Origin of the sequence: Microbacterium arborescens (assembly GCF_049707515.1) — a bacterium.
GTDB classification, from domain to species: domain Bacteria; phylum Actinomycetota; class Actinomycetes; order Actinomycetales; family Microbacteriaceae; genus Microbacterium; species Microbacterium arborescens_B.
Map to the genome: position 1 here is coordinate 1 of NZ_JBNAFI010000009.1, position 53,716 is coordinate 53,716.

Annotated in this window: 60 protein-coding genes and 6 pseudogenes (1 of these 66 cut by a window edge); 12 read left to right on the plus strand and 54 right to left on the minus strand. The window is 66.4% G+C overall.

What is annotated here, in order from left to right; genetic code table 11:
- Positions 1-188: 188 nt before the first annotated feature.
- The 6 genes and pseudogenes from ACPYN5_RS15040 to ACPYN5_RS15065 all read right to left on the minus strand — a co-directional run bounded on the left by ACPYN5_RS15040 (position 189) and on the right by ACPYN5_RS15065 (position 3,938).
- Positions 189-350, minus strand: coding sequence for a hypothetical protein (locus ACPYN5_RS15040; RefSeq protein WP_424449831.1), 162 nt, complete (start codon positions 348-350; stop codon positions 189-191).
- Positions 351-392: 42 nt separating this feature from the next.
- Positions 393-580: pseudogene (locus ACPYN5_RS15045) on the minus strand (transposase); the annotation flags it as partial.
- 47 nt (positions 581-627) lie between these two features.
- Positions 628-1,707 carry an NAD(P)/FAD-dependent oxidoreductase gene (locus tag ACPYN5_RS15050; RefSeq protein WP_424449805.1) on the minus strand — a complete coding sequence of 360 codons (1,080 nt, stop codon included), beginning with the start codon at positions 1,705-1,707 and terminating at the stop codon, positions 628-630.
- Between the two features lie 194 nt (positions 1,708-1,901).
- A complete protein-coding gene (locus tag ACPYN5_RS15055) occupies positions 1,902-2,204 on the minus strand; it encodes a putative quinol monooxygenase (protein ID WP_061018829.1) in 303 nt (100 codons plus the stop codon).
- Positions 2,204-2,770, minus strand: a complete 567-nt coding sequence (locus ACPYN5_RS15060) for a type 1 glutamine amidotransferase domain-containing protein (protein WP_424449806.1) — start codon at positions 2,768-2,770, stop codon at positions 2,204-2,206. The genes ACPYN5_RS15055 and ACPYN5_RS15060 overlap by 1 nt, the downstream gene beginning before the upstream one ends.
- Before the next feature lies 1 nt (position 2,771).
- Positions 2,772-3,938, minus strand: coding sequence for a glutathione-independent formaldehyde dehydrogenase (locus ACPYN5_RS15065; RefSeq protein WP_424449807.1), 1,167 nt, complete (start codon positions 3,936-3,938; stop codon positions 2,772-2,774).
- A gap of 237 nt (positions 3,939-4,175) precedes the next feature.
- On the opposite strand from ACPYN5_RS15065, the gene ACPYN5_RS15070 reads away from it, so the two are divergent.
- Positions 4,176-4,526 carry a hypothetical protein gene (locus tag ACPYN5_RS15070; RefSeq protein WP_210006373.1) on the plus strand — a complete coding sequence of 117 codons (351 nt, stop codon included), beginning with the start codon at positions 4,176-4,178 and terminating at the stop codon, positions 4,524-4,526.
- A 634-nt stretch (positions 4,527-5,160) separates the two neighbouring features.
- On the opposite strand, the gene ACPYN5_RS15075 is transcribed toward ACPYN5_RS15070, so the two are convergent.
- The 8 genes from ACPYN5_RS15075 to ACPYN5_RS15110 form a co-directional block, all read right to left on the minus strand.
- Positions 5,161-6,000 (minus strand): F510_1955 family glycosylhydrolase, encoded by an 840-nt coding sequence (locus ACPYN5_RS15075; RefSeq protein WP_114587682.1) that lies wholly within the window; start codon positions 5,998-6,000, stop codon positions 5,161-5,163.
- A 288-nt stretch (positions 6,001-6,288) separates the two neighbouring features.
- Complete coding sequence (locus tag ACPYN5_RS15080; RefSeq protein WP_114587683.1) at positions 6,289-6,693, minus strand: four-helix bundle copper-binding protein; 405 nt, start codon at positions 6,691-6,693, stop codon at positions 6,289-6,291.
- Between the two features lie 400 nt (positions 6,694-7,093).
- A complete protein-coding gene (locus ACPYN5_RS15085) occupies positions 7,094-7,708 on the minus strand; it encodes a DUF305 domain-containing protein (protein ID WP_114587684.1) in 615 nt (204 codons plus the stop codon).
- A 94-nt stretch (positions 7,709-7,802) separates the two neighbouring features.
- On the minus strand, positions 7,803-8,234 hold the full coding sequence (locus ACPYN5_RS15090; protein WP_114587685.1) for a DUF6153 family protein: 432 nt from the start codon (positions 8,232-8,234) through the stop codon (positions 7,803-7,805).
- Positions 8,235-8,267: 33 nt separating this feature from the next.
- Complete coding sequence (locus tag ACPYN5_RS15095) at positions 8,268-10,409, minus strand: heavy metal translocating P-type ATPase (RefSeq protein ID WP_424449808.1); 2,142 nt, start codon at positions 10,407-10,409, stop codon at positions 8,268-8,270.
- 41 nt (positions 10,410-10,450) lie between these two features.
- Positions 10,451-12,715, minus strand: a complete 2,265-nt coding sequence (locus ACPYN5_RS15100; RefSeq protein ID WP_424449809.1) for a heavy metal translocating P-type ATPase — start codon at positions 12,713-12,715, stop codon at positions 10,451-10,453.
- Positions 12,712-13,035, minus strand: coding sequence for a heavy-metal-associated domain-containing protein (locus ACPYN5_RS15105; RefSeq protein WP_114587687.1), 324 nt, complete (start codon positions 13,033-13,035; stop codon positions 12,712-12,714). Before ACPYN5_RS15105 ends, ACPYN5_RS15100 begins: the two co-directional genes overlap by 4 nt.
- A gap of 30 nt (positions 13,036-13,065) precedes the next feature.
- Positions 13,066-13,347, minus strand: a complete 282-nt coding sequence (locus ACPYN5_RS15110; protein ID WP_114587688.1) for a metal-sensitive transcriptional regulator — start codon at positions 13,345-13,347, stop codon at positions 13,066-13,068.
- Positions 13,348-13,480: 133 nt separating this feature from the next.
- Between ACPYN5_RS15110 and ACPYN5_RS15115 the strand changes: the two are divergent.
- Positions 13,481-13,800, plus strand: a pseudogene (locus tag ACPYN5_RS15115) (ArsR/SmtB family transcription factor).
- A pseudogene (locus ACPYN5_RS15120) lies at positions 13,797-14,239 on the plus strand (cation diffusion facilitator family transporter); the annotation flags it as partial. The pseudogenes ACPYN5_RS15115 and ACPYN5_RS15120, both read left to right, overlap by 4 nt.
- A gap of 196 nt (positions 14,240-14,435) precedes the next feature.
- Here ACPYN5_RS15120 and ACPYN5_RS15125 read toward each other — a convergent pair.
- From ACPYN5_RS15125 to ccsB (ACPYN5_RS15145), 5 genes are all read right to left on the minus strand, one after another.
- Positions 14,436-15,044 carry a cadmium resistance transporter gene (locus ACPYN5_RS15125; RefSeq protein WP_114587689.1) on the minus strand — a complete coding sequence of 203 codons (609 nt, stop codon included), beginning with the start codon at positions 15,042-15,044 and terminating at the stop codon, positions 14,436-14,438.
- Positions 15,041-15,514: a signal peptidase II gene (locus ACPYN5_RS15130; protein ID WP_228176924.1), complete on the minus strand. Its 474-nt coding sequence runs from the start codon at positions 15,512-15,514 to the stop codon at positions 15,041-15,043. Before ACPYN5_RS15130 ends, ACPYN5_RS15125 begins: the two co-directional genes overlap by 4 nt.
- A gap of 61 nt (positions 15,515-15,575) precedes the next feature.
- Positions 15,576-17,495 (minus strand): heavy metal translocating P-type ATPase, encoded by a 1,920-nt coding sequence (locus ACPYN5_RS15135; RefSeq protein ID WP_114587691.1) that lies wholly within the window; start codon positions 17,493-17,495, stop codon positions 15,576-15,578.
- Positions 17,492-17,851, minus strand: coding sequence for a Cd(II)/Pb(II)-sensing metalloregulatory transcriptional regulator CmtR (cmtR, locus tag ACPYN5_RS15140; RefSeq protein ID WP_114587692.1), 360 nt, complete (start codon positions 17,849-17,851; stop codon positions 17,492-17,494). The genes ACPYN5_RS15135 and cmtR overlap by 4 nt, the downstream gene beginning before the upstream one ends.
- Positions 17,852-17,974: 123 nt before the next feature.
- Positions 17,975-18,769, minus strand: a complete 795-nt coding sequence (ccsB, locus tag ACPYN5_RS15145; RefSeq protein ID WP_323986777.1) for a c-type cytochrome biogenesis protein CcsB — start codon at positions 18,767-18,769, stop codon at positions 17,975-17,977.
- Between ccsB (ACPYN5_RS15145) and ACPYN5_RS15150 the strand changes: the two are divergent.
- Positions 18,729-18,956 (plus strand): annotated as a pseudogene (locus ACPYN5_RS15150) (heavy metal translocating P-type ATPase); the annotation flags it as partial. The gene ccsB (ACPYN5_RS15145) and the pseudogene ACPYN5_RS15150 overlap by 41 nt on opposite strands.
- A gap of 182 nt (positions 18,957-19,138) precedes the next feature.
- Here ACPYN5_RS15150 and ACPYN5_RS15155 read toward each other — a convergent pair.
- The 19 genes and pseudogenes from ACPYN5_RS15155 to ACPYN5_RS15245 all read right to left on the minus strand — a co-directional run.
- Positions 19,139-19,729, minus strand: a complete 591-nt coding sequence (locus ACPYN5_RS15155; RefSeq protein WP_323986778.1) for a vitamin K epoxide reductase family protein — start codon at positions 19,727-19,729, stop codon at positions 19,139-19,141.
- A gap of 105 nt (positions 19,730-19,834) precedes the next feature.
- A complete protein-coding gene (locus ACPYN5_RS15160; protein WP_114587694.1) occupies positions 19,835-20,773 on the minus strand; it encodes a cation diffusion facilitator family transporter in 939 nt (312 codons plus the stop codon).
- Positions 20,773-21,159 carry an ArsR/SmtB family transcription factor gene (locus ACPYN5_RS15165; RefSeq protein ID WP_210006400.1) on the minus strand — a complete coding sequence of 129 codons (387 nt, stop codon included), beginning with the start codon at positions 21,157-21,159 and terminating at the stop codon, positions 20,773-20,775. Before ACPYN5_RS15165 ends, ACPYN5_RS15160 begins: the two co-directional genes overlap by 1 nt.
- A 118-nt stretch (positions 21,160-21,277) precedes the next feature.
- The gene (locus ACPYN5_RS15170) at positions 21,278-23,257 is read right to left on the minus strand and encodes a bifunctional copper resistance protein CopD/cytochrome c oxidase assembly protein (protein WP_323987780.1); all 1,980 of its coding nucleotides are present in this window, start codon (positions 23,255-23,257) and stop codon (positions 21,278-21,280) included.
- Between the two features lie 85 nt (positions 23,258-23,342).
- Positions 23,343-24,344, minus strand: coding sequence for a c-type cytochrome biogenesis protein CcsB (gene ccsB, locus ACPYN5_RS15175; RefSeq protein WP_114587696.1), 1,002 nt, complete (start codon positions 24,342-24,344; stop codon positions 23,343-23,345).
- A 176-nt stretch (positions 24,345-24,520) separates the two neighbouring features.
- Complete coding sequence (lnt, locus tag ACPYN5_RS15180) at positions 24,521-26,128, minus strand: apolipoprotein N-acyltransferase (protein ID WP_269268796.1); 1,608 nt, start codon at positions 26,126-26,128, stop codon at positions 24,521-24,523.
- A gap of 54 nt (positions 26,129-26,182) precedes the next feature.
- Positions 26,183-27,121, minus strand: coding sequence for a cytochrome c oxidase assembly protein (locus ACPYN5_RS15185; RefSeq protein WP_269268776.1), 939 nt, complete (start codon positions 27,119-27,121; stop codon positions 26,183-26,185).
- Complete coding sequence (gene resB, locus ACPYN5_RS15190; RefSeq protein ID WP_114587697.1) at positions 27,118-28,797, minus strand: cytochrome c biogenesis protein ResB; 1,680 nt, start codon at positions 28,795-28,797, stop codon at positions 27,118-27,120. Before resB ends, ACPYN5_RS15185 begins: the two co-directional genes overlap by 4 nt.
- Entirely contained in the window at positions 28,778-29,551 is a 774-nt protein-coding gene (locus tag ACPYN5_RS15195) for a cytochrome c biogenesis CcdA family protein (RefSeq protein WP_114587698.1), read from the minus strand. Before ACPYN5_RS15195 ends, resB begins: the two co-directional genes overlap by 20 nt.
- Positions 29,548-30,144, minus strand: a complete 597-nt coding sequence (locus ACPYN5_RS15200) for a TlpA family protein disulfide reductase (RefSeq protein WP_114587699.1) — start codon at positions 30,142-30,144, stop codon at positions 29,548-29,550. The genes ACPYN5_RS15195 and ACPYN5_RS15200 overlap by 4 nt, the downstream gene beginning before the upstream one ends.
- A complete protein-coding gene (locus ACPYN5_RS15205) occupies positions 30,141-30,458 on the minus strand; it encodes a DUF6804 family protein (RefSeq protein WP_424449829.1) in 318 nt (105 codons plus the stop codon). The genes ACPYN5_RS15200 and ACPYN5_RS15205 overlap by 4 nt, the downstream gene beginning before the upstream one ends.
- 14 nt (positions 30,459-30,472) lie before the next feature.
- Entirely contained in the window at positions 30,473-30,955 is a 483-nt protein-coding gene (locus ACPYN5_RS15210) for a signal peptidase II (RefSeq protein ID WP_274220503.1), read from the minus strand.
- Between the two features lie 64 nt (positions 30,956-31,019).
- The gene (locus ACPYN5_RS15215) at positions 31,020-31,172 is read right to left on the minus strand and encodes a TFIIB-type zinc ribbon-containing protein (RefSeq protein WP_210006405.1); all 153 of its coding nucleotides are present in this window, start codon (positions 31,170-31,172) and stop codon (positions 31,020-31,022) included.
- A 42-nt stretch (positions 31,173-31,214) separates the two neighbouring features.
- A complete protein-coding gene (locus tag ACPYN5_RS15220; protein WP_114587700.1) occupies positions 31,215-31,931 on the minus strand; it encodes a copper resistance CopC family protein in 717 nt (238 codons plus the stop codon).
- Positions 31,932-31,944: 13 nt separating this feature from the next.
- The gene (locus ACPYN5_RS15225; protein WP_240309648.1) at positions 31,945-32,937 is read right to left on the minus strand and encodes a flavin-containing monooxygenase; all 993 of its coding nucleotides are present in this window, start codon (positions 32,935-32,937) and stop codon (positions 31,945-31,947) included.
- A 26-nt stretch (positions 32,938-32,963) separates the two neighbouring features.
- On the minus strand, positions 32,964-33,632 hold the full coding sequence (locus ACPYN5_RS15230) for a DsbA family protein (protein ID WP_114587702.1): 669 nt from the start codon (positions 33,630-33,632) through the stop codon (positions 32,964-32,966).
- 88 nt (positions 33,633-33,720) lie between these two features.
- Positions 33,721-34,167 (minus strand): hypothetical protein, encoded by a 447-nt coding sequence (locus tag ACPYN5_RS15235; RefSeq protein WP_424449810.1) that lies wholly within the window; start codon positions 34,165-34,167, stop codon positions 33,721-33,723.
- Positions 34,168-34,375: 208 nt separating this feature from the next.
- Entirely contained in the window at positions 34,376-36,256 is a 1,881-nt protein-coding gene (gene phoA / locus ACPYN5_RS15240) for an alkaline phosphatase (protein ID WP_424449830.1), read from the minus strand.
- Between the two features lie 354 nt (positions 36,257-36,610).
- Positions 36,611-36,913 (minus strand): annotated as a pseudogene (locus tag ACPYN5_RS15245) (Dyp-type peroxidase); the annotation flags it as partial.
- Positions 36,914-37,032: 119 nt separating this feature from the next.
- Here ACPYN5_RS15245 and ACPYN5_RS15250 point away from each other — a divergent pair.
- Genes ACPYN5_RS15250 through ACPYN5_RS15260 form a run of 3 tightly spaced genes read left to right on the plus strand, consistent with a single transcriptional unit; the run spans position 37,033 to position 38,158 of the window.
- Positions 37,033-37,359: an ArsR/SmtB family transcription factor gene (locus tag ACPYN5_RS15250; RefSeq protein ID WP_205289221.1), complete on the plus strand. Its 327-nt coding sequence runs from the start codon at positions 37,033-37,035 to the stop codon at positions 37,357-37,359.
- Positions 37,356-37,961: a cadmium resistance transporter gene (locus ACPYN5_RS15255; RefSeq protein ID WP_114587653.1), complete on the plus strand. Its 606-nt coding sequence runs from the start codon at positions 37,356-37,358 to the stop codon at positions 37,959-37,961. Before ACPYN5_RS15250 ends, ACPYN5_RS15255 begins: the two co-directional genes overlap by 4 nt.
- Positions 37,958-38,158: a hypothetical protein gene (locus tag ACPYN5_RS15260; protein ID WP_404568994.1), complete on the plus strand. Its 201-nt coding sequence runs from the start codon at positions 37,958-37,960 to the stop codon at positions 38,156-38,158. The genes ACPYN5_RS15255 and ACPYN5_RS15260 overlap by 4 nt, the downstream gene beginning before the upstream one ends.
- A gap of 24 nt (positions 38,159-38,182) precedes the next feature.
- Here ACPYN5_RS15260 and ACPYN5_RS15265 read toward each other — a convergent pair.
- Positions 38,183-38,521: pseudogene (locus tag ACPYN5_RS15265) on the minus strand (arsenic resistance protein); the annotation flags it as partial.
- Here ACPYN5_RS15265 and ACPYN5_RS15270 point away from each other — a divergent pair.
- Positions 38,516-38,803, plus strand: a complete 288-nt coding sequence (locus tag ACPYN5_RS15270; RefSeq protein WP_114587654.1) for a hypothetical protein — start codon at positions 38,516-38,518, stop codon at positions 38,801-38,803. The pseudogene ACPYN5_RS15265 and the gene ACPYN5_RS15270 sit on opposite strands and share 6 nt — an antisense overlap.
- A 12-nt stretch (positions 38,804-38,815) precedes the next feature.
- Here ACPYN5_RS15270 and ACPYN5_RS15275 read toward each other — a convergent pair whose 3' ends face one another.
- Genes ACPYN5_RS15275 through ACPYN5_RS15320 form a run of 10 tightly spaced genes read right to left on the minus strand, consistent with a single transcriptional unit; the run spans position 38,816 to position 47,595 of the window.
- Positions 38,816-39,337, minus strand: coding sequence for a thermonuclease family protein (locus ACPYN5_RS15275; RefSeq protein WP_114587655.1), 522 nt, complete (start codon positions 39,335-39,337; stop codon positions 38,816-38,818).
- 5 nt (positions 39,338-39,342) lie between these two features.
- The gene (locus tag ACPYN5_RS15280; RefSeq protein ID WP_162815384.1) at positions 39,343-39,642 is read right to left on the minus strand and encodes a hypothetical protein; all 300 of its coding nucleotides are present in this window, start codon (positions 39,640-39,642) and stop codon (positions 39,343-39,345) included.
- A gap of 24 nt (positions 39,643-39,666) precedes the next feature.
- Positions 39,667-40,053 carry a single-stranded DNA-binding protein gene (locus tag ACPYN5_RS15285; RefSeq protein WP_114587657.1) on the minus strand — a complete coding sequence of 129 codons (387 nt, stop codon included), beginning with the start codon at positions 40,051-40,053 and terminating at the stop codon, positions 39,667-39,669.
- 22 nt (positions 40,054-40,075) lie between these two features.
- Complete coding sequence (locus tag ACPYN5_RS15290; RefSeq protein WP_424449811.1) at positions 40,076-41,059, minus strand: M23 family metallopeptidase; 984 nt, start codon at positions 41,057-41,059, stop codon at positions 40,076-40,078.
- Entirely contained in the window at positions 41,056-42,501 is a 1,446-nt protein-coding gene (locus tag ACPYN5_RS15295) for an ATP/GTP-binding protein (RefSeq protein WP_114587659.1), read from the minus strand. Before ACPYN5_RS15295 ends, ACPYN5_RS15290 begins: the two co-directional genes overlap by 4 nt.
- A complete protein-coding gene (locus ACPYN5_RS15300) occupies positions 42,498-44,168 on the minus strand; it encodes a hypothetical protein (RefSeq protein ID WP_424449812.1) in 1,671 nt (556 codons plus the stop codon). The genes ACPYN5_RS15295 and ACPYN5_RS15300 overlap by 4 nt, the downstream gene beginning before the upstream one ends.
- Positions 44,165-45,436: a hypothetical protein gene (locus tag ACPYN5_RS15305; RefSeq protein ID WP_424449813.1), complete on the minus strand. Its 1,272-nt coding sequence runs from the start codon at positions 45,434-45,436 to the stop codon at positions 44,165-44,167. The genes ACPYN5_RS15300 and ACPYN5_RS15305 overlap by 4 nt, the downstream gene beginning before the upstream one ends.
- The gene (locus ACPYN5_RS15310; protein ID WP_424449814.1) at positions 45,436-46,053 is read right to left on the minus strand and encodes a hypothetical protein; all 618 of its coding nucleotides are present in this window, start codon (positions 46,051-46,053) and stop codon (positions 45,436-45,438) included. Before ACPYN5_RS15310 ends, ACPYN5_RS15305 begins: the two co-directional genes overlap by 1 nt.
- Positions 46,054-46,112: 59 nt before the next feature.
- On the minus strand, positions 46,113-46,394 hold the full coding sequence (locus tag ACPYN5_RS15315; protein ID WP_114587663.1) for a hypothetical protein: 282 nt from the start codon (positions 46,392-46,394) through the stop codon (positions 46,113-46,115).
- A gap of 1 nt (position 46,395) precedes the next feature.
- Positions 46,396-47,595 (minus strand): nucleotide-binding protein, encoded by a 1,200-nt coding sequence (locus ACPYN5_RS15320; protein ID WP_424449815.1) that lies wholly within the window; start codon positions 47,593-47,595, stop codon positions 46,396-46,398.
- Between the two features lie 158 nt (positions 47,596-47,753).
- Here ACPYN5_RS15320 and ACPYN5_RS15325 point away from each other — a divergent pair, with 158 nt between their 5' ends.
- The gene (locus ACPYN5_RS15325) at positions 47,754-48,071 is read left to right on the plus strand and encodes a hypothetical protein (RefSeq protein WP_114587665.1); all 318 of its coding nucleotides are present in this window, start codon (positions 47,754-47,756) and stop codon (positions 48,069-48,071) included.
- Between the two features lie 130 nt (positions 48,072-48,201).
- On the opposite strand, the gene ACPYN5_RS15330 is transcribed toward ACPYN5_RS15325, so the two are convergent.
- The 5 genes from ACPYN5_RS15330 to ACPYN5_RS15350 form a co-directional block, all read right to left on the minus strand.
- The gene (locus tag ACPYN5_RS15330; RefSeq protein WP_424449816.1) at positions 48,202-48,585 is read right to left on the minus strand and encodes a hypothetical protein; all 384 of its coding nucleotides are present in this window, start codon (positions 48,583-48,585) and stop codon (positions 48,202-48,204) included.
- A complete protein-coding gene (locus ACPYN5_RS15335) occupies positions 48,582-49,343 on the minus strand; it encodes a ParA family protein (protein ID WP_282502687.1) in 762 nt (253 codons plus the stop codon). Before ACPYN5_RS15335 ends, ACPYN5_RS15330 begins: the two co-directional genes overlap by 4 nt.
- A gap of 129 nt (positions 49,344-49,472) precedes the next feature.
- On the minus strand, positions 49,473-49,907 hold the full coding sequence (locus ACPYN5_RS15340) for a hypothetical protein (protein ID WP_424449817.1): 435 nt from the start codon (positions 49,905-49,907) through the stop codon (positions 49,473-49,475).
- A gap of 11 nt (positions 49,908-49,918) precedes the next feature.
- Positions 49,919-50,128 carry a type II toxin-antitoxin system HicA family toxin gene (locus ACPYN5_RS15345; protein ID WP_424449818.1) on the minus strand — a complete coding sequence of 70 codons (210 nt, stop codon included), beginning with the start codon at positions 50,126-50,128 and terminating at the stop codon, positions 49,919-49,921.
- 41 nt (positions 50,129-50,169) lie between these two features.
- Positions 50,170-50,805, minus strand: coding sequence for a hypothetical protein (locus ACPYN5_RS15350; protein ID WP_424449819.1), 636 nt, complete (start codon positions 50,803-50,805; stop codon positions 50,170-50,172).
- A gap of 347 nt (positions 50,806-51,152) precedes the next feature.
- Here ACPYN5_RS15350 and ACPYN5_RS15355 point away from each other — a divergent pair, with 347 nt between their 5' ends.
- The 3 genes from ACPYN5_RS15355 to ACPYN5_RS15365 form a co-directional block, all read left to right on the plus strand.
- The gene (locus ACPYN5_RS15355) at positions 51,153-52,334 is read left to right on the plus strand and encodes a Cmx/CmrA family chloramphenicol efflux MFS transporter (protein WP_424449820.1); all 1,182 of its coding nucleotides are present in this window, start codon (positions 51,153-51,155) and stop codon (positions 52,332-52,334) included.
- The gene (locus tag ACPYN5_RS15360) at positions 52,331-53,332 is read left to right on the plus strand and encodes an IS481 family transposase (RefSeq protein WP_424449821.1); all 1,002 of its coding nucleotides are present in this window, start codon (positions 52,331-52,333) and stop codon (positions 53,330-53,332) included. Before ACPYN5_RS15355 ends, ACPYN5_RS15360 begins: the two co-directional genes overlap by 4 nt.
- Positions 53,333-53,645: 313 nt before the next feature.
- Positions 53,646-53,716, plus strand: partial view of an ABC-F family ATP-binding cassette domain-containing protein gene (locus tag ACPYN5_RS15365; protein ID WP_184219691.1) — the beginning only. Its footprint extends 1,570 nt past the window's final position; the window shows 71 of its 1,641 coding nt (coding positions 1-71); its start codon is at positions 53,646-53,648; the stop codon falls past the right edge of the window.

Consider the following 53,716-nt stretch of genomic DNA (forward strand, 5'->3'; position numbering starts at 1 on the left):
CCCTGCGAGAACCGAGCTGCTGTAGACACGTCACGTAGCGAAGTCAGAACGCCGCCACGGAGCGCTGTTATTCACAGACGCGGCTCGCGCCGAGGTCGTTCCGAAATCGATCAGTTTCGGCCGATTGCGGAAACCTACAACCCCTCCGTCTGCGACAGTGTGAAGGTGACTCTTCGTATAGCGGCTGTTCAGGCCGAAGCCTCGCCGGGTGAGGTCAACCACAACATCGCAAAGACCGTCGATTTCATCCAGCAAGCCTCCTCGGAGAAGGTCGACGTCAATTCCTGGACCTCGTCTTCCTTGCCGGGCAGGGCCTCCGACCTGACAAGCAGTCCCTTCGTCACGCTCATGACATCACCTCTTCCTGGGTCGAATTGCCCGCTAATAGGGCGAGTTGTCCCAGGGCCGGCTGGCTCTGGGGGCAGGTCCCGCCACGCGATCCCGGCCCGGTACCGGTAGATGATCCCCTCCACCAGCGTGCGGTGATCACGAAACGTCTACCTCGCTTACCATCCGGGGCCGGCATGAACGGCTCGACCAGTTCCCAGTCGCCATCCGAAAGCACCCTCATCCGCGACATGCTGTCCAGAATCGCGGGTCACCCCCCACGCGATTGGGAGACACGCCCTAGCTCTGGGCCTCGCCGAGGCGCGCTTCGGGCGTGAGCTCGGCGCGGAGACCGCCGCCGGTCGCAGCCCGGGCAAGAGCGCGACCCAGCGCAGGTGCCTGCTTGAACAAATTGTGACCGGCCACAAAAAGGACAGAGCCTGCCTCCCACACGGCCACGCCGTCCTCACTCCACGGGAGGTCGGTCACCCAGCAGTGAAGGAAGTCGCGCGGCTCTGGGTGGAGACCGGGCAGCGCCCGTGTCACGTATTCGCGTGCGCGTTCGTCCAGCGATCGAATCGCCGCCGGGTCGATGAAAGTTCCGTCGTCGCGGACGCCGACGGTGTCGCTGAGTCCGACCGAATAGTTGCTGTTGCCCGGTAGCGGCGTCGCGTAGACGCCGACTTCGCCGAAGACACCGCTGCTGTCCTGCAGGCACGCGACTCGTGCCGGGGCGGCGGCTTTCACGTCGAAGGTCAGCCTGACGTGTGCAGCAAGGCGAACCGGCAGCGACAGGCCGACGCTGCGTGCCAGGCGGGCGGTTTCGCGGCCGGCGCACACGACCACCTTGGAGTAAACAGCCCGGTCGGTGACGCTGCGCACCTCGACCGTCCCGTCGGCGCGAGGATCGATGGAGATGACCTCACCGGTGGTGACCGCATCTGCGAGGGCACCCGTGAGTGCCGTGATCGCGGCGCGGGTGCGGATCGCGCCGCCCGACTCGTCGAGCACCGCTGGCCCCGAGTACCCAGCGAGCAGCGGCATCCGCTGGGCGACCTCGGCCGCGTCTATCTCGTGCGCTTCCACGCCGCCGACCTGGTCGAGCACCCGCAGCCGCGCCAGGGCGCTGTCTCCGATCGCCAGGACACCGTCTGATGAGACCAGCTCGACGTCGAAGTGTTCGGCCCACTCATCCCATACGCCGCGGCTTTCGCGCGCGAAAGCGACGAGTCGCGGGTCGTCGTGGGCATGCCGGAAGATCCGCGCCTCGCCTGCGGACTGACCCGTCCCGGGCAGACCAGCCTCATACAAGCGCACCGGCACGCCCTTCTCCCGCAGCGCGTACGCCGTCGACAGACCGACGATCCCGCCCCCGATCACTGCTACCTCGGGTGAACGCGTCGTGGCAACGCCGTCGTCACTTCCTGCCATCGCGGTTCCCCGATCTGTTAGTGATTAGCGATAGGCCGCAAGAGAAGGGGCCGCTGCCACGACGTCAGCGGGCTGTGTAAGCCCGAAGTCACCGCGCGCAGCGACCCTCCCCCTTCGTGGGCCAGTACTCCCGGTCTGTGGTGTCAGGCGGGGAGTTTGGAGCCCAGGACGTCCAACTTCTCGATCGTCGGCTCGGAGAACAACGTGCCGGTCTGCTCGCCGAGAGCGGTCGCAACCGCGCCAGACAGGTGCGCGTCGCGGCCGGCGTCATCGGGGAACACGTCGAAGATCCCGAAAGAGGACGGTCCGAGACGGATCGCGAACCACGCGACGGTGGCCGGTTCCTCCTCGACGAGCCCTCGCCCGATGCCGAGGAATTCCTGGACCTCGTCTTCCTTGCCGGGCAGGGCCTCCAGCCTGACAAGCAGTCCCTTCGTCACGCTCATCACATCACCTCTTCCTGGGTCGAATTACTCGCAAATTTCGCCACGATCGTCTCGCAGAACGCAGGCAGGTCATCGGGCGAGCGGCTGGTGATCAGATTCCCGTCCACCACGACGTCCTGGTCGACGACGTCAGCACCGGCGTTGCGCAGATCCGTGCGGATGCTCGGGAAGGACGTCAAGGTGCGACCTCCGACCACACCCGCCTCGATCAACGTCCAAGGCCCATGACAGATCGCCGCCACGGGCTTGCCACTCTCGACGAAGTCGCGGACGAAGGAAACGGCGTCCTTGTCGACCCGGAGCTGGTCGGGGTTCACCGTGCCGCCGGGAAGCAGCAGGGCGTCGTAGTCGCCCACCGAGGCGTAGGCGATCAACCCGTCGACGGTGAACGTGCCCGCTTCATCCAGGTCGTCCTTACGGGCCTTGATCTCGCCGTCGTGGATCGAGAGGACCTCGGTCTGAGCGCCGGCCCGTTCCAGTGCTTCGCGGGGCTTCTCGAGCTCAACGCGTTCGACTCCGTCGGCGGCGAGGATGGCGACTCTCTTGCCCTGCAGCGTCTCGGCCATATCAGTTCGCCTTCTTCTCGGTCGACATCCCGGGCTTGATGAGAACCTTGGTCCAACCCTTTGACCGGGCGTCGAAGTTCTTGTACGCATCGGCAGCCTGGTCCAGCGAGATCTCGTGGGAGACGATCCAGGAAGGGGTCGCCTTGCCGGCGGCGATCAAGTCCCGCAGCTGGCGGTTGTACCGCTTGACCGGGGCCTGTCCGCTTCCCATGGTCTGCCCCTTGAACCAATGTGTGCCGAAATCGATGGCCGCCTTTCCCTGCCTCGCGAGATCATCCTTGGCTCCGGGGTCCTGGGGGACGAACACGCCGACGGTGCCGATTCCTCCGGTGAAACGCACCGCGTTGATGAGCATGTTCGTCGTAGCGGCGGTGTCCTCGTTGCCCTGGGGATCGTGGGCCTGGTAACCCACGCATTCGCAGCCCCGGTCAGCTCCCAGCCCCATCGTCTCGTCGAGCACGGCTTGCACGGGATCGACCTTGGAGTCATCGATGGCGATCGCGCCGATCTGCTCGGCCAACGCGAGCCGGTCAGGGTGACGATCGACCACCATCACCTTCGCGGCGCCCTTGATCATCGCGGACAGGGCGGCCATCAGCCCGACCGGACCCGCCCCGGCGATGACAACGCTGTCGCCCGGGATCACGCCGGCCATCTCGGTGGCGTGGTAGCCGGTGGGGAAGATGTCGGAGAGCATGACGTAGTCGTTCTCCTTCTCCTCCGCATCCTCGCCCAAGCGCAGCGCGTTGTGGTCACCGAAAGGCACACGGAGCAGTTCCGCTTGGCCACCGCCGTAGGGACCCATGTCGGCGAACCCGTAGGCCGCACCGGCGAATGATGGGTCGGGCTGGGTGGTGAGGCAGTAGTTGGTCAGGCCGCGTTCGCAGTTCTTACAGAATCCGCACGAGATGTTGAACGGGAGCACAACCCGGTCTCCGACCCTGACCTTCTCCACACCACTACCGACCTCGATGACCTCGCCCATGTTCTCGTGACCGAACGTCCGGCCCACCTCGAAGGACGTCCGCCCCTCGTACATGTGGAGGTCCGAGCCGCAGATGTTCGTCGTCGTCACCCTGACCAGCACATCGGTAGGGCGCTCGATCTTCGCGTCCGGGACGTCCTTCGTGCTGACCTGACGGGGTCCCTCGTACACCACTGCCTTCATGTCCACTCCGATCCGATGTGTTGCTCGAGAACCTACTGGCCTCGATAGCCTGCTGGTAGGGCATTGACAACGCCAGCCCTTCGCGAGACATTGAACGCCCGCCGAAACCACGTTCTGGTGTGCGTTTTCGGCGCGATCCGTGGCCTCTATCGCGAGTGCACCGTAAACGATCGTTTCCGGCGGTCTACCGCTCTATGCGGCAGGGGGCGAGATACCTCGGCGTCTTAGGCTGTTTGAATGGACGCGGACTGGATTGAGCATCGACGTTCCGATGATGGCGAGCTGTTGGGGTGGATGAAGCCGGCCGGTGAGGATTTCGTCGCCATCGATCTGCTTGGTCGCAGCCGCACCGAGGCGGTGGACTGGTTGACCGCGGAGGAGACGCTTGACGCGTTGGGGCTCACGTACCTCGCGGACTCCTATGAGCTCCGGCTGGACGATGGATCCTGGCTAAAGGTGCGTGTCGCCGAAGTCTCACCCGGCGGCATCCGCCTGCAGAAGGACGACTGGGGAAACACTTTCGCAACCGAGCTGTACTACTCGACGCAGTTTCCCGTCAACCAGGGCACCCTCCGACCGATCGCTTAGCACCTCCGCTACTAGGCAGCGCTCAGCACGTACGGGACCTTGAACACCCCCGCCGGAAACGATGGTCATCTCAAGGAGTCGTCGCATCCTCGGGAAGCCATCGTCTCGGGGCGAGGATGCGTGTCGATCGGCGCGACCGTCGATGCAGAAGGCCCGATCTCCGCCTCCCGGATGAGACGGCCCCGCCTTCGGACGGAGGCTCGCGCCACCTCACTTCGTTAGCGTGGACCTTATGAACGATCTGCCGCTCTTCTTGCTGCTGCTTATGCCAGGCCTCATCGGAACTGTCACCGCTGCGGTGCTTGCACCGAAGTTGAACCGGCAGTGGCGAGAGCGCCGAGAGGCCGCGGCGAGCCGGAACACCTGATCCGCCGTCCGGCTATGCCGCGAACGACGTTCTGCTCACGATTGTTCGCGGTGGGCGCTGCCGAGTCAATCAAGCGTGCCATAAACGATCGTTATTGGTCGATCGGGTCCGCCGACATTGACGCTGCCGGTCCCGGGTGGTCGTCAGCTCGATCGACGCGCAGAAGGGTTAAGGCGATCAGGATTATGACGATCAGCGTCGAAGCCAAGACGATGATGACCCTGACCTGCGCAGGGTAGCGGAGTCGCGGCCGTCGCGAGGAGCGGCTCATTGCGATGGGGCGATGATGGTGGTGGTCTCCGGGGTGATCTCGACGATGCCGCGCTCGTCGGCGACTATGAAGCGGCCATCGTCGGTGATGGTGAACGCTTGGGCGGCACCGCTGAGAGTGGCCCGGCGCTCCCAGGCCCCATCTGCTGCTTGCACCCACAGAGCATCGTCTGTTCCAATTCCCGCGATGGTGCCGTCAGGCTGAGGGGCAAGGCTATAGAGCAGTGGCGCTCCTTCGACGGCGGCAAACGTAGCGCCGCGATCGCTACTGCGAAGGAGGCCTTGTTCTGCTGCGGCGTAGATGCCTTCTTCCGTAGCTGCGAGGTCGACGGCGGATAGCGCGGCGCCGCTGAACCAGTTCCGGCCGTCGTCGGTGCTGACGAGCAGATCCGCATTGCTTGAGGCGAGTCCGTAGAGCGTCCCGTCCGGCCCGGCGGTAAGCACATGGAAGTCGGCGCTTCCGGTGAGCGAGACCGGTGACCAAGTTTCGCCGAAGTCGTCGCTGCGGATGATTCCCAAGTTTGGTGCTCCGAGTTCCGACGGGGTCTGCGTTCCCGGATGGCCGGAGGCAAAGAAGGTCTCGCCTCGGAGCGTGAATCCCATCGCGTCCAGGTCCTCCCCCGCGATCGGGCCCGACATTTCTCCGTCGGGGGCGAGGGTCAGGATGCCGCCGTGGGTGGCCACGAACAGGTCCTCTCCTCGCGGGTCGGCGACTATGCCGTGAATGTGTTGAATCACTGGCAACGATGCGTCGCTGCGGGAAGGTCGCTCAGCTGCGCACCCGGTGATCGCGATCGCGGTGAGGGTGGTGACGGTCAGGGGCAGAAAACGGTTCATGATCTTCCGGGTCGCGGGAGGGCGGACACCCCGATGAAGGGCTGCCGCCGGGGTATAGGTGAGCGGGAACGTGGTGTCTGCGCTAGATGATGGTTTGGCCAGGGCGATGCCGTCACTGTTCCGACCGTTGCCGACCTTTCCTTGGCCATGTAGATGGCGGTCATGACGTCTCCTGTTGGAGGGGGGGAGCGGCGAGGTGACGGGACGGTCGATTGCGGCATCGACCGTCCCGTCAGCGACCGCCATGGCGGGTTGTGCTTGCAGGGCGATTTGCGAACCTGGGCCGACTTAGAGAGCGGCGAGAAGGTCGGTGCATGCCTGCTCGCAGCGGCGGCAGGATTCGGCGCACTCGCGGCAGTGCTCGTGCATGTCTGCGTGCTGTTCGCACTCGGCGGCACAGGACGCGCAGGCGGTGCGGCAGGCTTCGAGCAGGGCGCGAACCGTCGCGACATCCGGTGTGGTTTGGCGGGAGAGCACTGCACCGGTGGCGGCGCAGATGTCTGCGCAGTCCGAGTTCTTCCGGATGCATGTAATGAGCTCGGCGACCATGTCTTCTCCGAGGCATGCGTCTGCGCAGGCGGTACATGCCTGCGCGCATTCGACGCACGCCTCGATACAGCGCAGAAGGGTCTCCTGTGCTTCGGCAAAGCCGACCTTCGGGTGGGTGGCGAGCATCTGATCTGCAACAGTCATGGGTGCTTTCCTTTCTTCAGGGACCTTCCCCGGCGTGTGGTCACGCTAGAGCGAGGTCAAGGGTCGATGTAGGGGATTGAGGTCTCGGTAAATGGGGGCTAGGTGAAGGGCAGCAGGCTGAGTCCTGCTGTCGTCGGTGATGAAGACGTGGCGCCACCGTCGCGGCTAGGGAGGAAGCTGTCACCGTCAGGTGCGGGCACGATCGCGTGAGCGTACGGCATCGCTGTGTCAGCGTGATCGCCGCCGACCGAAGGTGGTTCGGCCGCGGTGCAGCCGGTGAGGGGCATGCCGGTGGGCGCGACAAAGCTCGCCGTCGCGCGCAGGTAGGTACGCATCCCGCACCACTTTCGATTCCACCGGTGAGGACGCCTTCCGGGGCGTCCTCACCGGTGGGGTGCGTTTAGAGCTGCGCGAGCAGTTCCTGCATCTGGGCGATCTCAGCGGTCTGGGTGTCGACGATGGTCTGCGCCATCTCGACCGCGTCAGGGTTCTGGCCGTTGTCGACTTCGTCTTGGGCCATCTCGATCGCGCCTTCGTGGTGCATCGTCATCTGCTCGAGGAACAGCCGGGACGCCTCGGCGCCGGTGGCGGCTTCTAGCGCGGCCATGTCGTCCTCGCTCATCATGCCGCCGCCGTGGTCCATGCCCTCCATGCTGTCCATATCGGGCATGTCGGCGCCCCACTCGTCCAGCCAGGACTGCAGCTGGTCGATCTCGGGCTGCTGGGCGGCCTTGATGTCGGAGGCCAGGGTGAGCACGCCCGGGTCGATGCCTTCCTTGTTCAGGATCATGTCGGCCATCTCGACGGCCTGCTGATGGTGCGGGATCATCATCTGCGCGAACATCACATCCGCGTCGTTGAAGTCCGCCGTCACCGTGGACGATGAGGACGGGGACGAGCTGCTGCCGTGGTCCATGCCGGGCATGGATTGCGAGCCGGAGCCGTCGGCGCAGCCAGCAAGGGCGAGGGCGGCGGCGAGGGTGAGCGCAGCGGCCGCTGCGGTACGAATTTTCATCAGAGTTCTCCAAATACAGGGGTACGTGAACGAGCACCGGTCAGATCGACGGGTGGGTGAGGTCCGGCCGGCAGGGTGCGCCGGCTCGGCCGTATCACGTACGGCTGATGCAGAGAACGGTGAGAGAGGGCGGCCGCAGTCTCGGCCCACCGGGAAGCGCGGCGCTGAGTGGCTGCGGGCGCGGCAGGAGCGACAACGACACTTTGCTCGGGCGGAGTCGGCCCAGCAGCAGCACGGTGGCTAGGAGAGCCAGCACACACGTCATCGCGAGCATGTCTGAGTGGCCTGAACCGCAGTCCGCGCACGGCTCGCCCGTCGCGGTGCTGCCGGAGTGGTGGTCCTCAGGGGTGGCACTGGCGGTGGCGACGGTGGTTTGGTGGCCGGTGTCGGCGGCGGTGTGGGTGTTGAGGGAGTGCATGGCCAACAGGCCGACGATGACCGCGGCGGTCACTGCGATGAGCAGCAGAAGGGTGCGCGCCATCGACCGTCCGGCGTGGAGCCGTTCCGTCAGTGCGATCAGCGACATGTCACTCCCTCCTTCCACGGTACGACACTCCTGTCAGTGGTCGGTAACCGCGTCCGGGCTGAGGTTGAGGCGCCGCAGCAGTTGAGCGTTGAGGGCCACGACGATGGTGGACAGCGACATCAGGATCGCGCCGACAGACATGGGCAGGACGAACCCGATGGGAGCGAGTACCCCGGCGGCCAGCGGGACGGAGATGAGGTTGTACCCGGCGGCCCACCACAGGTTCTGCTTCATCTTGCGGTAGCTGGCTCGGGACAGTTCGATCACCGACAGCACGGAGCGGGGGTCGTCGCTGGCGAGGATGACACCGGCGGACGCGATCGCCACATCGGTGCCGGCGCCGATAGCGGTGCCGACGTCGGCTTGCGCGAGGGCCGGTGCGTCGTTGACCCCGTCACCGACCATGGCGACCTTGCGGCCTTCGCTTTGAAGCTCCTTCACCTTGGACGCCTTGTCTTCGGGGCGGACCCCGGCGAAGAACCGGTCGATACCGAGGTCGGCGGCGACCGATGCGGCGACGGCTTCGGCGTCTCCGGTGATCATGACCACCTGCACGCCCCGCTGATGCAGGGCGTCGACGGCGTTGCGGGACTCGGGACGGATCTCGTCCGCCAAGCGCAGCGCCCCCGCGACCTGCCCGTCGACGAGCACGTGCAGGATGATCGCGCCCTCCTTGCGCCACTCGTCCGCGACCGGCAGTTCGGCTGCGTCTTCCTGGTCGAGCATGTGGGGGCCGCCGACCTGGATGGTGCGGCCGGTCACCCGCGCACGGACACCGACGGCCGGTGAGGACTCGAAGTCGCTGGCGGTGGGGACGGTGAGCTGCTTCTCCTGCGCGGCGTTCACGATCGCCCGAGCCAGGGGGTGTTCCGAGTCCGCTTCGGCGGCCGCGGCCCACGCCAGAAGCTCGTCTCCGTCGATGCCGGCGGCCGGGGCGACCGAGGTGACGGCGGGTGTGCCCTTGGTGAGGGTGCCGGTCTTGTCGAACAGGACCGTGTCGACGGTGCGCATGCTCTCCAGCGCGAGGCGGTCCTTGATCAGCACGCCGCCGCGGGCGGCGCGCTCAGTGGCGATGGACACCACCAGCGGGATGGCCAGACCCAAGGCGTGCGGGCAGGCGATGACGAGCACGGTGATGGTGCGGATGACCGCTTGATCGGGGAACCCGACCAGGGTCCAGACTGCGGCGGTGACAGCGGCCGCCCCGAGAGCGAACCAGAACAACCACCCCGCGGCACGGTCCGCGAGGCGTTGCGCGCGGGATGAGGAGTTCTGCGCTTCGGTGACGAGCTTCTGGATGCCGGCGAGAGCGGTGTCCTGTCCGACCGCGGTGATTTCCACCCTGACCCCGGAGTCGGTGGCGACGGTGCCGGCGATGACCTGGTCTCCGTCGCTGCGGCGAACCGGGCGGGATTCGCCGGTGATCATGGACTCGTCCATGCTGGCCGAGCCCTGCACGATCCGGCCATCTGCGGGTACCCGTCCACCGGGGCGGACAACGACGACGTCTCCGACCTGCAGCTCGGCGGGGGCGACGGTGACGGTGGTGTCCCCCTCGACTTTCTCGGCCTCGTCGGGCAGGAGCGCGGCGAGGGAGTCCAGGGCGGAGGTGGTCTGGGCGAGGGATCGCATCTCGATCCAGTGCCCGAGGAGCATGATGACGATCAGCAGCGCCAGCTCCCACCAGAAGTCCAGCTCGTGGTGCAGTAGCCCGATGCTTGCACCCCATGAGGCGAGGAACGCGACGGTGATCGCGAGGGCGATGAGGAGCATCATGCCGGGTTTGCGGGCGCGCAGCTCGCTGACGGCGCCGGTAAGGAACGGGGCGCCGCCCCACACGTACATGACGGTGCCGAGGATTGGGGACACCCATCCGACCCACGCCGCGTCCGGCAGCGGGTATCCGATCAGCATCGAGAACATCGTGGAGAACCCCACGACGGGCACCGCGAGGATCAGCATGATCCAGAACAGCCGTCGGAACCGGGCAACGTGGTCTCCGTGTCCGGCGTGCCCGCCGTGGTCGGCATGACCGTGCCCGGAATGACCCGCGGCGGGCGCCCGGTCGTCTTCGCTCTGCGGGTGACTCATCACTGCGTGATCGTGTTGGGTGGCAGTCGCCGGGGCGTGGTGGTCTGGGTGATCGGAGTGGTTGTGGTGGTCGTGCTGGCTCATTGAAGCCTCCTTCGCTGGGTGCGCCGGTGCGGCGGCACGGGTCAGGCCGGTTGGGGCACGGGAACGGGGGTCGTAGGGGCGGGTGCCGGGTGGGGTCGGAACCGGCGCAGCCGGAGGCTATTGGTCACGACGAACACCGACGACAACGCCATCGCCGCTGCGGCGACGAGAGGATTGAGCAGGCCGGCCATCGCAATCGGGATAGCGGCGACGTTGTACGCGAACGCCCAGAACAGGTTGCCCTTGATGGTGCCGAGGGTGCGGCGGGAGAGGCGGATTGCGTCAGCGACGACGGTGAGGTCGCCGGAGACGATGGTGATGTCGCTGGCGACAATCGCGGCGTCCGTGCCTCCGCCCATGGCCAGGCCGAGGTCGGCGGCGACGAGGGCGGCGGCGTCGTTGACGCCGTCACCGACCATCGCGACCACGTGCCCGTCGTCCTGAAGCTGGCGGATCACATCAAGCTTTCCAGCAGGAGTGACTTCGGCGTGCACGTCGGGGATGCCGACCTCCGCGGCGATTCGTGCGGCGGTGGTGGTGTTGTCGCCGGTGAGCAGCACCGGGCGCAAGCCGAGCGCCTGGAAGCGGGCGATCGCGGCGGCGCTGGTCGGCTTCACGGTGTCGGCCACCCCGATCGCGCCGAGGTACTCCCCATCGCGACCGACCGCGATCGCGGTACCGGTTCGCGCGAGAGCATTCAGCTCGGCGGCGGCTTCGGCCGGCGGGTGGATGCCCCACTGCTCGGCCAGCCAGGACGCCCGGCCCGCAACGACGGCAGACCCGTCCACGATCCCTTGGACGCCGAACCCGGCGTGCGACACGAAGCTGTCCGCGTACGCGACCGCCGGGGCGGCAGTAGCGACGGCACGGGCGACCGGGTGCTCGGATCCTGCCTCGACCGCCGCCGCAACGCGCAACAGCTCGTCCCGGGTGACACCTGCGACGGGGCGGACGCTTGTGACGGTCATCTGACCGGTGGTGACTGTGCCGGTCTTGTCGAGCACGATGGTGTCGACTGTGCGGGTCTGCTCCAGCACTTGCGGTCCGCGGATCAGGATGCCCAGCTGTGAGCCGCGGCCGGTCCCGACCAGCAGCGCGGTGGGGGTGGCGAGACCGAGGGCGCAGGGGCACGCGATGATCAGGGTGGCGACCGCCGCGGTGAAGGCTAGCTCGAGCGAGGCTCCAGCGATTGTCCAGCCGAGGAACGCGGCCACGGCTAGTCCGATGACGATGGGAACGAAGACGGCAGAGACGCGGTCAGCGATGCGCTGCACCTTGGCTTTGCCGGTCTGGGCTTCCTCCATCAGCCGGCGCATGCGGGCAAGCTCGGTGTCCGCCCCGATCCGGGTGATTTCGACGATGAGGCGACCACCGACGTTCACCGTGGCGCCGACCACGCGGGACCCGGCGGTCACTTCGACGGGCACCGATTCTCCGGTGAGCATGCTGGCGTCGATCGCGGAGGAACCATCGATCACCAGCCCGTCAGAGGGAACCTTCTCCCCCGGCCTGACAAGGACGGTGTCTCCGACAGCGAGCTGCGCGACCGGCACCGTCCGTTCGACACCGTCGACGAGCTTTGTGGCGTGCTTCGCGCCCATCTCCAGCAGTGCCCGCAGCGCCTCCGACGATGATTTCTTCGCGCGCGCTTCGGCGTACCGGCCCGCCAGGATGAAGACGGTGACCAGCGCCGCGACTTCCAGATAGATCTCGTGACCGCCGGCCTGCGGCGCGCCCACGAGGGTGAAAGTCATCGTCATTCCGGGCATACCCGCGCCGCCGAAGAACAGGGCGTACAGGGACCACCCGAACGCGGCAATCACGCCGACGCTGATGAGGGTGTCCATGGTCGCCGCGCCGTAACGGGCGTTCACGGCCGCAGCCCGGTGAAAGGGCCACGCCCCCCACACTGCCACCGGGGCGGTGAGCGTGAGGGCCAGCCACTGCCAGTACTCGAACTGCAACGCCGGGACCATCGACAGCACCGCCACCGGCAACGACAGTGCAGTACTGATCAGCAAGCGCCGCCGCAGCGTCCCAACCTCGCCGTCCTCACCGTCCGGGGTGTTCTCATCGATGTCATCGCTCGTCGGCGGTGCGGGAAGGGCTGCCTGGTATCCGGCGGATGCGACGGCGGCGATCAGGGTGGCAGGGTCGACGTCGCGCCCGCGAACACGCGCCTTCTCGGTGGCGTAATTCACCGACGCTTCCACACCGGGAAGCTTGTTCAGCTTGCGTTCGATCCGGGTCGCGCACGACGCGCACGTCATCCCGGAGATATCGAGCTCGACGTCGACCGTGCTCATGCGGGGCTACCTGCCAGGGTGTAGCCGGCCTCCTCGACCGCGGCTTTCACGGCGTCAGAGTCGATCGGCGCGGCGCTGTGAATGGTGACGCGGGACGTACCGCCGGCGTTCAGGTCAACTGTGACGTTCTCCACACCGTCGATCGCGGTCAGCTCCTCAGTGACGCTCGACACGCAGTGCGAGCACGTCATCCCGTCTACCAGGACGTCTTTCGTGACGGCGGCGGAGGTCGACGCGGGAGCGTCCGTCGCTGCGGATGTGGTGCAGCAAGCGCAGCCGGCGTTGGTGTCTTTCAGAACGAGGTCAATGCGGTCAGTCATGATGTGCTCCTTCAAGGGGATTCGGTGTGATCAAGAACGGACGAGTCGGGCGATGGCGTCGTTGGCCTCACGGATCTTCTCCGCAGCTACCTGGCCGCCTTCGGCGCTCGCTTCCGCGACGCAGTGGCTCAGGTGGTCGCCCAGCAGGGACAGCGCCACTGTTTCCAGGGCCTTCGTCGCGGCAGACACCTGCGTGAGGATGTCGATGCAGTACTTGTCTTCGTCGATCATTCGGGCGATCCCACGCACCTGACCCTCGACCCGACGCAGTCGCTTCTGCAGGTCGTCTTTGTTGCCGTCGTATCCGTTCACAGATATACCATACCCCCCTAGGGTATTGATAGCAACAGGACGGGGTAATCACCTCGCACCCGGCGTACAGCGTTCTGTTTATTCAGCGCTCTCTGTATTTCGGTGTCATGTCCACCCCGACCGCTACCGCACCGTGACGCACACCGCGGCGCTCGCCCCGCCTCGGCCACGCACTCTCTGACCCGACGCGCGCGGGCGTCCTCCTGGCGCTGCGCGAAGCACCCGCCTACCCCTCCGACCTGGCCGACGCCCTTGCCGTCTCTCGTCAGGTCATGTCGAACCAGCTCGCGTGCTTGCGCGGCTGTGGCTTCGTCGAGGCCTGCGTCCGATGGTCGACGGACCTGGTATCGACTCGCGGACTCACACCTCGCCCCTGCCTTGGACGAGCTGCTGCGCGTTGTCCTCTACGTCGAGCCCGGCTGCTGCGCCGGAGAGAGCTGCACCTGCGCATGACCACCACCGCTCCCCGCCTCGCTGACAACCGCCGACAGGTCCTGCAACGCCGAATCCGGTGGATTGTCACGGCGACGATCGCCTACAACCTGATCGAGGCCGTCGTCGCGATCACCGCCGGCACGGTCGCATCCTCGGCCGCGCTTATCGGGTTCGGCCTGGACTCGACGATCGAGGTTCTGTCGGCAGCCGCGGTCGCCTGGCAGTTCACCCGTCGCGACCCCGAGCGGTGGGAAAAGGGCACGCTCCGCGTCATAGCGGTCGCGTTTTCGCCTTCGCCGCGTACGTCACCGTCGCGTCCGTGCTCACTCTCATCGACCAAGTGGACGTCAAGCACTCCACTCTCGGTATCGTCATCACCGCCCTCAGCGTCGTCATCATGCCGTTCCTCTCGCTCGCGGAGCGTCGCGCCGGTCGCGAGCTGGGATCGGCCACGGCCCGACACGCCATATCGCCGGCGCGGTCGTCGGACGGGAAGAGGTCTATAGCCGCGACAACGATCACGGGTGAGCTAGGACAGCCTTGTCAATTGCGTTCGGCGGAACAATCGCTCGGCGTCGTCGAGTAGCTCAGAGCGGCGACAATCATGACGTCTAGACGCGCAGCTGCCTAAATTGCCCTGCATGACGGTTGTGTCAGAGCCCGAATGCTCCCCCGCTGATCAGGATGAAGATGCCAAGCCCGATAAGAACGAGAGGGAACAAGATGTGCTCCCAACGTTCCAGGATCTCCGCGATCGGACGTCGCGTGGCAATGAACTTGGCCACGACCACCAGCACTGCAACGAACACGAGGAACACAACGCAGTATGCGACGACGGCAGCGGGCCCCACGCTGAGGAAGACGGGAACGTAGACGCCGATGTTGTCCCCACCGTTAGCGAAGGTGACTCCAGCCACGGCCCAGACAGCGACCTTCTTGCCTTCGATCTTGCTCTCATCGTCATCGTCATCGTCGTCGTGTCGGCGGTGCCAGGCTTGCCAAGCCGCCCACAGCCCTAGACCTAGCGGAATGAGCCCGAAGTAGGGAACCACCTCTAGAGGCAGAAACGCCCCAGCGCCGAGGGATACGAGCACGGCGGCGCCGAGAATACCTGCGAATCCCACATACTGACCAACGAGGATCCGAACTGTAGTTCCCCGTTGCCCGGCGCCGCGGGCGAAGAACAGAGAGAGCACGATGATGTCGTCGATGTTCGTCGCGAGGAACAGCCCGATCGCCTGCAGAACGGAGGAGAAGATCATGCTCGGGTCTTTCCCTGACGGAGGTATAGCAGGAGGCCGAATCCGACGCCGATGCCGATGATGACGTCGGCGAGGTTACCGATGAACAGGTTGCCGTAGGCGAGAAAGTCTGTGACATGACCCACTCCGAATCCGGGTGGAGCAAACAGCCGATCTAGGAGGTTACCGACCGCGCCGCCCCAGATTAGCCCGATCACGACGGCCCACCCCGCGGTGCGGGCGCGTGTGGCGGCAAGGAGCAGACCCACGGATGCTGCGGCCGCGATGAGGGTGATCAGCCAGGTTGAGCCGGATCCGAGGGACATGACGGTGCCGGGGTTGAACGCGAGTTGTAGGCCGAGCAAGTCTCCGAGGAGCGGGATGCGGGCTTGTTCGCTGAGCCGTGCGAGGGCGAGTGCTTTGGTGCCTTGGTCGATCAGCACGGCACTGGCGGCAACGGCGAACGCGAGCAGAAACAGTCGGGGTCGCACGCGCGCACCAATTGGGCCGGCGGCACTCAATACGGCACCCGCCCTCCCGGGCGCACGGCTGTCAGCGGGCCCGGTCATGGTGCGTGCGCCGCGCCGCGCGGAGGCCGTTGAGGATGACGATGACTTCCGCGATTTCGTGGACGAGCACCACGGCCGCAAGTCCGAGGATTCCGGTGATCGCCAGCGGTAGGAGGACAGCGATGATCGCGATGGACAGTATGACGTTCTGGTTGATGATATTGCGGCCGCGGCGGGCATGGGCGAGGGCCTGCGGAATGAGGCGCAGGTCGTGGCCGGTGAATGCGACGTCGGCGGACTCGATGGCGGCATCGGCGCCCTTGGCTCCCATCGCGATCCCTAGGTCGGCGGCTGCGAGAGCGGGGGCGTCGTTGATACCGTCCCCGATCATGGCGGTGGGCTGCGACTTCGACAGTTCCGCGACAGCGGTGGCCTTATCCTCGGGGCGTAGTTCGGCACGTACGTCGCTGATGCCGGCCTGTGCGGCGAGGGCGGCGGCGGTGCGGGCGTTGTCGCCGGTGAGCATCGTCACGCCGATCCCACGCCGGTTCAGTGTGTCAATGACTTCGGGAACCTCGGGGCGCAGCTCGTCCCGCACTCCGATCGCTCCGGCGGGCTGGTCGTTGCGGTGGACGATCACAACGGTCATGCCCTCGGACTCCATCGCCTGCACCTCGTCGGCCAGCGTGCCAGCGTCCAGCCAGCGTGGACTCCCTACCGCGAGACGAGCACCGTCGAGGGTGCCGACGATGCCGTGGCCCGCGGTCTCGCGGACGTCGGTAGCAGCCGGAGCGCCGGGAACCGCGTTGTTGGTGATCGCTGCGGCGAGGGGATGTGTGCTGTGACCTTCCAGGCTCGCTGCCCATGCCAGCACGTCATCCTTGGTCGCGCCGGTGGTGACGACACGGGTCACGGTGGGCTCATTGCGAGTCAGGGTGCCGGTCTTGTCGACGGCGAGGTGGCGGATGCCACCGAATCGCTCGAAAGCGGCCCCGGACTTTACGACCACGCCGAACTTGGAGGCTGCGCCGATCGCAGAGACGACGGTGACCGGGACGGCGATCGCCAGAGCACATGGCGAGGCTGCGACCAGCACGACCAGGGCGCGGGTGATCCACAGCTCGGGGTCGCCGCTCAGCAGCGACCCGAGCGCGCCGACCAGCACGGCGAGGATCATCACCCCGGGCACGAGGGGTCGGGCGATCCGGTCGGCCAGGCGGGCGCGGTCGCCCTTCTCGGCCTGGGCCTGCTCGACCAGCTCCACGATCGTGGTGAGCGAGTTGTCGGTGCCGGCGGCGGTGGCCTCGACTTCGAGGACGCCGGTGGTGTTGATCGACCCGGCCGACACGTCGGTGCCGGGCTCGACCTCGACCGGGATCGACTCGCCTGTGATCGCCGACGTGTCCAGGCTGCTCCGCCCGGCGCGCACGATGCCGTCCGTGGCAATCCGCTCGCCCGGCCGGACCACGAGCACGTCACCGACGCGCAGTTCCTTCGCCTCCACCTCGACCGTGGCGTCGCCGCGCTGGACCCGTGCGGTGTCGGGCACCAGCTTCAACAGTGCCCGCAATCCTGCGCGGGCGCGGTCCATCGCCTTGTCTTCCAACGCCTCCGCGATGGAGTACAAGAACGCCAGCGCGGCGGCCTCCTCGACATAGCCGAGGATCACGGCGCCAGTGGCGCTGATTGTCATCAGCAGGCCGATGCCTAGCTTGCCCTTGGTGAACAGCTTACGCAGCGCGCCCGGCACAAACGTGTACGCGCCCAGCAGCAGACCGATCCAGAACGACACCAGGCCCGCGGTCTCCGCGCCGGTCCACTCGCAGACCAGGCCGGCGGCGAACGCGACGCCGGAGGCGATCGGAATCAGAACGCTCGGGCTCCGGTACCACGGCCGGTCATCGTCATCATCGTCGTCGTCGAGGTCGACGTGCTCGACTTGCGAACCCGTGACCGCGCTCATGCCCGAACCTTCCCCGCCACGCAACCCTCGACCCCGCAGTCCGGGTCCATGCACGGCACGCTCTCGTCGACCGCTAGCGTCACATCCACCAGCGCCGTCAGGGCGCGGGCAAGGTGCGGGTCTGCGACCTCGTAGCGGGTCTGCCGGCCCTCTGGCTCGGCAACCACGATCCCGCACCCCCGCAGACACGTCAGATGGTTCGACACGTTTGAGCGGGTCAGTCCCAGCTCGCGAGACAACACCGCCGGGTAGTTCGGTCCGTCTAGGAGAGTCAGAAGGATGCGAGAGCGGGTCGGGTCAGCCATGGCGCGCCCCAGCCGGTTCATCACGTCGAGTCGATCAGCATGAGTCAGCATTCGATGAATAATACACTGCACAATGAACTAATCAAGCTGGACAATCGGGCAGGCGATCGTCGACTGTTGAAGCAGCATCGGATCCGCCTTACTGGAGCCGGTCGGCTGAATGGCTGGGTATGGTCAGCTAAGGCCGGAGTATGCGTGAAGTCCTTTGAAGAACATGTTGACGACGGTGAAATTGAACAGCACAGTGGCGAACCCGGTGATGCACAGCCAGGCGGAGCGGGTGCCGCGCCAGCCTCTCGTTGCGCGGGCGTGAATGTACCCCGCGTACAGCACCCAGATCACAAAAGTCCACACTTCCTTGGTGTCGAACCCCCAATAGCGTCCCCAGGAGTCGTTGGCCCAGATGGCGCCGGCGATCAGCGTGAAGGTCCAAAACACAAACCCAACGATCACGAATCGGTACGCGAGGGACTCGAGCGCGTCTGCGGTGGGCAGCGTCGCCAGGAACCGCGGGCCGCCATTTCGAGCTGAGGTGGTGTCGGCCCGCCGTTCCCGGCGGGTTTGCATGAGCTGGGTGACTGCGAGGCCGCAGGCGATCGCGAACAGGGCAGTGGCGAGCGAGGCGACGAAGACGTGGATGACCAGCCAGATGCTCTTGAGCGGGTCCATCAGCGGGACGACCTCAACGTAGAACGCAATGGTCGCCCCACCCAGCAGCAATACGATCATGCCGATGAGGAACGCTCCCAGGAAGCGGAGGTCGTAACGGCGCAGAACCAGCAGGTATACGGCGACGATTAGGAGGGCACGCGTCAGCGCGAACTCGTACATGTTCGCCCACGGCACCCGCCCAGCAGCGATCCCGCGCAGAACTGTGCCGGCCAGGTGGAACAGGAACGCGAGGACCGTCAGTGACGTCCCGATCCGCGCCCACGCCCGTCGCGGCCGCCGAATCATGACCGCGAACATCGTGCTCGCCCTCGCGATCATCGTCGTCCTCTTCCCACTCGCGCTCTTCGGTGCGCTCGGGCTGGCCGGCGTGGTCCTCGTGCACGAGATCGCAGAGGTGTTTGTGATTCTCAACGGCGTGCGTGCCGCGCAACGCCCTGCCGCTCTGCGCGCCCGCGCCGCAACGCCCGAACCCGCCCGCGTCTGACCCCCCCCTCGGCGACAACCACGTCACCGATCTGGAGCCTCCATGAGGACGAACACGACAATGAGCACGAGCACCACAACCACTGAGCCGTGAAGACACCTGCGCCGCGGTCCCGGCCCAGCAAGGTCGTTCCGAGGACATGTGCCGGCTGTCGACAAAGCCGAGTGGACCAAAGCCCCGGCTCAAAGAAGAGTAGCTAGAACGTCCAGACGGACCTGCGCGACGGCAGCGATAGTCATATACGCCACGATGGTGATCAGTGTTAACCATGGCCAGAGTCGCTGTCCGAGCCGTGCCGTTCGAGCACCGAAGATGCCGGTCCGGGCGTTCCTACCCGTGGTGAAAACAAATAGCGGAATGGTGATGACCCAAACGACCATGCACCACGGGCAGAGAGTGCCAAGCACATAGATGCTCTGGCCGATCAGCCAGAGCACGAATGCGAAGGCGCCTGCGACACCGATATTGAACACGGCCCAGTACCAGCGGGCGAGTTTGGGTGCGGCCCAGAGGGTTACACCAGCACAAAGCACGAGTGAGAATCCGATCAACCCCAGGAAGGGATTGGGGAAGCCAAGAACAGCACCTTGCGCGCTATCTAGGTTTGCAGAACACTGCACCAGAACGGACAGGTCGCAGCCCACGCTCGCGTTCGGGTTCTGCAGCTTCTCGAGCTTCTCTATGGAGAGCGCGAGTGAAGCGGTAAGGCCGATGACGCCGACGCTCGCCAGAAATCCAGCGAACAACGGCTCGCGTACAGGTTGTGTGGTCATTCGAAGCTCCCCGTGAACGAGCGCCGCTAAAACGCGGCTGTACTGCTACCTCTGATCATCGCGTTGAGGTAGTTGAGGTCGGGTGATGTTGCCGCTTTAGCGCCGTCACGCATGAGTGACAGAGGCTTGTTCTTCTTCCTGGATGTGATCCGTTTCGATCTGGAAGGTGGAATGCAGCACGGACACTTCGAAGTGCTCGGCGACGCACTTCTTCACGTCGAGCAGTACGTTTGCGGCATGACCGTCAGTGAAGCATTGGTCTTCGACTACCACGTGCGCGCTGATGGTGGGAAGCCCCGTCGCGACGGTCGAAGCGTGCAAGTCATGGATGTCCTTGACGTGATCGAGTTCAAGAATGTGCGCGCGGACGTCGTCCAGGTCTAGGCCGGGAGGGGTGAACTCCATCAGCACACTCGTGGTTTCCCGGAGAAGTTTGAATGCCCGGGGAACGATGAGTGCCGCAATCAGCAGCCCGGCGATCGCATCAGCTTGAAGAAAACCGGTGGTAGCGATAACGATCGCCGCCACGATGACGCCAAGCGATCCGAGAGCGTCGTTAAGAACTTCAAGGAACGCGGCTCGCATGTTGAAGTTCACGCCGCGGCTTGAAGAGAGCAGGACGATCGCGATGATGTTTGCCGTGAGACCGATGATGCCGAAAATTAGCAGCTCGGCGGCAGGGACCTCCGGTGGTTCAAACAGACGTCGAACGCCTTCGACGGCCGTATAGGTTCCGACGACCAGCAGCAGGGCTGCTTGTCCGAGCGCGGCGATGACCTCAATGCGCCGAAAGCCCCAGGTGCGTTTGGCGTTGGCCGGACGCAGCATGAGGGTCGCGGCGATGAGGGCGACCAATAGCCCGGATGCGTCAGTGATCGCATGCGCAGTGTCGGTGAGAAGCGCGAGGCTGCCGGTGACCACGGATCCGACTGCCTGGGCCGCGACAATGACCGCGGTGATACCGAAAGCGATCCACAGCTTCCTGCGGTGATCGCCGGGCTGGCCGGCTTCCGGGGCGGGGCCGTGAGTGTGTCCAGCGCCCATTACCGGAGCTCCGTTCTCTCGCTGTGTAGGTGGTGCGGTTGACGCAGGTGTGCGTGCAGTTCGGCGTGGGTCCCTGTGGCGCTCAGCAGGGTCTGAGCCGCGTTGATCAGCGCGGCCGTCGCATTCGGCTCCGTCAGGGCGTACCAGGATGACCGCCCCTCTGGGCGGACGGTGATCAGGCGACACTCGAGCAGGAAGCCCAGATGCTTGCTCACGGTGGACTGTGCCAGGCCGACGTGCTCAACCAAGTCACGCACCCGATGCTCACCGGAAGCAAGGTGCTGCAGCACGGCGAGCCGAGTGGGGTCCCCCAGCGCATCGAACAAATGCGCATACACGCTGGTAGCACCTTCGTCCAATATCACCTCGTCCATATTCATCGTCATGCGGCGATGATATCGCCTATAGGGGTCACCTGCCTCTGAATCACGGAACCGGGAAGGGTTATCGTTTCGCCACGGGACGTTCCCGCCGTCTGGAAAAAGCACAGTCCTGCGGCCGCGGTCACCTGCGCGTGCGAGCGTCGCGCTCGGCGAGCTGTTGCAAATGCGCGTTGTACTGCTGCAGTTCCGTCTCCCCCATGCGGTCCGCGTGGCGGTCGCGGCGCTTCGTCTCGCGGTCGTCGCTACGGCTCCACTGGATCGCGACCGTGATCGCGAGGATGAGGGTAGGGATCTCTCCGATCGACCAGGCGATCCCCCCGCCGGTGTACTGGTCCTCGAGCGGGCTCGCGCCCCAGGTGCGGCCCATCGCACCGAACCACTCAGCGACGATGAGTCCCGACTGCACCATGATCGCGATGCCGAAGAACGCGTGCATTGCCATGATGCCGATCAGCAGCAGCAGCCGGCCTGCATACGGCAGTCGGTACGGCACCGGGTCCACGCCTACCAGTGACAGCACGAAGAGATACCCGGTGATAAGGAAGTGCGCGATCATCCACTGATGCCCGAGGTGGTCGTAGAGCGACCAGCGGAACAGGTCGGTGTAGTAGAACACCCACAACGACCCGATGAACAGCCCCGCGGCGACGAACGGGTTGGTGAGGATCCGGGCGACTGGGGAGTGCGCAGCCCAGAGGATCCATTCGCGGCCACCGCGTGTGCCGTCGTCGCGCTTGCGAATCGCGCGGGCCGCGAGGGTGACTGGGGCCCCGGCGACCAACAGCACCGGGATCGCCATCGTGAGCAGCATGTGCCCGACCATGTGCATGCTGAACAGGTAGTCCTGGTAGACGTTGACGACGCCGCCAGTGACCCACACCAGCAGGCCCATTCCAGCGACCCACATGATCGTGCGATATGGCGGCCACGCATCGCCACGGCGGCGCAGCCGCCGCACCCCGGCGAGGTAGAAGAACACGGCGAAGCCGGCGATGACCGCCCAGAGCAGGTCGATGTTCCACGCGGTGAACCACCGGTCGACGGTGAGCTCGGAGGGCAGCGGGGCGCCAGTGAGTCGTTCCGCTGGGGACGGATTTACCGGAAGCGGTGTGGGGTTTGGTGGGGGCGTGCGTGCGAGCGCAGCCGCGGCGCCGCTGGCCATGCCCATCACCGCCACCTCGAACACGATGAGCGTCCAGAAGGACCGGCTGCCACGGTCAGAGTCACGCATCGTTCCGACCAGGCGGGCGCGATACCAGACCCCGAAGAAACCGAGTGCGACCAGCGCAATCACTTTCACGGCGAGGATCACACCGTAGGGCGACATCATCGCGGTCCACTCCCGCAGGCCGATCGCGGCGCGCACGGTGCCGGACACAGCCACGAGCACGAACGCGGCCAGCGCGATGCTCGAATAGCGGGCCACGACATCGGCGAGGCGGACCCGTGTGAGCACAGGACGAACCATGACGAGCAGCAGCAACCCTCCGAGCCACACCGCGGCGCCGATGACGTGCAGGATGAGCGCTGTCATTGCCTCATGGTGGAACGCATCGTCGCCGGAGTGCCCCTGCGTGCCCATCGGCACCAGAGCGGCGACCGCGAAAACGGTTACGAGGAGGGTGCCCGGCCAGGACCGCACCGCGAACGTCAACACGGTCAGCGAGGCGCCGGCGACCGTAGTGATGAGCCAGGTGCGGCCCACCTCGGTCTCAACGAGGAACCGGCCGATCTGCGCGCCGAACACCGGTCCGGCGTCCAGCGCGGGGTTGAACACATTGACGAAGGTGAGGAACCCCGTCGCTCCGGAGGCCACGGTGAACACGGCGGCAGCGATCGAGGCAGTGTCTAGGGCGACGTCGATCTCCCGCTCCCCGGCCCGCAGAGTGAACAGGGCCGTCACGAGCACACCGACCATGCCTGCCGCGGCGAGGTTCACAATTAGTTTCGCGACCGGCAGGCCCCACCGCACGACGGGGCCAGCATCGCCCAGCTGAAGCCCTGCCGCGCCCCCGCCGAACGCCAACCCCGCAATTAGTGCGACCAGCGCGGTCACGGCCAGGACCGTGGGGCCCGCAGCGCGGAGGGCGCGCGGACTCAACCCGAGGACGATCACGTCCTGGTCGGTGGTACGGGTGGCTGTCGGGGTCACGGCGGGCTTTCGGCTCTTGCGGGGTGGACGGGGGTCAGCTCAGGCCGGAGTAGGCGTGGAGTCCCTTGAAGAACATGTTGACGATGGTGAAGTTGAACAGCACCGTGACGAACCCGATTATGGACAGCCAGGCCGAACGGGTGCCGCGCCAGCCCCGGGTCGCGCGAGCGTGGATATACCCGGCGTAGAGCACCCAGATCACAAAGGTCCACACCTCCTTGGTGTCGAACCCCCAATAGCGTCCCCAGGAATCGTTTGCCCAGATCGCGCCGGCGATCAGCGTGAAGGTCCAGAACACGAATCCGACGATCACGAACCGATACGCGAGGGACTCAAGTACCTCCGCAGTGGGCAGAGTCGCCAGGAACCGGGGGCCGGCCGCACGTGCGTCCTCTCGGGACGCCACAGTGGTGCGGCGCTCCCGGCGGGCCTGCAGCAACTGGGTGACGGCGAGGCCGCAGGCAATCGCGAACAGCGCGGTGGCCAGCGACGCGACGAACACGTGGATGACCAGCCAGACACTCTTGAGCGGATCCATCAACGGGACGACCTCGACGTAGAACGTGATCGTCGCCCCGCCCAGCAGCAGCACCACCATGCCGATCAGGAATGCGCCCAAGAAGCGGAGGTCATAGCGGCGCAGGACGACGAGATAAACGGCGACGATCAGGACCGTGCCGGTCAACGCGAACTCGTACATGTTCGCCCACGGCACGCGTTGTGCGGAAACTCCCCGCAGGATGGTGCCGGCCAGGTGGAACAGGAACGCGAGAACCGTCAGCACCGTCCCAATCCGCGCCCACAGCAAGCGTGACCGCTGGGACGGCGGAACCCGGATATCCCCCGGCGGGACGGGCACAGGTTCCCCCACCTCGGAGTCCGCGGCCACGCCGACCAGCGCAGGCGCTCTGGCGGGGACGGAGCGTTGGGCGAGGTCGATGGTGTATGCGATGAACGCGAGCAGGTAGGTGGCGATCGCCGTCCACACCAGCAGCAGCGAGATACCGTCGAGGGAGAGCGGGTCGGGTCCGGTCATGGCGGGGGTTTCCTCTTCATCATCAGGGGCGGTCCGGTCGTGTGGAGGGTCAGCCTGCGTTCACTTGCAACTAGACCAGCAAGTCCACGGCGGTGCCGTCGATGTACACCTCGAAGGGCTGATTGCAGCCGAGCGCATTGCCGGTGTTGCTTGGCTGCCGATCAGGCCGCCCCGGTCTATGTCGCATCCCGATCTCCGATCGCTCGGGCGGCCTGTGGGCCGCGTCGCTGCTTCGGCCGCCGGTCGCTGTGGTCCGCCGTGCCACGCAGACGGCCCCGGTGTAGGAGGCCAAGCGCGCCCAGAGCGACAATTACCGAGACAGGGAGCGTCCCGGTGACCCACGGGCCCACCACGACGGCCGGGGTGAGCCCGCTGCGCAGCGGAACGGTGGTGACCCGGTTGGCGGCGATGTCCACGCCGATGCTGTCGATGGTGGCGCCGTCTGGTGCGATGACCTGACTGGTGCCGACTGTGGAGACATTGACCACGGTGCGGCCGGTCTCGATAGCCCGCATCCGCGCGAAGGCGAGCTGCTGAATGTTCTCGTCGGTGCCGCGGAAGTCGGCGTTGTTGGTCTGGAACACATACAGCTGCGCGCCGGCGCGGGCGCTGTCCCAAATCACGGTGTCGTAGATCACGTCGAAGCAGATCGCCAGCCCCACCCCGACGTTCCCGACCTTCATCAAGGGCGGGTTAGTGCCGGGGGTGTATTCGCGTTGGATGAGGCCGACAAGGTCGGGGGCAAGGAGCTCGTAGAACCACCGGTCGGGCACGTACTCGCCGAACGGGACCGGGTTGACCTTGTCGTGCCATTGCCGGTCCGCGGGATCCGCGGACCACAGCAGCGAGGTGTTGAACACGTCCGCGCCTCGTGTGGTGGCGGCGTTCACGAGCAGCGGCGCACCCGCGTCTCGCACCAGCCGGTCCAGCACCGCGGCGGTGGCGGAAGCTGTGAGGGGATCGGAGTCGACGGAGCCCTCGGGCCACACAATGAGGTCCATCGGCTGCCCCATCAGCGGCTCGGTGGTGGTGGTCTGCGCGGCGAGCATGTCGCCGGGGAGGCGGTCGTCGAAGTAGCCGGCGGGGCCGTTACCCTGCACCCATCCGACGGTGAACGTGCCGGCATCCGTAGTGGGGAACTGCGGAACCGCGACGAGGAGCAGCACACCAGCCGCGGTCGAGAAGGCACCGCGCGGAAAGCGAATGCCGCCTGCGCGGAGCCACTGCAGGAGCGCGGCACAAACGGCCGCGAGGAAGAAGGATAGCCCGGTGACACCAGTCCATGACGCAAGTTGCGGCAGGGGCCCCTCGACTTGGGTCATGCCCAGCCGCGCCCAAGGGAATCCCGAGTACGGCCATGCCCCCATCCCGACCTCGCGAGTCGCCCAGAGCCCGGCGACCAGCAGCGGAATCCCGACCAGCTGCCCTGGCCCTCGGGCGCGGAACCGCGCGGTCCACCGGTAGGCGAGGGTGATCGGGATAGCCCCGAGTCCGAACAGCACCGCTTCCAGGCCTGCCAGCGCAATCCATGGCACCGGGCCAAGGAACTCGCCCACCCAGACCAGGTGGGTGAAGTAGAACACGACTCCGAACATCGTGCCCACCAGCAGCGCGCCGCCGATGCTGCGGCCCATCAGGGTGGCAAGGGCGAGGACGACGCTGACGAAAGCGAGCGGCCACCACCCCAGCGGCGGCGACGCGAGATCCAACGCAAGCCCGGCGGCCGCGGCGACCGGCGTCGCCGCCCACAACGGCAGCAGCGGCCTCGAGTTGGGGTTGTCCATCGACGGACGTGCCGGGGCGGCGACAGTGAGGAGGGGCGTGGTGGGGGACATCCGTCAGGTGTCTTTCTGGCGGAGGGTGGCGAGGTAGGTGTTGTAGGCGTCCAACTCGGGGTCGCCGTGGGTGTCGGCGTACCGGGCGGCGGCGGCGTCTCGGGCAGTGTCGTCGCGGAACCACCGGTGCATGACGAACATCAGCATCAGTAGGGTGGGGGCCTCGCCGTAGGACCAGGCGAGCCCGCCCGCGACCCGCTGGTCTTCGATCGGGTCAATCCCCAGCGCCAGCGTAGGCGCGGCGAAGTGGTCCACGAGCAGGCTGGTGGCCATCATCAGGAACACGCCGAAGAACGCGTGTAGCGCGGCTTCGGCGAACACGTCGAGAGCGCGGCCGCCGTGGCTGAGCCGGACCGGCAGCGGGTCGGCGGAGAGCACCGGGATGGTGAACAGGATCCCCGCTACCAGGAACGCGATCTCGAGGGTGATGTGCCCTTGGGGGGTGGCGAGGATGCGGTCGGCGAAGTCGGCGAGGTAGAGCCCGTAGAACGCAAGCAGATACAGCGGCAGCGCTACCCAGGGGCTCAGTGCCCACCGCGCGGCCCGGCTGCGCAGGCCGGCGTGGGCTGCGCGGAGGACGAACCGGCCGGCGCCGTGGTGCGGAGCGGCGCGCAGCAGCAGGGTGCCGGGGGAACCGAGTACGAGCAGCGGCGGGATCGCCATCATCAGGGAGAGTTGCTGGAACATGAACACCGACAGCAGCGCATACCCGTACGCTTCGACTCCGAGCCCGGTGACCGCCGCCAGGAGGAGGCACCCCAGCAGGAAACTGACGGTGCGCCACACGGGCCAGCGACGCCCCCGCGTCCACAGCCGGATCGCGCCGATCAGGTACCCGGCGGCCAGGAGCGCGGCGAGAGTGGGTAGGACCGGGAACGGCAGCGGCACGGGTGTCAGGAACCCGAGCAGGGTCGGCGGAGTGTCAGGAATCCACTCGTTCACCGCTCCCCCTCCGCGGTCTCGACCGCGTAGGCGGTCGCGTGCTGCGCGGCGAAGTCGGTGACGGCTCGGGAGAGGGCAGGATCCTCACCGCGGGCAAGTCCGGCGTACTCGACCTGCACACCCTCCGTGCTGAGCCGGGCCTTCACCCAGAGCCGGCGGCGCGGCACGAAAAGGCCGGCGAACAGCCCGAGGGTGGCGAGGATCGAGAACGCGAGCACCCAGCCGCTGCTGGGGTCGCGCTGGATCTGCAGCGACGCGAACCGCTTCACCGGATCGGTGTCGCCTGCGATCTCCCACGTGACCGTTCCCCATCCATTCGGCAGGTCCACCGTGTCGCCGAGGGTCAGTTCCAGGGAGTCGAGGCCGGTGTCGCCGCCGGTGTGCTGGGTGAGCCCGTTGACATCGAGCGTGTACACCGACCGGGGTGTGCCGTCGTCGATGCCGAGGTCCCCGCTGAACACGTTGAAGGTGATCACTGGGTTAATGACGTCGGGGTAGATCGAGGTGAACGCCCCGGAGGGCAGCACCCCTTGGGTGGGGTAGAAGAACCCGACCAGGCCGAGCTGCTCGGGCAGCCCGTCCGGGATCTTGATGATCCCCAGCGAGGTCATGTTGGAGTCCTGCGGCAGAAACGGTTGCGACTCGCTGAACACCACCTCCCCCGCCGCGTCACGGACGGTGAGGGTGGGGGCATACCCGTTGCCGAGCAGATAGATGCGGTCGCCTTGGACGGTGATCGGATAATTCACCACCACGCTCTGCGCCTGGTCGTCTTGTCCGGGCTGGCGGATCGTGACATCGGCGGCGAAGTCGCCGGCCTGCCCCGCGCCGGGGGTGCCGGGCAGTCGGTAGGAGACCTGGAAGTCATCGAGCGTGAGCGAGTAGGGAGCAAGGCCCGTGCCGTCGATGAATCGGCCGGGGTTGAATGAGGAGTAGTCGCTGAGCGCGTTGACGAACGTGGTGCCCTCCACCACGACCCGCTGCCCGGTGTATGCGAACGACCCGCCGACCGCGACGGAGACGAGCACACCGACCAGGGCGACGTGGAAGAGCAGGTTGCCGGTCTCGCGGAGGTAGCCGCGTTCGGCCGACACCGACACCCAGCCGCGGCCGTCGTACCGCTGCACCCGGTAGCCGGCCCGGCGCAGCTGCCGCTGAGCCACCCCGATCGCCTGTTCGACAGGGTCGGAAGCCTGGCCAGCGGGAAGGGTCGCCTCCTGGTAGTCGGAGAGGCGGGACAGGCGGGCGGGGGTACGCGGGGGCTGGGAGCGGAGCGCCTTGTAGTGGTGGCGGGCGCGGGGGATGACGCAGCCGATGAGGGAGGTGAACAGCAGGAGGTAGATCGCGGAGAACCACGGCGACAGGTACACGTCGAACAGGCCGACCGCGTCCGCGAGGGCGAAGACGTCAGGGTTGTCGCGTTCCCACTGGATTACACCGTTGGGGTCGGCGCTGCGCTGCGGGAACAGCGAGCCAGGGACGGCGGCGATCGCGAGGAACAGCAGCAGGACGATGGCGGTGCGCATGCTGGTCAGTTGCCGCCACGCCCACCGCAGCCACCCCGCCAGACCGAGCGCGGGCTGGATGATCTTGGGGCCGTCGGAGTCCGCGTGGTCTCCGGGACGAAGCGGGTCGATCGGGTTCTCCCTGGTGGTGTCAGAGCGGGAGGGGGACATTGATCACCACCTGTTGCAGGGCGGACATCAGCGCCGTCCATAACCCGGTCACCATGAGGAGTCCGAGGAGGACGAGCAGGCTGCCGCCGATGATGTTCAGGGCGCGGATGTGGCGGCGGAGAAACCCGACCGTGCGGGACGCCCACCCCCAGCCGAGGGCGAGCAGCAGGAACGGGATGCCTAATCCGAGCGAGTACGCCAGGCCGAGCAGCCCGGCGCGGGCGGGGTCGCCGAGGTTCCACGACATCGACAGGATCGCCGCAAGCGTGGGGCCGATGCAGGGGGTCCAGCCGACGCCGAGCGCGAACCCGAGCAGGGGCGCGCCGATCAGGCCGGCGCGACCCCGGATGCGGGGGCGGAGGGTGCGCTGGGAGATACCGAAGAACCCGATGAACACCAACCCGAGCAGGATGATCACGATCCCGAAGATGCGAGTGAGGATGTTCGCGTACTGCAGCAGCAGAAACCCGAACGTGCCGCCGAGGATCGTGACGGTGACGAACACCACCGTGAACCCGCCGATGAACAACGCCACCCCCACCAGCAGCCGCCTCCGCTCCCCCGCCGTGGTGCTCGCTCCAGCGGCCGACGTCGATGTGGGGCTGTGGGCGCTGGCGGCGCCGCCAAGGTAGCCAAGGTAGCCGGGAACCAGCGGTAGCACGCACGGGGAGACGAACGAGACCAGCCCGGCGAGCACGGCGAGAGGGAGCGCCACCCATAGCGCGCCGTCCACGACCACCGAACCGGGGTTCATGAGGACTCCGCCAGGGCGTCGTCAACGAGAGTGGACAGGATGGATGCGCTGGCCAGCTGCCCGATGACCCGTGCCGCAACCCGCCCGTCCCGGTCGAGCACGAGGGTGGTGGGGGTGGCTTGGATGGGGGTGACCTGCGCGAACGCAAGCTTGACGCGCCCGTCGTTGACGTCGATCACACTCGGGTAGGTGACGTTGTTGTCCCGCGCGAACGACAGGGCGGTGGCGGGCTGGTCGTAGGTGTTCACGCCCAGGAACGCGACGCCCTGATCCTGGTACTCCTGCCACACTTCCTCGAGCAGGGGCGCCTCGACGATGCATGGTCCGCACGCGGCGTACCAGAAGTTCACCACCAGCACCCCGCCCCGGTAGTCGTCGCTGGACACCGTCTCCCCGGTCTCGGTGACGCCCTCGAACACCACCGGCTCACCCCGGTCGGCGGTCGGGATCTCGACGACCTGGAAGTCGCCGGCGATGTAGCCCTTCTCGTTCCCGTCCCGGTACTGCTCGGCCAGGGTGTCGTTGCTGGTGCAGCCGGTGAGCGCGATGGCTGTCAGCAGCAGCGCAGCGATGAACGGCGTGGGGCGTCTCATGCGCGTTTGACCTTGATCATCGCCCCGGCGACCAGGAACACCATCGCGGCGACCGGTTGCGCGGCGGTCCAGACCGGCCCGTTGAACGGGAACGGGAATACCGGGTTCCACAGCACCGCGATCGACGCGAATACCGGCGCCCACCACCACTGCCGCGCCTGGATCGCGAACCAGCCGACAATGACGGCGAGGATCGCTGCCACGAACAGCGGCACCAGGTACCAGTCACCGCCCTGCAGCAGCGGTGCGAGGAATAGCACCGCTGCTGCGAGCAGGCTTGGTGCGAGAGCGTTGCGCTGGTACAGGGACGGCATCCGCTTGTTGTCGGTCACAGCCCACCCACCGAGGAGTTCGAGCCCAGGTGCGCGCTGGCGTCGCTACGGGTGGTGGCGCGGTGGCTGCCCCAGACCCCGATTGCCAGGATCAGCACTCCGATTCCGAGGGCGACGTCGGCGAGGTTGCCGATGAACCAATTCCCATAGGCGAGGAAGTCGGTCACGTATCCGCGTCCGAAGCCCGGTGGGGCGAGCAGCCGGTCGATCACGTTCCCGAGTGCGCCGCCCAGGATGAACCCGATGCCGGCGGCCCACCATTCGGTGCGGGCTCGCAGCGCAGCGATGAACAGCACCACGGTCGCGGCCACGCCGAGCAGGGTGAGCAGCCAGGTGGCTCCGGACCCTAGGCCGAGAATCGCGCCTGGGTTGAAGGCCAATTGCAGCCCCAACACGTCGCCCAACAGCGGGATGCGATCGGTCTCGCTCAGCTCGGACAGGGCCGCCGCTTTGCTGGCCTGGTCAATCAGCACCACCACGCCCGCGGTGACGCTAGCGACCGCGAACCGGCGGGCCTGGGCGGGTCTTCTGGGGGGTGCCGTGTCAGAAGCCGAAGAACTCACCGACGAATCCCTCCCGCTTGCGGCGGCTCGTGCGGCCATGCTGATCCCGCTCCCTGCCGTGCGGGCGGTAGTCGATCTCCACGCCGGATCGCTCGGTGATGAGCAGGTCGGTGGCGTCGACGGGGCATTTCATGATGTTCTCCTTCGGATGCAGGGGCTCGGCCCCGGCCCAGGTTCACGTGTCGATGGGACGGGGTGCCTGCCCCGTCTCATTTGGGTTCCCCGTTGCGGCGGCCGCCGCAGCAGCAGCAGCGCGGTCGCGGCGGCGGCGTTCCCTTCCCGCCATCAGCACGACCACCAGCGCACCTCCGAAGACGACCACGCCGCCGATCACAGCCATGACTGGCAGGAATTCCCCACCGCCGGAGGGGCCCGTGTGCACATCCGACCCGGCCGTGCCGGCGGTGGTGGCGGTCGGAGACGGTTCGGGGGTCTGCTCCGTCGTTGCCGTGGGGTTCGGTGTGCTGGTAGGGATGGTGGCGGGTTCCACCGTGTACGTGTACTGGTCGCTGATCGGGTGCCCGTCGCTGGAGACCACCCGCCACAGCACGGTGAACACGCCCGCAGAGGTCTCGGGTTCAAGCTCCTGGGTGACGGTGGTTCCGTCGACGACCGGTTCACCCTCAGCGATGTTCCGCCCGTCCGGGGAGGTCACCTCGATCACCACGGCGCTGGTCGCGGTAAGCAGCTCTCCACTGAAAGCGAGGGAGACCTCCGCCGGGGAGATGCCGACCGTCGAGCCGGATTCGGGAGTCGAGGAGATCAGATTGTCGTGCGCGGCGGCGGGGACCGCGCTGGCCAGCAGCAGTCCGCTGGCCGCGAGCAGCGCCGTCAGACCGGCGATAACGGGAGAAGCGGTTCTGCGAGACCAGGGTGTGGGTGTTCTCTTCATGGACGGTGCTCCTTCAGGGGCGGTGGATGATGTGGTGAGCAATTGTGGTGGCGTCCCGCCAGACACCGGCGATGGTGTCGGCGCCGCGGCCGCCGTACTGCGGCATGCCCGCGACGAACAGTCCCGGCATCCCGGTCAGGGTGCGCCTGGATGTGTCCTTGCGCGCCGCATCCGGGAGCCACCCGTCGCCGGGCAGGTAGCCGGTGGCGAGGATCACCGAACCGGGCTGGGCCTGGCTGCTATCTGAGAAGCTCACCGTCGTCCCGGCCGCAGAGGTGACCGCCGGGCGAAGGGTCACCCCGTCGCGGCGCAGCTGCTCGTAGCTATCGCCGAATACCGGCTCGGCGCGCCGCTCACGCGACAGCCATGACACGCTCTCCCCCGCCGCTGCCGTGTACCCGGCAGTCGGCCGGAGACGGCGGGGTGTCCGGACTGCAAGCGTCACCCTGTGCGACGCGGAGAACTCCCGAGCCAGCTGCACCCCGCTGTTGCCGCCGCCGACGATCAGCACATCACTCGTGGGAATCTGCCGCGGGTACAGGTAGTCGCTGCTGTGCAACACGACACCGGGAACGGTCAGTCCTGACGCCCACTTCGGCACCCGCGGATGCGCAGCGGCGCCGGTCGCGCACACCACGTTGCGGGTCTGCACCTCCCCCGCCGTGGTGGTCAGCAGCAACGTGGACCCGTTGCCGCGATGCTCCACGCCGACCGCACGGATGCCCCAGACCGTCTCTACGCGAAGCCCCGCCTCGACGAACGTGAGGTAGTCGATCATCTCGTCGACCCGGGGATGCCGCCGCTGATCCCCCGGCAATCGCCGCGTCGGCAAGCTGCTGTGCCGGGCATCGCTGAGCAGCATCATCGAATGCCACCGGGACGCCCACGACCGCTGACCTTCCGGCGCAGCGTCAATTACCACGAACTCGTGTTGCGGTCGCAGCCCTTTCGCGCTTAACGCGGCGGCCACGGCAAGACCGGCCTGCCCGGCGCCGACGATGATCACTCGCCGGTGCGACAACCCCGCGGGCATCAGGATTCGCCGTTCACCGCGGCCTGGATCGCGGCTTCCAGGTCACCCCACTCCTGCAGCTCCTGCAACTCGCCGTCGACGAAGAAAGTTGGCGTGCTGCCCACCCCGAGCGCGCGGCCCTCGTTGAAGTCCAGCTCCACTCGCTCTGCCGTGGCCGGGTCTGCGACCGCGGCATCATACGCTGCCATATCCAGCCCGAGTTCTTCGGCGAAGCTGCGGAACAGATCAGCGCGGGACTCTTGTGCCTCGCCCCACTCCGCCTGCGTCTCGAAAAGCCGGTGATACATGTCCTCGAAACGGTCCTGACCTGCAGCGGCCTCTGCCGCGATCGCCGCGTTCTTCGAGTTGAAGTGCCCGGGCAGCGGGAAGTAGCGGACCACGTATGTGATTTCCCCCGCGTACTGTCCCCTCAGGTCTTCGACGATCGGGTAGAACGCGCCACACGCCTCGCACTCGAAGTCGAGAAATTCCACCACGGTCACCGCCTCCGGGCCGCCGTCGTCGAGGACGTGGGAGCTCTCCCGGACCACTGACAGGGTCCCCGGGCCGGCGCCTCCCTCCGGCGGTGCGGCCGGACTCCGGTTGACGAGGGCATAGATGATTGCGGCTAGCACCAGCAGGGCGGCGACCGCGACGGCGATCAACGTCGCTTTGACAGGGGTTTTCATCGGGTACTCCGAACACTTCACACGGCACAGGACAGAACCCGGGCACAGCCCGGGACGAGCGCCGCCCAGACAGGCGGCGTGCCGGATTTCAGGTTCGGGAAAGACCCAACTGAGGAAGAGACAGAGCGCTCACACGCGGGCGAGCAGGAGAAGCAAGAAGCGACAAAGCGTGAAGCGGCTGCCACTCAGGCACAGAAGGAGGACGGGAGCGCCACATCAACCTCGCCAGCACCAAAAAGACGAGGCCACACAGTACGCCCAGAACACACAGAGCGACTCCTGCCAGCGCGTCAGGTTGGAGCGTTACCTCGGCAATCACCGAGACCTCCCAGTCCGGCGCGGCGGGGTCGATGTGCGGATCCACCAAAGCACTGATCACTAGGGGAACCGGCGCGGTTCCTTTACCTTCAAGATGGCTAGCCGCCGCGATCCCCATCATCAGAAGCAATGCCAAACCGACACTGGTAATGAAACGCATTATCAGCAGACGCTCACTCAGCATCACGGATCGCGGAGTCCGGGCCGAGGAGACCATCTCTTACAGCTTACCCGCGCGCGTGAATGTCAGTTGCGGTGTATGCGCCGGAAGCGGCGCGTGCGAACGACGGCGGCGGAGGCGGTTGGAGACGTTGGTGCGGGAGAGCTCCAGATCGCGGACAAGATCCGGGGCGCAGCCGGGGGCACACACCCGGATACGACGATGCCGGGAACCTCCCAATGAGGTTCCCGGCATCGCGAAGGGATCAGACCGTGCGGCGGCGACGGCGGGATGCCAGGTGAGCACCCAGGGTGACAGCCAGGAGGCCGGCGACGAAGAAGCCGATCGGGAGCGCCCCGCCCGTGCGGGCCAGGGGGTTGTTGGTGTTGCTGCTGCCACCGGCTGCTGCGGCACCGGTCTCGGTGGGCAGCGGCTCCGGCGTCGGGTTCGCCGGCGCGGCGTCCGTGACGGCGAACTGCGCGGTAAGAACCGTCCCGGTCTGGGCGCCGGTGAGGGTCACGGAGTGAGCACCCGCCTCCATCGGCGCGGTGACTTCGTAGGTCACGGTGCCGTTGAGAACATCCCGCGCGCCAAGGTCGACAGGCTCAGACGCCAAGGTGGCGTCGGTCTGCCAGTCCGCGTTGAGCCCAGCCGCGGTGACCGAGAAGGTGGCACCCGGCTGCACCTCTGCCGGCGCGGAGATCGTGGCGTTGGCCGACAGCGACGCAAGATTGCGCTCGAGGGCCAGGCCGTTTGCCGCCGTGAAGAACAGGTCGGTTTGATCGGTCAGCCCCACCACATTCGCAGCGCCGGGGCCGTAGCCGGCGATCCGCACCTGCGCTCCGGTGTGCTGCTGCGATCCGCCCTGGGCGGAGGTGCCGTACGCGACGATCATCTCCTGGCCATCTGCTGTGAGCAGGTGCGTGTTCAGGCCGGGAATCGGCGAGCCGACGATCTGGCTGGTGTGTGCGTGGTCTGCCGTGACGACGACGAGGGTGTCCTTGCGCTCCTGGGCGAAGGCGAGAGCGACCTGCACTGCTTCGTCAAGGTCGACCGTCTCGCCGATCTGCCCACACGCGTTGGCGGCGTGGTCCTGCTTATCGATGCTCGCGCCCTCAACCTGGAGGAAGAATCCGTCCTCGCCGTCCAGCAGGGAGATTGCCTTCTCCGTCAGCGATCCGAGCGAGAGGTCGCTCGCGAGACGGTCGGGGTTCTCCGTGCAGGCCACTGCGGCGGGCAGGGAACCACCCGAGGTGAGGTCGGTCGCCACGGGACCCTGCCAGCGGACGGGGAAGTTACCTTCGGTGAAGAGTCCCAGCAGGGGCTGATCCGCATCGGCGACGGTGACCGCATCGAGGCTCGCGGCGTCACCGACTAGCTGGAAACCGCGGGCTTCCGCCTGCTCGAAAAGGGTCTTTCCCTCCCACGGGCCGGCCTTGGCGGTCTGCTCGAAGGAAGCCGAACCGCCGCCGAGCGTCACGTCGGGACGCACGTTGAGCATCTGCTCGCTGATGGACCCGAGGCCGCCGTTCTCCAACGCCTCGGAAGCGCAGCGCTGGCTGGTCTCGTTGGGACCGTAGCAACCACGCGCGGAGATGTGCGCGACCTGGGCGCCGGGGGTGGCGTCCTGGATCTCCGAGGTGGAGACGTTCCCTGTCTTCATTCCGTTCGCGCGAGCGATCTCCAGGAGAGTGGCCTGCGGCGCGTTGGCGACGTCGACGCTGAGGCGGCCGTTGACGGTCTTGGTGCCGGTAGACCACGCACTCGCGGTCGAGGCCGACTCGGGCGCATAGTTCGGCGCACCCGTATCCGTCAGGGCGTAGGTCGTGTACTGGCCGGTCAACGGCAGAGCGTCGATACCAGCGAACTCACCTGCAGCGCCCTCGGCGTAGTTACGGGAAATGGTGATCTCGCTGTCGCCCATCCCGTCGCCGATGAGCAGGATGACGTTCTTTGCGGGGCCGTCAACAATGGAGTCCCGCAGCAACTGGGTCATGTCGCCGTCGTTGCGGGTGGCTCCGCCGTTCTCAGTAAGGTCATCAGCCATCGCTGAGGCGGGCAACGCGCTCATCGAGACGAAGCCAACCATGGTCACAGTGGCGCCCAACGCAGCGATGACGCGCCGTCGGCGAATGAACGATTTCATGCGGGGGAAGCCTCTCGAGTAAAACGCGCCGCATGGGACGGGACGCGTGGACCAATACAGAAAACCTGCCGTGTCGGGCCGTGGGCTGGCTCGTGAGTGAACACCCGATGAAACATCGAGCTCAGCAGACTCGATCGTGGCGAAGAGTCGGACGCAGCATCTGGGTGAGACCCACAGAAGACGGAGTGTGAGTGGCCCGGGTGGGCGGCACTTCCGTGCGCGCTCACCCGGGCCGGTCACCTTCGGCGCACCACCACCTCTGGCGACCGTGGGACGTCGGGAGGGAAAGGTGACGCCCCACCTGCCTGCACCTCAGAAGCGATGCGGCAGCTTTTCGTCCCGGCGTTTGCCGGTTCAGTTCAAAAGTGTGTCCCCGATGTATCCGCCTTCGGCGCAGCCAGGTGGGATGGCGAAGACCGCAGAACCGATCGGGACGGTCCACTCGTTGAGGAGGTCGAGTTCGTCGAGGCGTTTCTGCAGCGGAGTGAACTGGGTGTCGACGTCGGCTTGGAAGGACACGAAAATCAGGCCCGAGTCGGACACGGACCCGTTTCCAGGTGGGATGTCGTAGTTGTATGCGCGGCGGAAGATCCGTTGACGGCCATCTTCGAACCGGGCTCGGCGCATGTGGGAGAACTCCGGGATCACCGGGAACCCAGGTATCGACTCACGTTTCTGGTAGCGCTTCCGAACGACCGGCGCACGGTATGCCAAGAACGATCGTTTCCGGACGCTCAGATCTCATCGACGAACTCCGATATGATCGGTGAGTGACGATGACCACTGAGATGACCGCCGCTGTATCGCTGTTCCACTCGCTTGCCGATCGCAGTCGCTTGTCGATACTGCGGCGACTGTCGATGGGCGAGGCTCGGGTGAGGGACCTCACCGACGAGCTCGGGTTGGCGCAGTCAACCGTGTCGGAGCACGTGGGATGCCTCCGCGAATGCGGACTTGTCGTCGCCCGCAGTGAAGGTCGACAGAACTTTTACTCCGTTTCCACTCCGGAAGTCATCGACATCCTGGAAGCCGCCGAGCGACTCCTCGCCACGACCGGCTACAAGGTCGATCTGTGCCAGACCTACGGGCGTGATCCCCGATGATCGGAACCATCGCGGCCGCCATCGGACTGTTCGCGGCCACGAACATCGACGACATCGTTGTCCTCACGGTGCTGTTTCTCGCGTCGACGCGCGGCTCCCTTCCAGGATGGAAAGTCGTTGCAGGGCAATACCTCGGCTTCATCGCTCTCGTAGCGATCAGCGTCATCGCCGCCGCCGGCCTCACCATCGTCCCGGACGAATGGGTCGGGTTCTTGGGCCTGATCCCACTCGCAATTGGTGTCTATGGCCTGATCCGAACCCTCCGGCGCCGGGGCGACGATGACGACGACAGCGCGATCAGCGCAGGAGGACTGTTCGGAGTCGCCGGCATCACGATCGCCAACGGCGCCGACAACATCTCCCTCTACACGCCGGTCTTCCGCACCAACCCCGTTCCGGACACCATCGTCACCATCATCGTCTTCTTGGTGCTCGTCGCCGTGTGGTGCCTCGTCGCGCGCTTCGTCGGCACCAACAAGACCGTCACAGAGGCATTGGAGAAGATCGAGCATTGGCTCGTGCCCGCCGTTTTCATCGGGCTCGGCCTGTACATCCTGATCGAGTCGGGCGTAGTCCTCCGTCTCATCGACGTTCTGTCATGACCAAGGTCGCCAGACTGGCCGTCGCCGCCGAAGCGGCCGCGCAGCAGGGCCAGTTCGAAGACATGTACCACCGGCTGTTCGAGACACAGGAACAGTGGGGCGAGGCACAAGAGTCACACGCGGCACTGTTCCGCGACTTCGCCGCCGACCCGACAACTGAGGAGCGCGTGCGATTCGAGGCCGCTCTCCAAGACTGATCGAGCCGTCCGGGCCGGTACTGGTCAGTCGGTCGTCACTGTAGGAGCGCTCTGCCGAGCAATGCGGGGCACCAAGCGTACGAGCACGACCATCGCGACGAGTTCCACCAACGTCTGAGTGACGACGGCAAGCGGCGCGATGCTCAACGAGGCAGGCAGGGCTAGCGCGAGTGGCAGCACGACAAGGGAGTTCCGGGTGGCCGCCGAGAACATCACGGCACGAGTGGGGGGAACGTCGAGCTGCGCGAATCGAGCAGTGAGGAGGCCTGCCGCGACAGCGACTACGACGAACGCTATGTAGAGCGGCACCACTCGCAGCAGCGTCAGCGCCTGGGAGCCGACCGCGGCGATCTGCGGATGGACGCGAAGATCCTCGAACGCGCAGCTCGCGAGGGCGGCCCGCTGCAATCGCTCACCGCGGCCGAACTGGAACTCGACAAGGTGGCCGTCACGATCGACCCGCAGCCGAAGCCGGTTCGCGCGTGGGTGCGGTTCGGCTCAACACCTGTGTGGGTTGACGCCGAGGCGTGCCGGTGGACACCGGATGCCGTAGCTATTCGGTTCTCCGTAGGCGGGGTCGAGCATCGCGCGTGGGTATGGGCATCTGCGGTGACGCCCCTCAGCGCGAAGCCGCCGGCTGGGTGAGCACGAACGCGATCACCTGCCGCCGCCCGTCGCGCACGCGGCCCACAGGCCGCGGCGGTCGCGCTCGGCGGCGTCCTGGGCGGCCCTGTGGGCGTCCTGGCCGTCATAAGCGGCGTCGTAGGTGTATTCATACCCGGCGCCGGCCTCGATGAGAGTCAGGGCGACGCTGTGGCCCTCGTGCTGCACGTGTCGCAGTAGCCGGCCGTACCGGTCGACGTCGGCTTGGGTGGGGTCCGCGATCAGCTCGACGTCGCTGCGGTAGATCAGCTCGTCGAGGATCTCGCGCGCCTCCTGCGCGTAACACTCGTCTGCCTTCCCACCTCGGCCGATCTCGGGGGTATCTATTCCGATGATCCGCACCCGCTGCGCGCCGGCGCCGGTGTCGACGTCGATCGTGTCGCCGTCGACGACTGCGACCACGACACCGCTCGTCGACGAGCTTGCTGCGTTAGGACTGCTGGGCGGCACGCACGCGCTGACGCTGATGCTCACCCCGAGCAGGATCGGAGCGAGCATCAGGCGTCGCGGGCTCATCGTGTTCAAACCCGGCTGCGCTTTAATGTCACCGCTACGGCAACGACGACAGCGAGAACGAGGCTGGCAACGACCGCGATCGCGGGCCTCCACTCATCGACGGTCGCGCCGGCCAGGATCGTGATTAGGGCGGTAGTGAACCCCGTGATGCCAGCTCGAATCGCCCAGGTCGTGTAGTCGAGAGCACCGAACAGCGCGGCCAGGATGATTGCGACAGACGCAACGCATGCGGTGACGGTCGCGAAGCCAGTGACAGCTTCGATGAGCCCGGGTATGGGTGGGATCCGCGGCTTGATATCGGGCATGCCGGACTGCGAGAACATCGTCGGTCAGCTCCCCGCCGGCGTCGGCTCTTCTGTAGCAGGGGCACGACGGACGGGCTCGACGGCGGCAGTCGCGTGGGCGAGGTCGGGGCCGATCGCGGAGGCATCGATGATGCGCCGGTACACGGTGCCTTCACGGCCCTCGAACGATGCATCCCGTTCGACGCCGGCGACAATCACCGCGTGCCCCTTGCGCAGCGAGCTCGCGGCGTTCGCGCCAAGCTCGAACTTCGCCTCGACGTAGTGAGCGAGGGGCTGGTGCCCCTCGATTCGCTCGTCGCCGCGGTACTCGTAGGTGTTCTCGAGCACCGTGAACTTGGTGACCTGGATGCGGCCTGCCTGCTGCACCTCGGGGTCAGCGGAGAGCCGGCCGGTGACGAATCGTGCGGACATGGGGGTTCCTCTCTCTTGGTGGTCAGCGCGGCAATGGCGCGCGGGCGTTCTGCATGAACGGCTCGGGATTGATCGGCTTGCCGTTGTTGTGGATCTCAAAGTGGAGGTGGCACCCGAACGAGAACCCTGTCTCGCCCATCGTGCCGATCTGCGTTCCTGCGGCGATCTGGTCGCCCTTGGCCACTCGCAGGCTGCCGTCTTCCATGTGGAAGTAGCCGGACTCGATGCCGTTCCCGTGGTCGATCCACACGACGTTTCCCCGGTAGGGCTGCACGCCGGCGAAGGTCACGGTGCCGCTGCCGGCCGCCCAGATCGGGCTCCCGCATGAGCCGGTGGCCAGGTCGGTGCCCTTGTGGCATTCATCGCCGGGACGGTCGATGGTGCAGGTACCGAACGTGTCGGTGACCGTCCCGCGTGCGGGAACGACCCACTCCCCCGTTCCTGCGCTACACGCAGTGGTCAGCGCCGTCACGATCGCTTTCGCGTCCGTCTCGAATCGGGCGTAATGCTCGGGGTTGTCGTTGACCTGGGTCTTGTGGATCGCGAGCGTGGCAGGCATGTCCTCCCACCCGTCGACCTGGGTCAACCGGTCGTAGAACAGCGCTGCGGAGCGTGCGGGGTTGAGCCGGTCCTCGACGCTCCCCCATGAGTCCTGCTGCTGGAACAGTCCGATCGAAGTCGTACGGGTGCCGTTGGGGTTGGTGACACCGGAGGTCTCCCAATCGCCGTAGGTGATGTTCCGCAGTGACGATTCGCCCATCGCGGTCATGACTGCGATGAGCTGGCCGTGCTGGTTGATACCGAGATCCATGCCGGCTCGAATGATCGCCGCGGCGTTGGTGAGCTGGTCGCGCTTGTACCCATTCACCTCTGCCGGCAGCGCGCCGCTGTCGGCCATGCACATGCCGGCGGCGTCGGCTCGTTGCACGGAGGAGAGGATGAACGTCGCCCCGAACATGAGCGCCACGGCGACGGCCACGACGGCGGCGATCAGCTTGGTTTTCATGCCGCGTCCTGGTCGCCGTCGCCTCGCATCCCCTCGTCGGTGTCAGTCAGGCTGACCTCGATAGATGAACGCACGTGCTGCACGTGCGTTTCGGGGACGCTGCCGTACTTGAACACGAAGTGACCGGGTGCGAGGTTCTGCAACGTCTCGGCCGTCGACGGGTCGAATCCGAAGGTCTGAACCGCCCAGTCGGCATCCTCCTGGCGGTCCTGCCGGAAGATGTAGATGCTCTGCGCCTCGCTGATGACGGTTCGCCCGGGCGAATCAGCGGGGATATCGGCGCCCTTGTGGAACACGAAGACGTTGCTTAGGCCGAGGCCACGAGAGAGCTTCTGGTTCGACTTCAACAGGTGCGCGGTGGGGCCTTGAACCATGTCCCACCCTTCCTCGTTGATGCAGGTCGTCTGCCAGCCCGGATCGGCACGGAGCCGGCCCAGCATCCACTGGTTGCCGATCGCGCGGACAACGTGTGAGGACGGGCCCTCCCCGGGGAGCTGAGAGATATCGAAGCTCGTCAGCTTGCCCGTCAGCGCCACCTCTTTGCTGGTGTCGCCGTCGAGCAGGCCGCCGTACTCCTCCAAAAGCCCTTCGAGGGTGAATCGGACGCCGAGGCCCGCCTGGTGCAGCCGGTCACGGGCCGACTCGCTGCCGTTCAGCTCCTCCGCGTCGACGTCGCCCAGCAGCGGCAGGAGGTCGCTCATCGTGGGAGCACGACCGCCCTCGAACTGCACGAGAGCCCGCGTGAGGGCCGATCGAGCTGCCTTCTCTTCCCATTCGTCGATGCGCTCACCGTCTCGCGCGATACGGAGGATCGCGTGCAGCAGCCGGTACGTGCCGGCGGAACCGATCTGGGAGACGATCAGCGGGTCGAGGAGGTTGAGTCGAGAGCCGGTGCCGTCCGTGGTGAACCGGATGGGTTCACCAGTGCCCCATTCCCGCACCAGCTCGGCGTACTCGCCTTCGCCGCCGCGGTTCTTCTTGTCGAAGATCACCGCGCGTCGACGACGGATCAGCAGCGGCCGGATGACGTAGACAGTCTTCACGAAGGAGGACTTACCGCCACCGACGCCACCAGCGACAACCGTGTTGGGGCTGGAAATCAGGCGCGGGGTGGAGTTGTACGCCGTTACCGGATCGTGCGCGATGAGCGTGTGCGAGAGCATGTCACGCCCGTTGGCCACACCAGCAGTTCCCGTGACCGGGCCGATGAGTGCGGTGTTCAGCACGGACGTCTGTCGCGTCGTCGACGGGGCGCCCTCGAACGTGGGTGCGTAGTAGCCGCGCGCTGCCTTCCGCGCGTTCGCGCGCCGGCTGGGACCGGGCAGATCGTATGGGGAGATCTCCCCGTGCGTCTCGTCGACCGGCTCGGGCACCTCCGCGGCTGTGCTGTCGGGCTGCTTCTTGCCGCGCCGCAACCGGCGGGGCGATGTGGTGTCGCTCACGCGATCGCCTCCTTGTCTCCGCCGCCCGCGATGACGCGCATTGCGCGTGCACCGAAGGAAGGCGTGTGCGGGCGTAGCCCGCGAGCAATGGGCCAGGTCGTGCCGCTCGCGGCCGCCTGATACGAGTCCAGCCACTCCAAGCGCTGGATACCGACCTCGTTTGCGCATACCTCCGCCAGCTCGCGGCTCGCCGCCGCGAGTCGATCCCGGCTGGCGGCGGTGATCGTGACGAAACCGACCCAGTTGGTGCCGTGGTGTCCACTCCCCTCTGCGAGGTCGTTGCGGCGCCGCTGCGCGGCCAGCACTTTGACCTTCCCCTCGTCGAGCGGGATCTTTCCGTTCGCGCTCTCGGAGATGTCGGCGGCCATATCCGACACCAGGTCGCGGCGCGCGGCGTGGCGGGCCTCGGCAGCCGGGATCAGCTCGATGTGGAAGCTGACGGTGCGAATCATGTCTAGCTCGCGGCCGACCAGCAGCTCGAGCAGCCACAAGGGCCGGCGCTGCGCGACGGTGAGCGACTCGGCCCGGATCGCCGCGGTGCGGTGCCACCACTCGACGCGCTCCCCCGTCTCAGGGTCGACGCCCTCAACGACGTGCGCGGAGTACTCGCCGCCACGGGCACGCTCCCCCGTGCTTGTCGGCTGCATGTCGCGCACGAGGTCGAGCGGGCGTGAGGGGTTCTGCATGTGGCGGATCACTGCCGCGGTACCGCGTGCGGTGAGCGGTTCGGCCCACGAGTGGCGCGCGTCGAGCAGGCCACGGCGGAACGATTCGATCTCTGCGGCCATGAGCTTGCGCCAACCGTCACGGCCACGGCCGTACTTCTTCGCCTGCTCCACGAACCGGGCGTTCACGGGCCAGCGACCAACGACGTAATGCCGCTGCACCATCGCACCTCGTGAGGTCTCGATCAGGACTTCGTTGTAAGACTCTTTCGCCCAATCCGGTGCCGCCGGGTCGATGTTGTTGAGCACCCAGAACTCCTGCAGAGCGGTGTCAGCCGGCAGCACGCGGGTTACCGACTGCACGATTCGCATGAGCGAGCCGGGGACTGCTTTCGCGGCCTGGAACGCGCCGAAGGCCTCGGCGCCGCGCACGACGTTCTCCGTGGACTCCATGCCGCGGAGCTGCCCGCTGACGGAGAAAGCGACACTCAGATAAGGCTCCTCCCCGACGGGGCCGTGCCAGGCGATGCCGGGGACACCGCGACCGGACTGCAACCAGCCCATACCGTCGCATCCGTCCGGGTTCGCCCGCATGGCGGCCAGCTCGCATGCCCACGCAACACGAGCAGTCTGGTCGGTCTTCTCTTTGCTCTTCCGGGTCTGTTCGAGCGCCGTGGTCAGCAGAGCTGCCCGGTCGGCGTCGTACGGGATGAACTCGTCCGCGTGGGTGCGCTGCGCGAGACGGTGCCGGCGGGATCGGCGCCGCCGCTCGATGATGCTGCCGTTATGGGTACCGCTGGTGAGGATGACCAGCGCGGCAACGCCCATGAAAGCGGAAATGATCGCCACCCACCCGAAAGCGGGAGTGAAGACCATGCCGACAGCAATGATCGCCACGGTGCCCCAGCCACGAGACTTGTTCTGAGCGCCCCAGAAGCCTCGGTGACCACCCTCTCCGCCGAGAATGTAAACGCCGCGCTCAGGCTCGTGTGCATCGCTCATTCCGGACGCTCCTTCCCATGAACTGGCGGCGGCGTCACAGTCGTGTGCGCCGTCTCGCTGGACTTGCGGGCTACCGTCTCGGCACCCTTGACGGCCACGGCCGCCCCAGCGGCGGTGGCTCCCACAGCCTTGGTGCCGGCACCGGACGCCGCCGAGGCGCCAGCCCTCGATGATGTGGCGGTCGCGGCACGGCCGCGCCCTGCCGCTCCCGCTGTCTGCGGGCCGATCTTTGTCGCCACGGCGCCCTGCGCATCAGCCGGCCTGGCAGCAGAGCGCACGGCCTGCGGAGTCGACGTCTGTGGCACGGATCGCGGGGGCGTGTGTCGAACGTTCGCCGGGGCGCTCGGGCCGAGTGGGCGAGTCGGGGTCGAGTCGGACGCCGGCGCGCCGGCAAGGTGCTTCTTGGCCCACCCGATGAGAACGAACGGAGCAAAAACCGCGAGGCCGATCGCGATGACCGCGACAAGAAGGCCAGCGAGATTCTTGAAGCCGTCGTTGCCCCATTGGCCGACCGCATCGATGTTCAGTCGGAAGGCGAATCCGAGCAGCAGGAACAGGAGCGGCTGGATGACCAGCATCCCTACCCAGAGCTGAACGGCTGCGAGGCCGCTCGCGCGTCGACCTGCGTCGACGATCCAGACGACGGCGAGAGGGATGAGAACCCCCATGAAGTACTGCACGACGAGCTGGAAGACGAAGATCAGCGGGATGACGAGCATGCCGATCGCCATAGCCCAGATCACCATCGAGCCGATCGCCGCGCCGCCGGTGATCCGCGCCGGATCATCCGCGGCAAGGGTCGAGAACGTCGCGACCATTTCCTCGACGGTTCCGCCGTAAGCCCAATCGATGATGCCGCGAGTGAGCCAGCGCATCAGCTCGATGAGGAGGATGCCGAACGCGGGTCCAAAGCTCACACCGAGGATGAAGCCGGGGAAGTACATCCCGATCGACTCGAAGAGGTCTTGACCGCTCATCCGGCCCCGCGCGACGCGCACGAACTGGAACATCAGCAGCAGCACGGCGAGCATCATGCTCAACGCGAACGACACCGCGTAAGTGTTGAGGAACGACGGCATGGAGAGATTCGGCAACGTCGACTCGGTGATCGCCGGGATGACGTCTCGGCTCAGGCCGATCGTCGCTTCCCGGCCGGCCTTGTACATGTTCCCGAACGGGTCGGACCAGAAGTTGACGACCCCGCCCACGGCGTCGACTGCACCGCCGACGATGTCTCCCACGCCGTCGAGCAACCCAAGTGGCTTCATCAGCAGCCTCCCGGAATCGCGACTCCGGTAGTGCGAAGCGTGTTCACGTCCTCCACGTCGGAGCTGCCGGTCAACACCCAACCGCGATCGCTCCACTCGATTACCCATGCCGGCATGAGGTTGAGGGTGGGATCGATTGCCCCCTGGACGACCAGCGGCAGCATGAGCGACAGCTCCACCCGACCCTCGTCGAAGGTGTCGATCCGGTAGTAGCCGTTCAAGCTCGTGACATGGAACTGCGCCGCGTCGACGTCAGCGGCAGACGCAGCGGCTTGCGCGAGATTCGGGACGTCCCGAACCGCCACACCGTCGAGCTGCGCGATCTCCTCGTCGGGAGCGACAGGCTTCTGTCCGAACCATCGAGCAAACGCGATCGCAAACGATACGGCGCCCTCCGGGGTTCGCGGTGCCGCGGCCTGAGCTTCGAGTACGGCCTCCGGGCCCCGGGAGTCGCCTCCGAGGCAGCCGTCGACGCCCGCCAGCGCAGGGGGGGAGGTGCTGGCGGGCGTCGACGGGGTTTGGGGGTTGGTGGGCTCAGCCGGCGACTGCGGTGCCGGCTCGGCGCTTCGTCCGCCGTAGACCAGGCCAAGCCCGATGCCACCGGCGACGAGGAGCACGGCGGCCGCGATGATCGCGGCCCAGACCCAGCGACGGCGGGGTGCAGTCGTCGGCGTGCTCATGGCTGGAAGATCGCGATGATTGCGCCGACGATCACAGCCAGGGCAACCAGGCCGCCGAGGGAGATAGAGGACCAGAGGACCTGCTTCTTGCCCTCGGCAACGGCCTGCGGGTTGCTCTCCCCGTTCTGAGCAACTTTGACGATGCCGATGATGAGGGCGACGATCACGAAGACGATCGCGATACCCCAGACGCCGGCGAGGATCTTCTGCCAGAGCTCGGTGAACTGGGCGCCAAAGATCGTGAAGTCGGGGATGATCCCGTCAAGAGGGTTCTGCATGTCACTGCGCCTTTCGGAGTTCGGTGTTGAGGTGATCGACCACGCCCGCGGTGAGCAAGGTGATCGCGTCGGTGGTCGCCGGTGCGAGCTGTCCGTATGTGAGGGTCGTCCGCTCCGCAATGTGGCGATCCATCGGCACGTGGTAGACGGCCCGAATGCCGGCCTTCTCGATCAGCTCGTCCGCGTACGCGCTCACTTCGGAGTCCTCGGGGCGCCCGTCGTGAGTGCGAACCACGATCGCGTTTCGGGCCAGGTGCGCCGCGTGGCCACCGAGCTGGTGGAGGTGTCGGAGCAGCTGCATCGCGCCCTGCAACGCGTCGAGCGCGTCGAGCACGGGAATCACGAGCACGTCAGTCACCTCGAGCGCGCCGTGGAAGGCGCTTGAGCTGGGCTGGTTGCCCGTATCCATGACGCGCACCGGGAAGAACTCGTCGACCTTGCTCGTGATCCGCTTGACGTCATCACCGTTCAGTGGGTCACGATCCCCCACCGTTCCGATAACGGAGGCGTAGCTGGTCTGCTGGGAGACATAGCCGGCAAGGTGGCCGGCGCCACGAATCTGGTCGAGGTCGCGCAGCAGCTCGGCAACGCCCACGGACGCGCGCCCCTCGGAACGCACCGACAGAGCGCCGGCGTCGTCTGCGACCTCGACAACGACCGCCCCTCCCCCGCGGATGGTGGCGAAGCAGCCACCGATTGCGAGCGAGAGCGGCGTCTTGCCCACGCCACCCTTGGGGTTTGCGACGAGGATGCCGACGCTGCGCTGCCACCGCGACAGTCGGATCAGGGAGCGGGCGCTGCCCAGCTCGGCGGCCCGCGCTTCGGCGGGGCTCTGCTTCACGGTGAAGCCCAGATTGCGGGCGATCGCCCGCCACCCGAACGACGGCGACTCCGCGGCGCGCTCGCGTCGGTTGATTCGGAGATCGACAGACGGCACTCCGCCGGGTACGTCCTCCGAACCGTGCGCTTCATCCGGAAGGGGAGCCTCGGTCACTGCCGGCGCTTCCTCAAACCGCGGTGTGTCGTTGCGGAAACGAGCCAGCATCTCCTCCGACGAGCTACCAGCCGCATTAAGCGTATTGTCCCCCTTTTGGGGGACAACGTGGGTGGCCTCGTCGAGCGGATCAGTCTCCGGCTCTTCGATGTACCCCTCCGCGCGTGACGCGCCTCGAAAGCTTGTATTTCCAACGTTCTCGGTCATATCGCACCCCCTGCATGCACCATGCTAACGACGGGCGAGGACACGCTGCCCGCGGGGAGCGTGTCCTCGCCCTCGACTTAACGCTAACGCGTTATCCGAGATGTTGGATGAGAGTGCTTTAACAATCTGGGTCATACCACTGCTGGCACAATGAACGCATGCCGATTCGCACCCCGATACCCGACCTGACGGGGGAACCGCTGAACGCGCATCGGGTCATTCAGAACGAATCGCGCCTGATCTGCCTGCGGTACCTCCTCAGCGTCGAGTCCGCATCCCGCGCCGAGATCACACAAGCCACCGGCCTTGCGGTGACGACGACTGTCGAAGCCCTCGCAGAACTTGAAGAGCGCGGTTACGTGACAGACCCGAACATGCCCGCTCATTCGCGTGCCGGCAGGCGCCCGCAGTACAAGGCGAATCGGGAACGAGTCACGACCGAACTTCTCGCGTTCGTGAGCTGGGTTCTCAGGTAGTCACGCACGCCGACATGGCACTCGGGGTTGACACGTACGTGTCAACCGGGGGGAGCATGCAGCTCTCGCGGCCGGGACGTTAGGCCCAAGATTTCATCCATATGGATGATGGTCGGCTGGAACTGTGCCGTCAATTGCTCCAGAGCGCGAGGATCGCTTCTTCGATGAGTACGCGCTTTGACGCCTTGCTTCCGCGCCTGGCCTTCTCTCGCGCGACTGCGGCATCGAGCACGGCCGCGACGTCGGGGCTGATGCGCGTCGCGAGCTGCACGGTCACTTCCGAACCCCCCGCGACGGGCGCCGGCGGGGTCGACGCAGCGAACCGCGCGTTTGTCGTCGGAGCAGGCGACGGGGCTGCCGCGGGCGCCTCGGCGCCCTTGCCCTCGACAGGGCTGTTGGACGCGGTTGCCGGCGTCGGTGCAGGGCTGGGCTTGTAATCGATCGGGTCAACCCCGGCGTCGGGAGCGGGACGTGGGCGGGAACGGGCGGGCCGGTCGGGCTGGTTCGCGGTCATCGGATCACCTTTCGCATCACTTCGCTGTATGCCTCTCGCACCGGCGTTCCCTTGCGGTACGCGCCGTACCACTCCCCGGCCATGCGAACTTCGGGGACGATCGCCAGGTGCGGGACGATCGGCTCGATGATCGGCGCGAGCTCGCGCACCTGGTCGATCGCGTCCTGTTCGGCGTAGGACAAGAAGCCCGTACCGTCACGGGTCATCGTGACGCCGGCTTCCTCGATCCCGGTTGCCGCCCCCAGTCGCGCCATGCTGCGCCTGAACGCCTCCACGGTGCGCTTCGCACCAGTCACCCCATCGATGCCCGAATCGGACGCCGTAGCGGCGTACAGCACGCGGTCCGAGGCGTGCAGAGCGGACAGGGTGAGGGGGCCGCCTTGGCGGTTCGCGCAGTCGATCACCACGACGTCGGCGTCCAGGTCGACCAGGGATGCCTTAAGCCGCAGCTCGGCGTAGTCGTCGCGCTCGCTCTCGCGGTTGCTGAGGTCACGAGCGGAGGGAATCACGCGCAGCAGCTCATGCCAACGGCTCGGCACGGCGAGATCCTGCGCCCACCCGGTGGGCTCTTCCTTGGCGCCGAGGATCGCTCCGACGTGCAGCCCCTCCCCCACCGGCTCAGTGCGCGTCCACTTCGTCGATGCCGCACGGGGGTCGAGGTCGATAAGCACCGTGCGATGACCGGCTTCGGCCGAGGTCATCGCCACCGATACCGCCGCGGTCGTCTTGCTGACTCCGCCCGCCTCGCTGTAGACCATCACGGTTTGCATGCTTCCATCCTACCTTCTAGCTAGCCTTCCAGCTAGCTTTCTTTCTGGCTATCTGCCTAGCTAGCTTTCTAGAAAGAAAGCTAGCTACCTCTCTTCCCGGCGCCTCGCCTGGGGCTCTTACGACGCGAGCTTGCTGGTCCGCGCAGGCGCGGACTTGCCGAGCTGGTCGATGCGTTGGCGGCTGATGCCGAGCGCTGCCGCCGCGGCCTCCGCGGGGTAGCCCTGGGCGCGGAGCGCTCGAACGGCGTCGCGGCGGAGCGTGGCGGCCCGTGCCTGCTGTTCGCGGGCGGCCTCCTGGGCGGCTGTGCTGTCTTTCCAAAGCTGGGCGACGTCTTCGGGGATAACGACGTCGACGTCGACGGTTACCGAGTCGTCATCGAGCCAGGCTGCTGCGAGTTCGTGAGCGGCCTTCTCAATGCCTCGGAAGGTCGTTGCCGCGCCGGTCGCGATGATCGTTCCGCCTGCGGGGGAGGGGCTTGTGAGTTCAGGGATCTCGATCGTCCACCACCCGTCTTCGTCTCGGTAGGCGCGTGCGGCGAGCTGGCGCGTCATAGGGGCTCCTCTCAGTTCCCGGTACCTGGGGTGTCGTCGAAGACGTTTTGGATCTGTCGCACGATGCCCGCAGATACCTCGCCGCCGTGGGCGGCAACCACTAGCGTCATGGCACCGTCTGGCGATTTCCACGTCTCGTGACTGCCTTTGGTGCGCACGTGCTCCCAGCCCTTCGAGCGCAGGAACTTCGATACGTCCCGGTGCTTCTGTCGCTCGGTCATAAGACTATGCTAGTCCCCCTAGCACTGCAATGCAAGGGGGCCTAGCTATTTTCTTCGGGTTCGAACGGGGTGCCGCAGATGCCGCAGATGATGGGGCCGGCCTCGATCACGCTGAGAGAGGCGCGGATCTTCCGCCCGCATCCGCAGACGACGGCGGCGCCGTTGTTGTTGCTCTTGCGCCCTCCGCCGGTGGCGATCGCTTCGGCGCGGCGATGTGCGGTGATCGCGGTGTGCAGGGTCGCGATCGTCTCGGCGTACTCGGCTTCGGTGTGACGGGGGAGTGTCGTCACACTCCATCCGATGCTCTGATCGTGCTCGATGGTGAGCCCGACGCCTTCGGCAATGCTCTTGAATCGCTGGTTGTGATAGCGGCCCTGACGGCTGGTGTCCTGGATGCCGCGGGACTGCGCGGCCGCGTGCGCGGCCTCGTGCAGCAGCGTCGCGAGGACGGACGCGGCGCCCCCGGCCAGACCCTCACCGCCGACGAACAGCTCGTGCAGCTCGTCCTCACCGCGCACCCATCGCGCTGCGGCAAAGTGTCCGAGCTTCATCCCCTTGGCCTCGCTCCCGCTGCCGATCGTGACGACGACCTCGGGAACCTCGGGGTGACGTTCGCGGATATCGGCCCACGCCTGCTCGATTGCGGCGACCAGGGGAGCGGCGACGGTGGCGCTCATGCGTTCACCGCCTCGGGGACCGGCGGAGAGTCAATATTGAGGGTTGCGCTATTCGCAAGCACGCGTCGATCCGCTCATGCCTTTGAGCGACAGCTAGCTGTTGCTGGCCATGAGGTTGTTGACGTTCTTTGGGGGTGGCGACGCAGACGGCTACGATGAGGCGTATGTCGAGCCCTGAATCGGACACTCAGGGGCTTTCGGTCACGCCGTCAGCCCCTCACCTCCGCTGAGCCCCTAGCTCTCTGCCGTTCAGTGCTGCGCGCAGCACGACATTCGGGTGTCCTTTGGGCGCTGACCGTGGTGACGAGACGTTCTCTTGTTCGTACTCTCGCTTCGGAGCTATCTCGATGCCTTTTGCTCTCTATCTTCTTGCCCTGGTGGTCTTCGCCATGGGTACTTCCGAATTCATGCTCGCCGGCCTCGTGCCGGACATCTCCGCATACTTCGCCGTTTCCGTGGGGACAGCTGGTCTCCTGACATCGGCGTTCGCGGCAGGGATGGTGATCGGCGCACCTGCGATGGCCGCGCTCACTCGTCGCCTCCCCGTGAAAGCGACACTCTTGGGTTGTGTGATCGTGTTCGCGCTGTCCCATGTCGTCGGGGCACTCACACCGGACTTCACTGTTCTGTTCATCACGCGTGTGATCGCGGCGGTCGTCAACGCAGGCTTCTTGGCGGTCGCGCTGGGTGCGGCGACGAAACTCGTGGCACCCGACGCCAAAGGTCGGGCCGTGGCGATTCTGCTGGCGGGCACCACCGTCGCAACCGTCGCCGGCGTGCCCGCGGGTACTCTGCTTGGTACGGCACTCGGCTGGCAGTCGACGTTCTGGGCGATCGCTCTTCTCTGCGTCCCCGCTGCGATCGGCATCGCCGCGGGCTTCACCGCTCAAGCTGACGACTCGCCAAGGGAGGAGTCGTTCTCGACCTCGCTGCGGGTGGAGCTAGCCCAGCTTGCCTCCCCGCGCCTCCTTCTGACGATGCTGCTGGCTGCCCTGGTGAACGCCGGAACCTTCGCGACGCTGACCTTCCTTGCGCCGATTGTTACGGATACCGCCGGCATGAGCCAGTGGTGGGTGTCGGTAGCGCTTGTGCTCTTCGGCGTCGGCTCCTTCATCGGAGTCACCGTTGCGGGACGCCTGTCGGATGCCCGACCCGGAATCGTCATCGTGGGCGGTGGAAGCGTTCTTGTGCTCGGGTGGGTCGCGTTGGCGCTCTTCGCGACGAACCCCGTTGCCCTGCTCGGGCTCGTATTCGCTCAGGGGGTGTTGGGGTTCGCTGTCGGGAGCACGCTGATCACGCGAGTGCTCTATGCGGCGGCGAGTGCGCCCACCATGGCGGGTTCGTATGCGACCGCGGCACTCAACGTCGGTGCAGCAGCAGGTCCAGTCCTCGCCGCTGCCGCACTCGGTGTAATGCCCGGCGCGCTCGGGCCGGTGTGGGTGGCCGTCATCGTAACCGCAGCCGCATTGCTGCTCGCCATTCCCGTTCTTCGACTGGTCGCACCCGCCGAGAGCGAAGTGGTCAAGTGACGCATGCGAACTCGCCATTGACGGTCGAGGGTCGTCGCCGACTTATCGAACGCTGTCGGACTCGACCCCTCGCGCATGTCGCCGCCGAGATGGGCATCTCCCGAGCCACCGCATCCAAATGGGTCGGACGATACCGCCGATTCGGTGAGGTCGGCTTGCATGATCGTGCGTCTACCCCAATCCGTCAGCCAACGGCAACGCGGAACGAAGTCGTGGTGATGATCGAAGCCATGCGACGCCATCACAAGTGGTCAGCCTCACGTATCGCGTTCGAGCTGGATCAGCGTGGCATTTCCGTCAGCCGCCGCACGGTCACGCGCCTACTCGCACACCTCGGGCTGAATCGCCGGAAGATCATCGACCCGACCGGTGCAACGAACCGAGAACCGCAGAAGATCGTCGCTGAGCGCCCCGGACACATGATGCACATCGACGTGAAGAAGACAGGACGCATCCCGGACGGCGGCGGCTGGCGCGTGCACGGCAAGGGCAGCATCGAAGCAAAGAAGGTCGCGCGGACGAAGAAGAGAGGCGCCAAGACTGGATACGTGTTTCTCCACTCTGCGATCGACGGATACTCCCGACTCGCCTACACGGAAGCACTGTCCGATGAGAAAGCAGTGACCGCAGTTGCGTTCCTCGATCGCGCGAGAGCATGGTTCGCCGCGCACGGCATCACCCACATTGAGCGCATCGTGACCGACAACGGCGCCTGCTACCGGGCCAGCGCATTCGCTGCTGCCATGGGCGAGAGCCGACACCAGCGCATCACGCCCTACACGCCGCGACACAACGGAAAGATCGAACGCTACAACCGCATCCTCGCCGAGGAGTTCCTCTACGCACGCACCTGGCACTCAGAACACGAACGCGCCGCAGCACTCGATGTCTGGAACCAGCACTACAACTACCACCGACCCCACGGCGCACACGACGGACAACCACCCGCACTGGCGACGCCGACGCACGTCAACAACGTGCTGGCCTCATACAGCTAGCAGATCGTCGTCCGCCGAGTGTGGTGGGCTTGTACCTCTCCTCTGTTGCGGAGATCTCCGGGCAGGCGCGTCCCGCTGACGAGAGCCACAAACTCCAGGCGGAGTCTCTTCGGTGGTTGCTCTGATCACGTCGTTCGATACACTCGGAATGTGCATTTGTACTTCCTGTGACGGCTGAGTAAGGCCTACCGCGCTCGTTGAGTCATCCGAGCCTGCGGCGGCCGCTCGTTCTCGACCCTGCACGGGTCGCCGTCACCTTGCGCACCCTCGCACGCTTCATAGCCGTGCGGTGCGTCGTTTCCGAAGGATACGAATGCTCTCCCTCAACACCCCTCTACCAGCGCGCCATCGCGCGCAGCTCATCGCCTCCGACGTCTCCGTAAC

Excerpts from the sequence above, each read along its gene's own strand:
- cmtR (WP_114587692.1), bottom strand. The coding sequence starts at position 17,851 with ATGCTGACTCATGCTGATCGACTCGACGTGATGAACCGGCTGGGGCGC.
- ACPYN5_RS15355 (WP_424449820.1), top strand. The coding sequence starts at position 51,153 with ATGCCTTTTGCTCTCTATCTTCTTGCCCTGGTGGTCTTCGCCATGGGT.
- ACPYN5_RS15125 (WP_114587689.1), bottom strand. The coding sequence starts at position 15,044 with ATGATCTTCTCCTCCGTTCTGCAGGCGATCGGGCTGTTCCTCGCGACG.
- ccsB (WP_323986777.1), bottom strand. The coding sequence starts at position 18,769 with ATGTTCGCGGTCATGATTCGGCGGCCGCGACGGGCGTGGGCGCGGATC.
- ACPYN5_RS15285 (WP_114587657.1), bottom strand. The coding sequence starts at position 40,053 with ATGTCCGCACGATTCGTCACCGGCCGGCTCTCCGCTGACCCCGAGGTG.
- ACPYN5_RS15060 (WP_424449806.1), bottom strand. The coding sequence starts at position 2,770 with ATGGCCGAGACGCTGCAGGGCAAGAGAGTCGCCATCCTCGCCGCCGAC.
- ACPYN5_RS15345 (WP_424449818.1), bottom strand. The coding sequence starts at position 50,128 with ATGACCGAGCGACAGAAGCACCGGGACGTATCGAAGTTCCTGCGCTCG.
- resB (WP_114587697.1), bottom strand. The coding sequence starts at position 28,797 with ATGTCCCCCTCCCGCTCTGACACCACCAGGGAGAACCCGATCGACCCG.
- ACPYN5_RS15075 (WP_114587682.1), bottom strand. The coding sequence starts at position 6,000 with ATGAACCGTTTTCTGCCCCTGACCGTCACCACCCTCACCGCGATCGCG.
- ACPYN5_RS15300 (WP_424449812.1), bottom strand. The coding sequence starts at position 44,168 with ATGAGCGATGCACACGAGCCTGAGCGCGGCGTTTACATTCTCGGCGGA.
- ACPYN5_RS15135 (WP_114587691.1), bottom strand. The coding sequence starts at position 17,495 with ATGAGCGCGGTCACGGGTTCGCAAGTCGAGCACGTCGACCTCGACGAC.
- ACPYN5_RS15100 (WP_424449809.1), bottom strand. The coding sequence starts at position 12,715 with ATGAGCACGGTCGACGTCGAGCTCGATATCTCCGGGATGACGTGCGCG.
- ACPYN5_RS15205 (WP_424449829.1), bottom strand. The coding sequence starts at position 30,458 with ATGCCGTCCCTGTACCAGCGCAACGCTCTCGCACCAAGCCTGCTCGCA.
- ACPYN5_RS15040 (WP_424449831.1), bottom strand. The coding sequence starts at position 350 with ATGAGCGTGACGAAGGGACTGCTTGTCAGGTCGGAGGCCCTGCCCGGC.
- ACPYN5_RS15250 (WP_205289221.1), top strand. The coding sequence starts at position 37,033 with ATGACCACTGAGATGACCGCCGCTGTATCGCTGTTCCACTCGCTTGCC.
- ACPYN5_RS15070 (WP_210006373.1), top strand. The coding sequence starts at position 4,176 with ATGGACGCGGACTGGATTGAGCATCGACGTTCCGATGATGGCGAGCTG.
- ACPYN5_RS15350 (WP_424449819.1), bottom strand. The coding sequence starts at position 50,805 with ATGAGCGCCACCGTCGCCGCTCCCCTGGTCGCCGCAATCGAGCAGGCG.
- ACPYN5_RS15235 (WP_424449810.1), bottom strand. The coding sequence starts at position 34,167 with ATGGTCTCCTCGGCCCGGACTCCGCGATCCGTGATGCTGAGTGAGCGT.
- ACPYN5_RS15320 (WP_424449815.1), bottom strand. The coding sequence starts at position 47,595 with ATGACCGAGAACGTTGGAAATACAAGCTTTCGAGGCGCGTCACGCGCG.
- lnt (WP_269268796.1), bottom strand. The coding sequence starts at position 26,128 with ATGGACAACCCCAACTCGAGGCCGCTGCTGCCGTTGTGGGCGGCGACG.
- ACPYN5_RS15085 (WP_114587684.1), bottom strand. The coding sequence starts at position 7,708 with ATGAAAATTCGTACCGCAGCGGCCGCTGCGCTCACCCTCGCCGCCGCC.
- ccsB (WP_114587696.1), bottom strand. The coding sequence starts at position 24,344 with ATGACCGGACCCGACCCGCTCTCCCTCGACGGTATCTCGCTGCTGCTG.
- ACPYN5_RS15270 (WP_114587654.1), top strand. The coding sequence starts at position 38,516 with ATGGACGCGAAGATCCTCGAACGCGCAGCTCGCGAGGGCGGCCCGCTG.
- ACPYN5_RS15315 (WP_114587663.1), bottom strand. The coding sequence starts at position 46,394 with ATGCAGAACCCTCTTGACGGGATCATCCCCGACTTCACGATCTTTGGC.
- ACPYN5_RS15255 (WP_114587653.1), top strand. The coding sequence starts at position 37,356 with ATGATCGGAACCATCGCGGCCGCCATCGGACTGTTCGCGGCCACGAAC.
- ACPYN5_RS15155 (WP_323986778.1), bottom strand. The coding sequence starts at position 19,729 with ATGACCACACAACCTGTACGCGAGCCGTTGTTCGCTGGATTTCTGGCG.
- phoA (WP_424449830.1), bottom strand. The coding sequence starts at position 36,256 with ATGAAATCGTTCATTCGCCGACGGCGCGTCATCGCTGCGTTGGGCGCC.
- ACPYN5_RS15215 (WP_210006405.1), bottom strand. The coding sequence starts at position 31,172 with ATGAAATGCCCCGTCGACGCCACCGACCTGCTCATCACCGAGCGATCC.
- ACPYN5_RS15305 (WP_424449813.1), bottom strand. The coding sequence starts at position 45,436 with ATGAAGCCACTTGGGTTGCTCGACGGCGTGGGAGACATCGTCGGCGGT.
- ACPYN5_RS15230 (WP_114587702.1), bottom strand. The coding sequence starts at position 33,632 with ATGAAAACCCCTGTCAAAGCGACGTTGATCGCCGTCGCGGTCGCCGCC.
- ACPYN5_RS15325 (WP_114587665.1), top strand. The coding sequence starts at position 47,754 with ATGCCGATTCGCACCCCGATACCCGACCTGACGGGGGAACCGCTGAAC.
- ACPYN5_RS15065 (WP_424449807.1), bottom strand. The coding sequence starts at position 3,938 with ATGAAGGCAGTGGTGTACGAGGGACCCCGTCAGGTCAGCACGAAGGAC.
- ACPYN5_RS15275 (WP_114587655.1), bottom strand. The coding sequence starts at position 39,337 with ATGAGCCCGCGACGCCTGATGCTCGCTCCGATCCTGCTCGGGGTGAGC.
- ACPYN5_RS15260 (WP_404568994.1), top strand. The coding sequence starts at position 37,958 with ATGACCAAGGTCGCCAGACTGGCCGTCGCCGCCGAAGCGGCCGCGCAG.
- ACPYN5_RS15280 (WP_162815384.1), bottom strand. The coding sequence starts at position 39,642 with ATGCCCGATATCAAGCCGCGGATCCCACCCATACCCGGGCTCATCGAA.
- ACPYN5_RS15195 (WP_114587698.1), bottom strand. The coding sequence starts at position 29,551 with ATGAACCCCGGTTCGGTGGTCGTGGACGGCGCGCTATGGGTGGCGCTC.
- ACPYN5_RS15055 (WP_061018829.1), bottom strand. The coding sequence starts at position 2,204 with ATGAGCGTGACGAAGGGACTGCTTGTCAGGCTGGAGGCCCTGCCCGGC.
- ACPYN5_RS15330 (WP_424449816.1), bottom strand. The coding sequence starts at position 48,585 with ATGACCGCGAACCAGCCCGACCGGCCCGCCCGTTCCCGCCCACGTCCC.
- ACPYN5_RS15105 (WP_114587687.1), bottom strand. The coding sequence starts at position 13,035 with ATGACTGACCGCATTGACCTCGTTCTGAAAGACACCAACGCCGGCTGC.
- ACPYN5_RS15095 (WP_424449808.1), bottom strand. The coding sequence starts at position 10,409 with ATGAGCCAGCACGACCACCACAACCACTCCGATCACCCAGACCACCAC.
- ACPYN5_RS15080 (WP_114587683.1), bottom strand. The coding sequence starts at position 6,693 with ATGACTGTTGCAGATCAGATGCTCGCCACCCACCCGAAGGTCGGCTTT.
- ACPYN5_RS15290 (WP_424449811.1), bottom strand. The coding sequence starts at position 41,059 with ATGAAAACCAAGCTGATCGCCGCCGTCGTGGCCGTCGCCGTGGCGCTC.
- ACPYN5_RS15335 (WP_282502687.1), bottom strand. The coding sequence starts at position 49,343 with ATGGTCTACAGCGAGGCGGGCGGAGTCAGCAAGACGACCGCGGCGGTA.
- ACPYN5_RS15200 (WP_114587699.1), bottom strand. The coding sequence starts at position 30,144 with ATGAGACGCCCCACGCCGTTCATCGCTGCGCTGCTGCTGACAGCCATC.
- ACPYN5_RS15165 (WP_210006400.1), bottom strand. The coding sequence starts at position 21,159 with ATGACGATGAATATGGACGAGGTGATATTGGACGAAGGTGCTACCAGC.
- ACPYN5_RS15160 (WP_114587694.1), bottom strand. The coding sequence starts at position 20,773 with ATGGGCGCTGGACACACTCACGGCCCCGCCCCGGAAGCCGGCCAGCCC.
- ACPYN5_RS15220 (WP_114587700.1), bottom strand. The coding sequence starts at position 31,931 with ATGAAGAGAACACCCACACCCTGGTCTCGCAGAACCGCTTCTCCCGTT.
- ACPYN5_RS15090 (WP_114587685.1), bottom strand. The coding sequence starts at position 8,234 with ATGTCGCTGATCGCACTGACGGAACGGCTCCACGCCGGACGGTCGATG.
- ACPYN5_RS15340 (WP_424449817.1), bottom strand. The coding sequence starts at position 49,907 with ATGACGCGCCAGCTCGCCGCACGCGCCTACCGAGACGAAGACGGGTGG.